This window comes from Pseudomonas mediterranea CFBP 5447 (assembly GCF_000774145.1).
GTDB lineage: Bacteria > Pseudomonadota > Gammaproteobacteria > Pseudomonadales > Pseudomonadaceae > Aquipseudomonas > Aquipseudomonas mediterranea.
The window spans coordinates 1,701,427-1,755,532 of sequence record NZ_KN322987.1; the positions used below are offsets into that span (position 1 = coordinate 1,701,427).

The 54,106-nt window shown below is 59.3% G+C and carries 63 protein-coding genes (2 of these 63 running past the window's edge); 22 read left to right on the forward strand and 41 right to left on the reverse strand.

Going from position 1 to position 54,106, the window contains the following annotated elements:
* From rsmB to N005_RS27390, 3 genes are all read left to right on the forward strand, one after another.
* Positions 1-166: the 3' portion of a 16S rRNA (cytosine(967)-C(5))-methyltransferase RsmB gene (gene rsmB, locus N005_RS27380; protein WP_047704004.1), read on the forward strand. 1,145 nt of this gene lie to the left of the window's left edge; only the last 166 of its 1,311 coding nucleotides appear in the window; the start codon falls outside the window, past its left edge; its stop codon occupies positions 164-166.
* Between the two features lie 24 nt (positions 167-190).
* Positions 191-1,564: a Trk system potassium transporter TrkA gene (gene trkA, locus N005_RS27385; RefSeq protein ID WP_047704005.1), complete on the forward strand. Its 1,374-nt coding sequence runs from the start codon at positions 191-193 to the stop codon at positions 1,562-1,564.
* Between the two features lie 156 nt (positions 1,565-1,720).
* Positions 1,721-2,032, forward strand: coding sequence for a tetratricopeptide repeat protein (locus N005_RS27390; protein WP_047704006.1), 312 nt, complete (start codon positions 1,721-1,723; stop codon positions 2,030-2,032).
* 17 nt (positions 2,033-2,049) lie between these two features.
* Here N005_RS27390 and N005_RS29355 read toward each other — a convergent pair whose 3' ends face one another.
* Positions 2,050-2,211 (reverse strand): hypothetical protein, encoded by a 162-nt coding sequence (locus tag N005_RS29355; RefSeq protein WP_154673559.1) that lies wholly within the window; start codon positions 2,209-2,211, stop codon positions 2,050-2,052.
* 50 nt (positions 2,212-2,261) lie between these two features.
* Positions 2,262-2,528 (reverse strand): DUF2790 domain-containing protein, encoded by a 267-nt coding sequence (locus tag N005_RS27395; protein ID WP_047704007.1) that lies wholly within the window; start codon positions 2,526-2,528, stop codon positions 2,262-2,264.
* Positions 2,529-2,814: 286 nt separating this feature from the next.
* On the opposite strand from N005_RS27395, the gene N005_RS27400 reads away from it, so the two are divergent.
* From N005_RS27400 to N005_RS27425, 6 genes are all read left to right on the forward strand, one after another.
* Positions 2,815-3,555, forward strand: coding sequence for a response regulator (locus N005_RS27400; protein ID WP_041023914.1), 741 nt, complete (start codon positions 2,815-2,817; stop codon positions 3,553-3,555).
* Positions 3,552-4,865: an ATP-binding protein gene (locus N005_RS27405; RefSeq protein ID WP_047704008.1), complete on the forward strand. Its 1,314-nt coding sequence runs from the start codon at positions 3,552-3,554 to the stop codon at positions 4,863-4,865. Before N005_RS27400 ends, N005_RS27405 begins: the two co-directional genes overlap by 4 nt.
* Positions 4,866-5,067: 202 nt before the next feature.
* A complete protein-coding gene (locus N005_RS27410) occupies positions 5,068-5,715 on the forward strand; it encodes a ferric reductase-like transmembrane domain-containing protein (RefSeq protein WP_047704009.1) in 648 nt (215 codons plus the stop codon).
* Positions 5,716-5,813: 98 nt separating this feature from the next.
* Complete coding sequence (locus N005_RS27415) at positions 5,814-6,671, forward strand: alpha/beta fold hydrolase (protein WP_047704010.1); 858 nt, start codon at positions 5,814-5,816, stop codon at positions 6,669-6,671.
* A 69-nt stretch (positions 6,672-6,740) separates the two neighbouring features.
* The gene (locus N005_RS27420; RefSeq protein ID WP_047704011.1) at positions 6,741-7,550 is read left to right on the forward strand and encodes an alpha/beta fold hydrolase; all 810 of its coding nucleotides are present in this window, start codon (positions 6,741-6,743) and stop codon (positions 7,548-7,550) included.
* Between the two features lie 984 nt (positions 7,551-8,534).
* Complete coding sequence (locus tag N005_RS27425) at positions 8,535-8,786, forward strand: hypothetical protein (RefSeq protein WP_047704012.1); 252 nt, start codon at positions 8,535-8,537, stop codon at positions 8,784-8,786.
* Positions 8,787-8,951: 165 nt separating this feature from the next.
* On the opposite strand, the gene N005_RS27890 is transcribed toward N005_RS27425, so the two are convergent.
* From N005_RS27890 to N005_RS27440, 3 genes are all read right to left on the reverse strand, one after another.
* Positions 8,952-9,395 (reverse strand): Lrp/AsnC family transcriptional regulator, encoded by a 444-nt coding sequence (locus tag N005_RS27890; protein ID WP_052126481.1) that lies wholly within the window; start codon positions 9,393-9,395, stop codon positions 8,952-8,954.
* A 31-nt stretch (positions 9,396-9,426) separates the two neighbouring features.
* Positions 9,427-9,633: a hypothetical protein gene (locus N005_RS27435; RefSeq protein ID WP_156789368.1), complete on the reverse strand. Its 207-nt coding sequence runs from the start codon at positions 9,631-9,633 to the stop codon at positions 9,427-9,429.
* A 75-nt stretch (positions 9,634-9,708) separates the two neighbouring features.
* Positions 9,709-10,674 (reverse strand): endonuclease/exonuclease/phosphatase family protein, encoded by a 966-nt coding sequence (locus N005_RS27440; RefSeq protein WP_047704014.1) that lies wholly within the window; start codon positions 10,672-10,674, stop codon positions 9,709-9,711.
* A gap of 531 nt (positions 10,675-11,205) precedes the next feature.
* Between N005_RS27440 and N005_RS27445 the strand changes: the two genes are divergently transcribed.
* Positions 11,206-11,481 (forward strand): hypothetical protein, encoded by a 276-nt coding sequence (locus tag N005_RS27445; protein ID WP_047704015.1) that lies wholly within the window; start codon positions 11,206-11,208, stop codon positions 11,479-11,481.
* Positions 11,482-11,599: 118 nt separating this feature from the next.
* On the opposite strand, the gene N005_RS27450 is transcribed toward N005_RS27445, so the two are convergent.
* From N005_RS27450 to N005_RS27460, 3 genes are all read right to left on the reverse strand, one after another.
* On the reverse strand, positions 11,600-12,079 hold the full coding sequence (locus N005_RS27450) for a DUF4411 family protein (RefSeq protein WP_047704016.1): 480 nt from the start codon (positions 12,077-12,079) through the stop codon (positions 11,600-11,602).
* Entirely contained in the window at positions 12,066-13,250 is a 1,185-nt protein-coding gene (locus N005_RS27455) for an ImmA/IrrE family metallo-endopeptidase (protein WP_231983250.1), read from the reverse strand. The genes N005_RS27450 and N005_RS27455 overlap by 14 nt, the downstream gene beginning before the upstream one ends.
* A gap of 288 nt (positions 13,251-13,538) precedes the next feature.
* Positions 13,539-13,868, reverse strand: coding sequence for a hypothetical protein (locus tag N005_RS27460; RefSeq protein ID WP_052126482.1), 330 nt, complete (start codon positions 13,866-13,868; stop codon positions 13,539-13,541).
* 147 nt (positions 13,869-14,015) lie between these two features.
* Between N005_RS27460 and N005_RS27465 the strand changes: the two genes are divergently transcribed.
* Positions 14,016-14,630, forward strand: a complete 615-nt coding sequence (locus N005_RS27465) for an alpha/beta fold hydrolase (protein ID WP_047704017.1) — start codon at positions 14,016-14,018, stop codon at positions 14,628-14,630.
* A 98-nt stretch (positions 14,631-14,728) separates the two neighbouring features.
* Here N005_RS27465 and N005_RS28575 read toward each other — a convergent pair whose 3' ends face one another.
* From N005_RS28575 to N005_RS27510, 9 genes are all read right to left on the reverse strand, one after another.
* Positions 14,729-15,766, reverse strand: coding sequence for a restriction endonuclease (locus N005_RS28575; RefSeq protein ID WP_081993372.1), 1,038 nt, complete (start codon positions 15,764-15,766; stop codon positions 14,729-14,731).
* A 196-nt stretch (positions 15,767-15,962) separates the two neighbouring features.
* Positions 15,963-17,435, reverse strand: a complete 1,473-nt coding sequence (locus N005_RS27475; RefSeq protein ID WP_047704019.1) for a Shedu anti-phage system protein SduA domain-containing protein — start codon at positions 17,433-17,435, stop codon at positions 15,963-15,965.
* A 274-nt stretch (positions 17,436-17,709) separates the two neighbouring features.
* A complete protein-coding gene (locus N005_RS27480; protein ID WP_047704020.1) occupies positions 17,710-18,072 on the reverse strand; it encodes a DUF6124 family protein in 363 nt (120 codons plus the stop codon).
* 287 nt (positions 18,073-18,359) lie between these two features.
* Entirely contained in the window at positions 18,360-19,382 is a 1,023-nt protein-coding gene (locus N005_RS27485; protein WP_047704021.1) for an IS110 family RNA-guided transposase, read from the reverse strand.
* A 612-nt stretch (positions 19,383-19,994) separates the two neighbouring features.
* Positions 19,995-20,630 carry an SCO family protein gene (locus tag N005_RS27490; protein WP_047704022.1) on the reverse strand — a complete coding sequence of 212 codons (636 nt, stop codon included), beginning with the start codon at positions 20,628-20,630 and terminating at the stop codon, positions 19,995-19,997.
* Positions 20,627-21,526 (reverse strand): heme o synthase, encoded by a 900-nt coding sequence (cyoE, locus tag N005_RS27495; protein ID WP_047704023.1) that lies wholly within the window; start codon positions 21,524-21,526, stop codon positions 20,627-20,629. The genes N005_RS27490 and cyoE overlap by 4 nt, the downstream gene beginning before the upstream one ends.
* A complete protein-coding gene (locus N005_RS27500; protein ID WP_047704024.1) occupies positions 21,514-22,593 on the reverse strand; it encodes a COX15/CtaA family protein in 1,080 nt (359 codons plus the stop codon). The genes cyoE and N005_RS27500 overlap by 13 nt, the downstream gene beginning before the upstream one ends.
* 10 nt (positions 22,594-22,603) lie before the next feature.
* Complete coding sequence (locus N005_RS27505) at positions 22,604-23,197, reverse strand: hypothetical protein (protein WP_047704025.1); 594 nt, start codon at positions 23,195-23,197, stop codon at positions 22,604-22,606.
* On the reverse strand, positions 23,163-23,900 hold the full coding sequence (locus tag N005_RS27510) for an SURF1 family protein (protein ID WP_047704026.1): 738 nt from the start codon (positions 23,898-23,900) through the stop codon (positions 23,163-23,165). Before N005_RS27510 ends, N005_RS27505 begins: the two co-directional genes overlap by 35 nt.
* Before the next feature lie 70 nt (positions 23,901-23,970).
* Here N005_RS27510 and N005_RS27515 point away from each other — a divergent pair, with 70 nt between their 5' ends.
* On the forward strand, positions 23,971-24,174 hold the full coding sequence (locus N005_RS27515) for a twin transmembrane helix small protein (protein ID WP_047704027.1): 204 nt from the start codon (positions 23,971-23,973) through the stop codon (positions 24,172-24,174).
* Positions 24,175-24,180: 6 nt separating this feature from the next.
* Here the strand turns inward: N005_RS27515 and N005_RS27520 are convergent, their stop codons facing one another.
* The 4 genes from N005_RS27520 to coxB form a co-directional block, all read right to left on the reverse strand.
* Positions 24,181-25,068 carry a cytochrome c oxidase subunit 3 gene (locus tag N005_RS27520; RefSeq protein ID WP_047704028.1) on the reverse strand — a complete coding sequence of 296 codons (888 nt, stop codon included), beginning with the start codon at positions 25,066-25,068 and terminating at the stop codon, positions 24,181-24,183.
* Positions 25,069-25,092: 24 nt separating this feature from the next.
* Positions 25,093-25,644, reverse strand: coding sequence for a cytochrome c oxidase assembly protein (locus N005_RS27525; RefSeq protein ID WP_047704029.1), 552 nt, complete (start codon positions 25,642-25,644; stop codon positions 25,093-25,095).
* 117 nt (positions 25,645-25,761) lie between these two features.
* Positions 25,762-27,354: a cytochrome c oxidase subunit I gene (ctaD, locus tag N005_RS27530; RefSeq protein ID WP_024778458.1), complete on the reverse strand. Its 1,593-nt coding sequence runs from the start codon at positions 27,352-27,354 to the stop codon at positions 25,762-25,764.
* Positions 27,355-27,436: 82 nt separating this feature from the next.
* Entirely contained in the window at positions 27,437-28,564 is a 1,128-nt protein-coding gene (gene coxB, locus N005_RS27535) for a cytochrome c oxidase subunit II (RefSeq protein ID WP_047704030.1), read from the reverse strand.
* A 373-nt stretch (positions 28,565-28,937) separates the two neighbouring features.
* On the opposite strand from coxB, the gene N005_RS27540 reads away from it, so the two are divergent.
* Entirely contained in the window at positions 28,938-29,588 is a 651-nt protein-coding gene (locus N005_RS27540) for a hypothetical protein (RefSeq protein ID WP_047704031.1), read from the forward strand.
* Positions 29,589-29,730: 142 nt separating this feature from the next.
* On the opposite strand, the gene N005_RS27545 is transcribed toward N005_RS27540, so the two are convergent.
* The 4 genes from N005_RS27545 to N005_RS27560 all read right to left on the reverse strand — a co-directional run bounded on the left by N005_RS27545 (position 29,731) and on the right by N005_RS27560 (position 34,110).
* Positions 29,731-30,273, reverse strand: coding sequence for a hypothetical protein (locus N005_RS27545; RefSeq protein ID WP_047704032.1), 543 nt, complete (start codon positions 30,271-30,273; stop codon positions 29,731-29,733).
* A 230-nt stretch (positions 30,274-30,503) separates the two neighbouring features.
* On the reverse strand, positions 30,504-32,033 hold the full coding sequence (locus N005_RS27550) for a SulP family inorganic anion transporter (protein WP_047704033.1): 1,530 nt from the start codon (positions 32,031-32,033) through the stop codon (positions 30,504-30,506).
* A gap of 92 nt (positions 32,034-32,125) precedes the next feature.
* Complete coding sequence (locus N005_RS27555) at positions 32,126-32,857, reverse strand: carbonic anhydrase (protein ID WP_047704034.1); 732 nt, start codon at positions 32,855-32,857, stop codon at positions 32,126-32,128.
* 194 nt (positions 32,858-33,051) lie between these two features.
* Positions 33,052-34,110: a PA0069 family radical SAM protein gene (locus N005_RS27560; RefSeq protein ID WP_047704035.1), complete on the reverse strand. Its 1,059-nt coding sequence runs from the start codon at positions 34,108-34,110 to the stop codon at positions 33,052-33,054.
* A gap of 197 nt (positions 34,111-34,307) precedes the next feature.
* Here N005_RS27560 and N005_RS27565 point away from each other — a divergent pair, with 197 nt between their 5' ends.
* Positions 34,308-34,988 (forward strand): phosphatase domain-containing protein, encoded by a 681-nt coding sequence (locus N005_RS27565; RefSeq protein ID WP_047704036.1) that lies wholly within the window; start codon positions 34,308-34,310, stop codon positions 34,986-34,988.
* Here N005_RS27565 and N005_RS27570 read toward each other — a convergent pair.
* The 3 genes from N005_RS27570 to prlC all read right to left on the reverse strand — a co-directional run bounded on the left by N005_RS27570 (position 34,969) and on the right by prlC (position 39,410).
* Positions 34,969-36,966, reverse strand: coding sequence for a M3 family metallopeptidase (locus N005_RS27570; protein WP_047704037.1), 1,998 nt, complete (start codon positions 36,964-36,966; stop codon positions 34,969-34,971). The two genes, N005_RS27565 and N005_RS27570, sit on opposite strands and share 20 nt — an antisense overlap.
* Before the next feature lie 117 nt (positions 36,967-37,083).
* A complete protein-coding gene (locus N005_RS27575; protein ID WP_024778466.1) occupies positions 37,084-37,362 on the reverse strand; it encodes a YheV family putative zinc ribbon protein in 279 nt (92 codons plus the stop codon).
* Positions 37,359-39,410 (reverse strand): oligopeptidase A, encoded by a 2,052-nt coding sequence (gene prlC / locus N005_RS27580; RefSeq protein ID WP_047704199.1) that lies wholly within the window; start codon positions 39,408-39,410, stop codon positions 37,359-37,361. The genes N005_RS27575 and prlC overlap by 4 nt, the downstream gene beginning before the upstream one ends.
* A 99-nt stretch (positions 39,411-39,509) precedes the next feature.
* On the opposite strand from prlC, the gene N005_RS27585 reads away from it, so the two are divergent.
* Both N005_RS27585 and N005_RS27590 read left to right on the forward strand, forming a co-directional pair.
* Positions 39,510-40,055 carry a gamma carbonic anhydrase family protein gene (locus N005_RS27585; protein ID WP_047704038.1) on the forward strand — a complete coding sequence of 182 codons (546 nt, stop codon included), beginning with the start codon at positions 39,510-39,512 and terminating at the stop codon, positions 40,053-40,055.
* A 157-nt stretch (positions 40,056-40,212) separates the two neighbouring features.
* Positions 40,213-40,863, forward strand: coding sequence for an HAD family hydrolase (locus N005_RS27590; RefSeq protein WP_047704039.1), 651 nt, complete (start codon positions 40,213-40,215; stop codon positions 40,861-40,863).
* Positions 40,864-40,985: 122 nt separating this feature from the next.
* Here the strand turns inward: N005_RS27590 and N005_RS27595 are convergent, their stop codons facing one another.
* A complete protein-coding gene (locus N005_RS27595; protein WP_047704040.1) occupies positions 40,986-41,444 on the reverse strand; it encodes an REP-associated tyrosine transposase in 459 nt (152 codons plus the stop codon).
* Between the two features lie 121 nt (positions 41,445-41,565).
* Positions 41,566-42,642 carry an aminopeptidase gene (locus N005_RS27600; protein WP_047704041.1) on the reverse strand — a complete coding sequence of 359 codons (1,077 nt, stop codon included), beginning with the start codon at positions 42,640-42,642 and terminating at the stop codon, positions 41,566-41,568.
* 60 nt (positions 42,643-42,702) lie between these two features.
* On the opposite strand from N005_RS27600, the gene N005_RS27605 reads away from it, so the two are divergent.
* Together N005_RS27605 and N005_RS27610 are read left to right on the forward strand one after the other, a co-directional pair.
* Entirely contained in the window at positions 42,703-43,116 is a 414-nt protein-coding gene (locus tag N005_RS27605) for a PA0061/PA0062 family lipoprotein (RefSeq protein WP_047704042.1), read from the forward strand.
* Between the two features lie 39 nt (positions 43,117-43,155).
* Positions 43,156-43,581 (forward strand): PA0061/PA0062 family lipoprotein, encoded by a 426-nt coding sequence (locus tag N005_RS27610; RefSeq protein ID WP_047704043.1) that lies wholly within the window; start codon positions 43,156-43,158, stop codon positions 43,579-43,581.
* Here the strand turns inward: N005_RS27610 and N005_RS27615 are convergent.
* Both N005_RS27615 and N005_RS27620 read right to left on the reverse strand, forming a co-directional pair.
* Complete coding sequence (locus N005_RS27615) at positions 43,578-43,811, reverse strand: DUF1161 domain-containing protein (RefSeq protein WP_047704044.1); 234 nt, start codon at positions 43,809-43,811, stop codon at positions 43,578-43,580. The two genes, N005_RS27610 and N005_RS27615, sit on opposite strands and share 4 nt — an antisense overlap.
* A gap of 129 nt (positions 43,812-43,940) precedes the next feature.
* The gene (locus tag N005_RS27620; RefSeq protein WP_047704045.1) at positions 43,941-44,372 is read right to left on the reverse strand and encodes an OsmC family protein; all 432 of its coding nucleotides are present in this window, start codon (positions 44,370-44,372) and stop codon (positions 43,941-43,943) included.
* A 231-nt stretch (positions 44,373-44,603) separates the two neighbouring features.
* Here N005_RS27620 and N005_RS27625 point away from each other — a divergent pair, with 231 nt between their 5' ends.
* Positions 44,604-45,605: an LLM class flavin-dependent oxidoreductase gene (locus tag N005_RS27625; protein WP_047704046.1), complete on the forward strand. Its 1,002-nt coding sequence runs from the start codon at positions 44,604-44,606 to the stop codon at positions 45,603-45,605.
* Between the two features lie 137 nt (positions 45,606-45,742).
* Here the strand turns inward: N005_RS27625 and N005_RS27630 are convergent, their stop codons facing one another.
* Together N005_RS27630 and N005_RS27635 are read right to left on the reverse strand one after the other, a co-directional pair.
* A complete protein-coding gene (locus tag N005_RS27630) occupies positions 45,743-45,967 on the reverse strand; it encodes a DUF1161 domain-containing protein (protein WP_047704047.1) in 225 nt (74 codons plus the stop codon).
* Between the two features lie 114 nt (positions 45,968-46,081).
* Entirely contained in the window at positions 46,082-46,297 is a 216-nt protein-coding gene (locus tag N005_RS27635; RefSeq protein ID WP_047704048.1) for a dodecin, read from the reverse strand.
* 169 nt (positions 46,298-46,466) lie between these two features.
* Between N005_RS27635 and N005_RS27640 the strand changes: the two genes are divergently transcribed.
* Positions 46,467-46,793, forward strand: coding sequence for an ElaB/YgaM/YqjD family protein (locus N005_RS27640; protein ID WP_024778479.1), 327 nt, complete (start codon positions 46,467-46,469; stop codon positions 46,791-46,793).
* Here the strand turns inward: N005_RS27640 and N005_RS27645 are convergent.
* The gene (locus N005_RS27645) at positions 46,790-47,683 is read right to left on the reverse strand and encodes a LysR family transcriptional regulator (RefSeq protein WP_047704049.1); all 894 of its coding nucleotides are present in this window, start codon (positions 47,681-47,683) and stop codon (positions 46,790-46,792) included. The two genes, N005_RS27640 and N005_RS27645, sit on opposite strands and share 4 nt — an antisense overlap.
* Positions 47,684-47,797: 114 nt before the next feature.
* Between N005_RS27645 and trpB the strand changes: the two genes are divergently transcribed.
* The gene (gene trpB, locus N005_RS27650; RefSeq protein ID WP_047704050.1) at positions 47,798-49,030 is read left to right on the forward strand and encodes a tryptophan synthase subunit beta; all 1,233 of its coding nucleotides are present in this window, start codon (positions 47,798-47,800) and stop codon (positions 49,028-49,030) included.
* Positions 49,030-49,842, forward strand: coding sequence for a tryptophan synthase subunit alpha (gene trpA / locus N005_RS27655; protein WP_047704051.1), 813 nt, complete (start codon positions 49,030-49,032; stop codon positions 49,840-49,842). Before trpB ends, trpA begins: the two co-directional genes overlap by 1 nt.
* 242 nt (positions 49,843-50,084) lie before the next feature.
* Here trpA and N005_RS27660 read toward each other — a convergent pair whose 3' ends face one another.
* From N005_RS27660 to scpC, 6 genes are all read right to left on the reverse strand, one after another.
* The gene (locus tag N005_RS27660; protein WP_047704052.1) at positions 50,085-52,046 is read right to left on the reverse strand and encodes a DUF7844 domain-containing protein; all 1,962 of its coding nucleotides are present in this window, start codon (positions 52,044-52,046) and stop codon (positions 50,085-50,087) included.
* Positions 52,043-52,363: a DUF2388 domain-containing protein gene (locus tag N005_RS27665; RefSeq protein ID WP_003187020.1), complete on the reverse strand. Its 321-nt coding sequence runs from the start codon at positions 52,361-52,363 to the stop codon at positions 52,043-52,045. The genes N005_RS27660 and N005_RS27665 overlap by 4 nt, the downstream gene beginning before the upstream one ends.
* Before the next feature lie 26 nt (positions 52,364-52,389).
* A complete protein-coding gene (locus tag N005_RS27670) occupies positions 52,390-52,698 on the reverse strand; it encodes a DUF2388 domain-containing protein (RefSeq protein WP_047704053.1) in 309 nt (102 codons plus the stop codon).
* A gap of 106 nt (positions 52,699-52,804) precedes the next feature.
* Positions 52,805-53,122 carry a DUF2388 domain-containing protein gene (locus N005_RS27675; protein ID WP_047704054.1) on the reverse strand — a complete coding sequence of 106 codons (318 nt, stop codon included), beginning with the start codon at positions 53,120-53,122 and terminating at the stop codon, positions 52,805-52,807.
* Positions 53,123-53,449: 327 nt separating this feature from the next.
* The gene (locus N005_RS27680; RefSeq protein ID WP_047704055.1) at positions 53,450-53,665 is read right to left on the reverse strand and encodes a DUF1127 domain-containing protein; all 216 of its coding nucleotides are present in this window, start codon (positions 53,663-53,665) and stop codon (positions 53,450-53,452) included.
* 324 nt (positions 53,666-53,989) lie between these two features.
* Positions 53,990-54,106, reverse strand: partial view of a succinyl-CoA:acetate CoA-transferase ScpC gene (gene scpC, locus N005_RS27685; protein WP_047704056.1) — the final stretch only. It continues 1,377 nt past the right edge of the window; the window shows 117 of its 1,494 coding nt (coding positions 1,378-1,494); its start codon lies beyond the right edge, outside the window; the stop codon is at positions 53,990-53,992.

Here is a 54,106-nt window from a genome sequence, read left to right on the forward strand (position 1 = left end):
AGTGATCGAAGCCTTTCTCGTCCGCACCCCCGGTGCCCGGGAGCTGGACATCGCCACCCAGGCCGGCCTGAAGCAGCCCCACGGTCGCCAGTTGCTGGCCCAGGAGGGCGGGCACGATGGGTTCTACTACGCCAAGCTGATCAAGATCGCCGCCGCACGCGGTTAAGACCGATTCGATAGGAGTGAACGGATGAAAATCATCATCCTCGGCGCAGGGCAGGTCGGCGGTTCGCTGGCGGAACATCTGGCCAGCGAGGCCAACGACATCACCGTGGTCGACACCGATGGCGAACGCCTGCGCGACCTCGGTGATCGTCTCGACATCCGCACCGTGCAAGGACGCGGTTCCCTGCCGACCGTGCTGCGCCAGGCCGGCGCGGACGATGCCGACATGCTGGTGGCCGTCACCAACAGTGACGAAACCAACATGGTCGCCTGCCAGGTGGCCCACACCCTGTTCCACACCCCGACCAAGATCGCCCGGGTGCGGGAAGCGGCCTACCTGACCCGCGCCGACCTGTTCGACAACGAAGCGATCCCGGTGGATGTATTGATCAGCCCCGAGCAGGTGGTGACCAACTACATCAAGCGCCTGATCGAGCACCCGGGCGCCCTGCAGGTGATCGACTTTGCCGAGAGCAAGGCGCAACTGGTGGCGATCAAGGCCTACTACGGCGGGCCGTTGGTGGGGCAGCAACTGCGTCAGCTACGCGAGCACATGCCGAGTGTGGAAATGCGCGTCGCGGCCATCTTCCGCCGCGACCGGCCGATCCTGCCCCAGGGCGATACGGTGATCGAGGCCGACGACGAGGTATTTTTCATCGCCGCCAAGGCGAACATTCGTGCGGTGATGAGCGAAATGCGCCGTCTCGACGAGAACTACAAGCGCATCGTCATCGCCGGCGGCGGGCAGATCGGCGAGCGCCTGGCCGAAGCCATCGAAAGCCGCTACCAGGTGAAGATCATCGAGATGAACCCGGCCCGCTGCCGCTACCTCTCGGACACCCTCGACAGCACCGTGGTGTTGCAGGGCAGTGCTTCGGACCGCGACCTGCTGCTGGAAGAAAACATCGCCGACGCCGACATCTTCCTGGCCCTGACCAACGACGACGAAGCCAACATCATGTCATCGTTGCTGGCCAAGCGCCTGGGGGCGAGGAAGGTGATGACCATCATCAACAACCCGGCCTACGTCGACCTGATCCAGGGCGGCGACATCGACATCGCCATCAGCCCGCAACTGGCAACCATCGGCACCTTGCTGGCCCACGTGCGCCGCGGCGACATCGTCAGCGTGCACTCCCTGCGCCGTGGCGCGGCCGAAGCCATCGAGGCCATTGCCCATGGTGATGCCAAGTCCAGCAAAGTGATCGGCCGCGCCATCCGCGACATCGGCCTGCCGCCGGGCACCACCATCGGCGCGATCATCCGCGACGAAGAAGTGCTGATCGCCCATGACGACACCGTGATCCAGACCGGCGACCATGTGATTCTGTTCCTGGTGGACAAGAAGCATATCCGCGATGTCGAGAAGCTGTTCCATGTGGGGTTGAGCTTCTTCTGACCTGCCCCGTCCCTGTGCCGATCGTTCCCACGCTCCGCGTGGGAATGCCTCAACGGACGCTCCGCGTTCGGCTCTTGAGGAGACGCAGAGCGTCCCTGGCTGCATTCCCACGCAGAGCGTGGGAACGATCCTGACCCAACCAACAAGGAAGCCCCCATGCTCGAATCCCTGGAAAAAATGCTCGCCAAGGGTGTGGATAACCCACTGCTGCGCTTCGGCCTGGGCAAGGGCTATCTCGACCTCGCCGAATTCCTCCGCGCCGCCGAACACCTGCAACGCTGCGTCGAGCTCGATCCCAAGTATTCGGCCGCCTGGAAACTGTTGGGCAAGGCCCACCAGGGCCAGGGCGACCTGGCGGCCGCGCGCCGCGCCTGGGAACAAGGCCTGGAAGCCGCCCGTGCCCATGGCGACAAACAGGCCGAAAAGGAAATGACGGTGTTCCTCAAGAAACTGGACCGCCACTCCTGATACACCCCTCACAACCTTCAAAGGCCAACCGCCCGCGGCGAGGGCGTTTTCTTCAGCGGTGTGAGCTGGTAGCAGAGGCCGCTGTTGCCCCGGTTGTGCTCACCGGCGGCATTGGCGTGGGCAGCCATGCCGCCCAATGCGAGGGCAAAAGCGGTCAGGTAGGTCTTGAGTTTCTTCATATTGACTCCTGTTTGCACGATGATTGCGGCTGTAATGAGTGCCGTGAGGCTCAGCTCCCTTCGCTGTTGCAGGCGTCTGCTTGCTTAAGGTATGTCAGGGACCGCTGCTCACCCATCGAGTCGAGGTAGTTGATCTGCGCATTCACCAAGCCGCAGGTCTGGCCGCCGTCCTCGGTCAGCGAGACCACTCGCTTGATGTCCAGATGGGTGCCGTAGGTGTAGGTTTCGCTGGCGGCTTTGTCCTGGGCCAGGGCGGGTAATGCGGCGGCACTCAGGGCAGTGATCAGGCAAGCGGTAGCGATGGTTTTCAGTTTCATGGTCGTTTTCCTTCAATGAGTTCGATGGTTTCATCGAGGCGATTCATGTTGTCTCGATGGGGCTCATTAAAGGTCGCGGAGGTATCTCGGCTGTGTCGAGAAACACCTCGGTTGGATGCGTTACGTATCTGAGGTGGGTTGCGATACAGAGCGATACAATCGCTGCTGTTTTGGTTGGGTTCTGGCTTAATCCCGGGCTGGAAAAGCAGAACCGCGCTGCCCTGCCAACCGGCAACCGGGCATCGCCACACTGCGCACTCGATGCGCGTATTTCGGAGAGCAGGGCATGGAACATGTCGATCACGTATTGATCGTGGATGATGATCGCGAGATCAGGGAGCTGGTCGGCAACTACCTGAAGAAGAACGGACTGCGCACCACCGTGGTCGCGGATGGTCGGCAGATGCGGGCCTTTCTCGAAACCAACCAGGTCGACCTGATCGTGCTCGACATCATGATGCCGGGGGATGACGGGCTGCTGCTGTGCCGCGAACTGCGCGCCGGCAAGCATAAGGCGACCCCCGTGCTGATGCTGACGGCTCGCAGCGACGAGACCGATCGCATCATCGGCCTGGAGATGGGCGCCGACGACTACCTGGCCAAGCCCTTCGCCGCCCGGGAACTGCTCGCGCGTATCAACGCCGTGCTGCGGCGTACCCGCATGCTGCCGCCCAACTTCGTCGTCACCGAGAGCGGCCGCCTGCTCAAGTTCGGCCGGTGGCGCCTCGACACCACCGCTCGCCATCTGCTCGATGAAGACGACACCCTCGTCTCGCTGAGCGGCGCCGAGTACAGGCTGCTGCGGGTATTCCTCGACCATCCCCAGCGGGTGCTGAGCCGCGACCAGTTGCTCAACCTGACCCAGGGCCGTGACGCGGACATCTTCGACCGTTCCATCGACCTGCTGGTCAGTCGCGTGCGTCAGCGCTTGCTGGATGACGCACGGGAACCGCTCTACTTGAAGACGGTGCGCAATGAAGGCTACGTCTTTACCTTCGCCGTCGAGATGCTCGAGGAGCAGGCATGAAGCTCGCGTTGCAATGGCCGCGCACGCTGGCCTCGCGGCTGTGGCTGGTGTTTCTGGTCGGTCTGATACTCGCTCAATCGCTGACGTTCGCAGCCCAGTACTACGAACGCTACCAAAGCACCAAGACCGCCATGTTGGGCAACTTCGAACACGACACGGCGACCTCCATCGCCATCCTCGACCGTTTGCCCGCCGACGAGCGCCTGGCATGGACCAAGCGTCTGCAGCGGCGCAACTATGACTACCTGCTGCGCGAACATGACCCAGGCATTCCACTGGCCTCGAACGATCTCGCGGCGACAGCGGCGCAATCACTTCAGGTCGCGCTGGGCAGCAACTATGACCTGACCTTCGTCCAGATCCCGGGGCCGCAGCAGCATTTCCAGGCCCAGGTGCGATTGGCTGACGGCAGCCCGGTCACCATCGACGTGCGCCCCTCGGTCAAGCCGTTGTCGCCCTGGTTGCCCTTTGTGCTGTTCGGTCAGCTGGTGTTGCTGATCGGCTGCACCTGGCTGGCCGTACGGATCGCGATACGCCCGCTCAGCCGCCTGGCCGAGGCCGTCGAGAACCTCGACCCGAACGCACACCCGGTGCAGCTGGATGAAAGCGGCCCACGGGAAGTGGCCTACGCCGCCCGGGCCTTCAACAGCATGCAGGCGCGGATTGCCGCTTACCTGAAAGAACGCATGCAGTTACTGGCGGCCATTTCCCATGACTTGCAGACGCCCATCACGCGCATGAAGCTGCGCGCCGAGTTCATGGACGACTCGCTGGAGAAAGACAAACTGGGCAATGACCTGAACGAAATCGAGCACCTGGTGCGCGAAGGTGTTGCCTATGCGCGCAGCGTCCATGGGGCGACCGAGGCCAGTTGCCGCATCAGCCTGGACTCCTTTCTCGACAGCCTGGTGTGCGACTACCAGGACACCGGCCGGGAGGTCAGCCTGCGCGGCAATAACGGCGCGGTCATCGAGACACGGCCCCATGCGCTGCGTCGGATCCTGGTGAATCTGGTGGATAACGCGCTGAAATACGCCGGCACCGCCGAGGTGGAGATCAGCGGCGACGCGAGCAAGGGCGTTTCAATCAGCGTGCTCGACCGAGGCCCGGGCATTCCCGATGAGGTCCTGGCCGAGGTGGTCAAGCCGTTCTATCGGGTGGAAAGCTCACGCAACCGCAGCACCGGCGGTACCGGTTTGGGCCTGGCCATCGCCCAGCAGTTGACTGTCGCAATTGGTGGGTCACTGAGCCTGCGCAACCGCGACGGCGGCGGTCTTTGCGTGACCCTCGACTTCGGCCCCAATCGGTAGGCCATGCTTGCACGTCCCGCTGTCGGCCGGATGCGTGGACGTGCATTTGTAAGCCATTGTATCTAGCGCATTCGCGTACTCAAAAGAACGTATAACCGCCGGTTGTCGAACATAGGCGGTATACATCCCCTTGCAAGAATTCTCCCCATCGAATCGCCATCGGCCTCCCTGAATGGCGAACCTTACGACAGGAGATCTTGCCATGCATAACCCATCCTACCGCCCCCAGGGCTGGCAGCTGTTCGGCCTGGTCGCAGCCCTGGTGGTGGCGATGAGCATCACGGCAGTCGCTGTCCAACCCGACCTGGTCGAAGGACTGCGCAGCGCCATCCGCGCCACCGCCCGTTCCTCCTTCGCACTGTTCCTGATCGCATTCACCGCATCGGCCTTCGCTGTACTGGTGCCTTCGCCGCTTTCCAAGGCACTGGTTCGCGAACGGCGCTTCATCGGCCTTGCCTTTGCCTTCTCGCACCTGGTGCACGCCGTGCTGATCTACGCCTACGGGCAGTTCAATACCGAGTTCTGGCCAAGCCGCACCGTGGCAAACAATATCCCGGGCGGGACGGCCTACACCTTCATCCTGCTGATGGCGCTGACCTCATTCAAAGCACCCGCCCGGCTGTTGGGTCCCAAGGCGTGGAAGACCTTGCACGTCACTGGCATGTGGGTCATCGCCGCCGTATTCGCCCTCTCCAACTTCAAGCGCATCCCGATGAGCGACTGGTACGTGCTGCCCTTCGGCATCACCTGCGCCGCCGTGGCGATCCGACTGGTCGGCAAGCTGGCCATCGCCAACAAACGCAGCCAAGCCAGGCAGGCCTCGATACGCCGGGCAGCCGTGGCCTCCTGATTTCGCAGCAAGCGAAGCGGCCCTCTCAGGCACGACATATTTCTTCAATACATTCTCAGAAGCAGTCATCCCGACTGCCTAAAACAAGGAAGCAAAAAATGAGCACCAGCACCCCCACCCAGAACGGCAGCTATATCACTACCCAGGACGGCGTACAGCTCTACTACAAGGACTGGGGCCCGAAGGATGGACAAGTTGTCACCTTCAGCCATGGCTGGCCGCTGAACTCGGATAGCTGGGAATCTCAGATGCTGTTCCTGGCTGACCAAGGCTACCGGGTGATCGCCCACGACCGCCGCGGCCATGGCCGCTCCAGCCAGCCGTGGGAAGGCAACGACATGGATCACTACGCCGATGACCTGGCCGCTGTGATCAACGCCCTGGATCTCCAAGACGTCACCCTGGTGGGCTTCTCCACCGGTGGCGGCGAAATCACCCGCTACATCGGCCGCCACGGTACCGCTCGGGTGAAGAAGGCCGCATTGATCAGCGCCGTGCCGCCGATGATGCTCAAGACCGCAGACTACCCAGGCGGCCTGCCGATCGAGGTGTTCGACGGCCTGCGCCAGGCCTCGCTGGACAACCGCTCGCAGCTGTATCGCGACATCGCCTCGGGCCCGTTCTTCGGCTTCAACCGCGACGGAGCAAAAGTCTCCCAAGGGCTGATCGATTCGTTCTGGGTACAGGGCATGCAAGCGGGCCACAAAAACACCTACGACTGCATCGCGGCGTTTTCGGCAACGGACTTCCGCGCCGACCTGGCCAAGTTCGACGTGCCGACGCTGATCGTGCACGGCGACGACGACCAGATCGTCCCGATCGAGGCCTCCGCCCATGCGGCCGCCAGGCTGGTGCGCAACGCCGAGCTGATCGTCTACCCGGGTGCGCCCCACGGCCTGACCGACACCCACAAGGATCGCCTGAACCAGGACCTGTTGAACTTCCTGGGCCAGTAAACCCATCGCCCCGCTCATGTGCCGCCCAGGGCCGCACATGAGCACCGCCTACCCATAAATGAAAAGGAAATGATCATGCTCAATCTCAAATCGCTCTTGGCCGCCACCATCACCGCAGCAATGGCGCTGACTTCCCTTCAGAGCACCGCCGCCACGCAACCCGACGCCGCCAAGCCCACCGTCGTGCTGGTGCATGGCGCCTTCGCCGAATCGTCCAGTTGGAACGGCGTTGCCGCCCGCTTGCTGAACCAGGGCTACCCGGTGGTGGCTGCCGCCAACCCGCTGCGCGGCGTGAAGCAGGACGCCGACTATGTCGCCGACATCGTCGAGCACACCGCCGGCCCGGTGATCCTCGTAGGCCACTCCTACGGCGGAGCAGTGATCACCAACGCCGTGCATGACAACCCACGGGTCAAGGCGCTGGTCTACGTCGCGGCCTTCGCCCCGGACAAAGGTGAAACCGCCATCGAGCTGTCCGGTCGTTACCCGGGCGGCACCCTCGGGCCGACCCTGGCCGCACCGGTGCCGCTGGACGATGGCAACAAGGACCTCTACATCCAGCAGGACAAATTCGGCCAACAATTTGCCGCCGACGTTCCAGCCGCCGAGTCCGCACTGATGGCCGCCACTCAACGGCCCATCAGCGAGGCGGCCTTGAAGGAAGCCTCTGGCGACCCGGCCTGGAAAAAACTGCCGTCCTGGTTCATCTACGGTTCGGCGGACAAGAACATCCCCGAAGCTGCCCTGAAGTTCATGGCCGACCGTGCAGGCTCGAAAAAGACCGTCACCGTCCCAGGCGCCTCCCATGTGGTGATGACGTCCAATCCGGAGAAAGTTGCAGACCTGATCGTTGAAGCGGCGCAGGCCAGTTCCAAATGATGATCGCGTACTGACTAAAAAACCCGGCGCAGGATGCTAATGCCAGTCAGTTAAGGATCAAACGGCACAAACCCTGTGGGAGCAAAGCTTGCTCGCGATAGCGACAGATCAGTCAACATTGTGACTGACTGACTTACCGCAGTCGCGAGCAAGCTTTGCTCCCACAGGTTTATGGCTTAACTGATTGTATAAGGCGCAGGATGCTGGGTTTTTTATTGCGGGGTGCCCCCAAAGAGCTGCTCAGTTAAGACCAAGCCACATTCTCCAGTGGGAGTGTCGCGCAAATCACCTTGGTCAATCGGCTCTGGCACTTTCTGTTCAAACCGAAGCGGGCTTGATTACCCCATTTGCTGGCGTCGGTATTTGGATTGCTCGGAAAACTTATGCCCCCACTTGATCGAGATAGAACTTCTAGATATTCCTCGTCCTTTTCATGCAGAGTTATTTCCTGAACTATCCTTTTTACTTGATCTGCACGTGAGTTCGCAGTGCCCGCCAAACTATCCGAGCACCCCACGCAATGGCGCTCGGGCATGGATAAGCCTACCTGCTGCTGGCGGTCGCCGCCGTAGTGAAATTCACTAAGGCTTACGCCGTTTTAACTAATGAAACTCTGAATTTGCCTATTTAACTTACTGGCTATGTGTAGACAATAGCCGTAGTTTCAGCCAGCTAGGGAATTCTCCGAAAAAGTCCGCAGATGTGCTAAAAGACGCCTGACCACGTATGCTTATTGCTCAGACGCTTTAATTGATTTGACTGGTCTATTAAAAGATTTCACGGGAAAGAAATTCTCAGCCGAACCATGGGCATGGGGAGTACGCTTTCATGCGCTTTAATTGAGAAAGTGAAAATTACGAGGTTTTTACATGTCAAATCTAGTTTCAAATCAGGGATGCTTTGGAACCGAAAATCCAAGGCCTGCACTCCGGCATTCCTTCTGATTTTGTCATGCACCGGTACGCCTGGTGTAAGGGGTAAGGAATGATCATTCGCTATAGTGCCAACGCACTGGTGGGTCAGCTTTTGTTGCCGTCGAATTACGTCGGCATGCGTACCCCCGAGGATCTGGCTGAACTCGCCGCCGTAGCTCATTGGAAGGACCATCCACAAGAAACCCCAACCTTCATCACCGTCATTCATCTGCAAGATGTGGACGGTCATGACCTGGGATTGTTTGAAGTGCGCTGTGAACGGCGCCCGGTATTCATCGCCAGCAAATTGCGGCAGGCGTGAAAAGAGATACAGAGCCGTTCCGCAACAGCGAGGATACGAAGGCGTTGTTGCTGGTATCGCTTGGGCATCACCAGGTCGATGCATCCTTCAGCGACGACCTGTTGAGTCCTGCGATACAGCTTATTAGAGCCACTTGCCCACAGATACGCGTTTGGGAGGTGCCGGTTACTGCTCTTGCCAATGCCGCAATACCGGCATAATGGTCACGCTTTTCACCAGCCCGGTAGCCAGAGCACTCTCCTTGAACTCAATCACGTTGCTGATGTGGGTATGGTCGTAGCGCACGAGCAAATCAACGTCGCCGAACAGTGAGAATGCTTCGATCACGCCAGGCTTGTCTTTGATGTAGTCCCACACCTGAGCGCACAAGTTTGGCCGGGTGTGGGTGAACTGCATGAACGCGGTGTGACAAGGTGCTTCGTTCGTTGTCGCGGCGAGGCGCGTGGTATACCCAAGGATGGGTCCCTGTGTTTCCATCCGGGCGACCCGCGCTTCAACGGCAGTTCGGGACTTGTGCACGCGGCGAGCGATGTCCGAAATACTGGTGCGTGCGTCCGAAGTGAGGATTTCGAGGATCTTTAAGTCGGTGCTGTCGAGGTCTGGCATCATGCTCACTTATGTTTCCGTATGATTTCGTTCTTCATAAGAGTCCCACCGTCAGTTTCGGAACCATGTCCCCTCCCAGCGGTGCAAATATCCCTATTTCCAAGCCCGGCCTGGTTATAAAGCCTGTATCAAGCTGCAGTTGATGGGTTGTCAGCGAAATATCTTGTGTCACCTTGGACAACGCAATGGCTTTATAGCTGGCCGCGTACAGGATGAAAAGTACTGGATCGAGCATCATCATGCGGGTAAGCAAAGGCCTCCCCGCCGAGCAGCCCAATCACCCCTCCACCTCACCCCCCAACCGACTCCGCATTGCTTAAAACTTCATCCTGAAAACAACCGGACAATGATCAGAGCCCTTCATCGGCACAGGAAGCTCCGATAACGACCCGGCCACATAGTGCTTCCTCAATTCGCTGGTCATCAACGCATGATCAATCAACCATTTAGAGCCTCCGCCCCGGCATTCGGGCAGCGCCTCATAACCTTCGGTTGGACGAAACAACCTGGCCGCGGCCGGCTCGCCATCTGAAAGCCCGGCAAAAAGACTCACCTCAGGCGCTGTTTCCTGCTCAACCGCAACGTCAAATCGACGATTGAAATCACCAATAATCATTGCGGAAGCGCCAGACTGGATTGCCTTATCGAGCCAGGCTTCCAAAGCAGGTGCTTGCCTTCTAAGCACATCGCAGGTGACGACCCCGTTAGCCTGATCACTCTCGGTCGCATACCCACTGTTCAACGCATGGTCAGAACAGCCACTTTTGAGGTGTACGGATAAAAGCTTGAGGGTCATACCCTTGATCGTGACGGGTAACTCCGCACCATGGCGAGCATGACTCTTGAAGGCCTCTCCAAGCGGGCGAACATCGCCGAGCCTTCCGACCTCAAGCCTGCTGGATTTGCGGACAACAAATCCCGTGCGCTGTATCCAAGGGCTTTGCATGTTCACATAGAAATCGTACTGATCCTTCGGCCAGATCTGCTGCAGCGCCTCAGGGTTCTCGACTTCCTGCACGGCAATCACGTCAGCATTCAGCTTTGCCGCTACGTTCTTCAGATCCGCTATCTGCGCCGGTGATTTGCATTCCCACCGGTAGGGGTGTGTTTCTTCCAGTCGCTCGCGATCAGCGGCCTTGATTTGGGAGCACTCCTCGAACTCACGCTGGCTGAGCGAAGTCGACCGCTGCCATTCCAGGTTCCATGTTGCGAAGGTGAGGGTTTCAGCCAGGGCAGGGGGTGAGAGACAGCAAAGCGATAGGGCTAGATAGAGTGGTTTCATGGGAGAGTTCCGAGCGCGGTGGCAGTGGGGGTCCAGGAGACGGCACTGCTTTTAGCCGCTCTTTGAGCGTAGCAGCACATCTTGTCGCTACAGAGTTCTATCCAATGAAATCCTACCCACCTACCTTGCGGGCGATGTACTGGTCAGCGTCGAGGCGCAGGTCAACGGCGGGTAGCGGCTCGCAACGCGGCCTCTCGATGTTGATCATCAAGACCTGACTGAAGACCTACATGTCCGACATTACTCAATTGGTCATTGCAGGTCTGGCGCCAACTGATGAATGACGCAAGCGCCTGACTCGTAGGTTTGAGCAGTGGGCTGAAAGGAAAGCAAATGGCAAAAACGGTCAGTCATAATTGCCTGTTTCGGCTGACGCAGAGCATGGCAGGCCCTCGCTTTTTCGCAGGCAAGTGACGAAACCTGCAATGTCCGACTTACTCGGCAAGGAAGGGCAATCAATTGGCGCGATTTTCAATCTACAGCGGACCGGTTTTGGTGGGCTATTCAACCCTGGAGGATGGAGATCCTCCAATGGGCGTTGCTTTCGGCCAATTCGTCCCAGCCGATGGGTACCAGGCTATCCAGCAAGAATGCCGCGCAAATCACCTAGATCAATCGGCTTTAGCGCTTTGTGCTCAAACCGAAGCGGGCCTGGTTATTCCATGTGCTGGCATTGGCATTCTGGACTACTTGGAAGAGCTTCTGCCCGAATTGATCGAGATAAACATTCTCGGCATTCCTCGTCCTCTTTACGAAGAGTTGTTTCCTGAAAAGGTCGCGAGATATAAGCGCCAGTTTATTTCTTGAAAAAAATCTGTCCCCTTTTCTACTGGCTTTTGCCTGGTGTTCTAGAGAGGTTGAGGCTTCGGCGGTTTGATAGGGAAGGGGAAATCCGTCCCATTTTGTACTCAATCACTTGAAGTCATCACCCAAAAACCGCTTGGGATCGTTTGATGTAGTCGAGGAAGTTGATCCAAGGGGTTTGCACACTTTCCATGCTGCAAACAGCAGGGATCTTCCAATTGCGCTTTTGCTTGTTCGCAGAAGGCTGAAACGCCTCATCGGTGACTAACTCGCAGCCATGTAGCTTCGCGGTGGCAATGATATATAGATCGTTTTCATCGACCCCAGCACCATATTTGTCTTCTTCGATCTCGAGCAATCCTTTGATACGAAAGGCTTCCAGCAGGATCGCCTCGGTCACGGGCATCTTTTGCAAACCTGCATCCTTCAGCCAGGTCACGCACTCCGGTGCTTTGTGTCCAACCTCTTCGGCGGCAACCTCGGACATCCGAATCATCCCTTGCATCACTCGATCCGCCATCCATGCCCAAAGACCCGGAAACTGCGCGATAGGGTAGTTATCCCATGCGTAAAGCATGGATGAGGCATCAAACACCTGCATAGAAGCGTTCCAGCTTGTGCAGGTCCGAGATCTTAAGATTGTCGAGATAACTGCTTGCCTTGGCGAGAGTAATACGACGAGCGTTCATGGCTTCCAGCACTGTGCGCACGTAACCATCGCCAAAAATGTGCCGGGGTTCGCGATTGCGGTGCTCTCGGCTGCCACCCTCTTTTTCAGGCATTACTCGTTGCGTGCTCCACCGCCGGTATGCGGCATAGGCTTCGCTTGGCAAACGTCCGGCATCCATCAGACGCCGTAGAATCATCTCGCCGCTCACACCCCACGCCTTGCGTTGTGGTTCCAGCCAGTCATCAAACTCGGCCGCCTCAACAGGGCGCTCATTGTCATGAATACTCAACAGAAACCGATCTGGGACCAATAGATGGCCGGCGAAGGCGTTCGCTTCTTGCTCTTCATCCTCCGTCGAATACAAATCCTCTTCATCGTCCATCGAGCTTGCACGATGGATAAGTAGGTGCCCCAACTCATGCATCAACGTGAAGCTTTGGCGGGTATCTGCATCCTGCTTTTTGACGACGATTAACGGGCATTCAGAATCGTAGAGCGAAAAACCGAGAATCGGGCTTTCCTTCGCAATCTGCCATTTACCGTTGTAGCCATTGCTGCGGAAGACCAGCAGACCGCGCGCTTCGATGGCCTTACGATAACTGTCAAAATTGTTGCGGCTCGCCAGGCCTAGCCACTCACGCACACGGCTGGCCGCATCGGGGATGCTCAGGCCTGCCAGGTCGGGCGGCGAGAAACGCACGACTTCCGTCGGATCAAGCTCCTCACGTAGTGCAAGGTACACGGTGCGATGGTGCTCCACTCGCTCAACCAGCAGCTTCAGGCGGTGCGAAAGCTCCGGTTTCTGATTGCTCAAGGTACGGAACTGCGGCGAGTGCACCTTTGCCTCGTTGACCGGCCCAGGCTCTATGAAAAACAAGGTGCCTCGCCCGAAAAAGGCCGCGAGCTTACGCAACTGGTTGAAGGTCAGTCCCGTCTCGCCGGCCATCACTTTTTCAAAGCTGGCAGGTGCTATATCGATCTCACGGGCGAGCTCGTCCCGCGTCATACCGTGATCGGTACAACACCAGTCTATCCGCGCGAGATTGATTGATTGGATACGTTCCATGATTTGAGTATATAGACGGTGTGTACCGGTGAACATGAGCCACCAAAGCTAGCTGCCGAAAGCTTGATGCGGTCGGGCCTATGACTTTCCTCAGGGAGCTAGCATGCCGGGGTGTCATCGATACCGGCTCGACCAGTGTTATGGAAACGATAGAGCTCGAGGGCAGGGCTGAAAAGCCGGCGGATTCTGGTGCGGTTGTGGGCAAAGGCGCAAGGATATGTGGCTTGGAGGTGCGGTGGTCAGATCCTGGCTTGGCTCATAGAAGGTGGAGAAGCAGGAGCAAGCATGCGAATGCTATCTAAAAGGCCGTCTCTGCTTTCTAGCTCAGTTGCCATTTCCCGCCAGGCAGGCAAGCTTACGTGCCCTGTGACGATGAGATTGAGGCAGCCCCCGATTCTCGGCGCAATGAGCCAAGAGTTGGCTCAGTTCCAAATCCAGAGGAAAGCCCTCTTCCAACCATCGGAGCGCCAGTCCTGCCCAGTACTCCGAATGTGAAGCCAGTGCTGTGACCACCAATGGTTGCAACGCTATCTCGCTAGGTAGTGTGTATTTTTTCCTCAGGGTTCCTACCGCGTCAGGCAAATCGAGCGCCGCCACCTCGAAAGGCTTTTCAAGCAGTGGCAATAGCCAGACGTAGCTAAACTCGTCGCTCATCTTTTCTCTCGACTGCAATGTCTGTTCTTATCGGCAATGAAACAAATCATACGGCCTAGCTGTTCGGATGTCCGCCATTGGGCTACGAGTGGTTCTCCTGCCGATGGATCATTGACTCTTTCAATCTCACCTTCAAGGACCGAACCCGTGCCCGCATCCCCCACCAAACTCCTATTCCTCCCCGGCGCCTCTGGTAACACCCAGTTTTGGCATCCAGTTGCCGAGCGCCTGACCCATCCGGCGCAGCAGGTTCATATCGGCTGGCCCGGCTTTGGAGACACTCCGCCCGTGCCTGGCATAACCGGCATGGAAGATCTGGCGACTCGAGTGCTGGCCGAGATCGACCGGCCCACCGGACTGGTGGCCCAATCCATGGGCGGTATCGTCGCGGTGCTAGCTGCGCTTGAACGCCCTGAGCTGATCACGCACCTGGTGCTGACCGTCACCTCTGGTGGGGTGGATATGTCTGATCTGAACGCCCAGGACTGGCGCCCGGACTTTGCTGCCGCCAACCCGACGCTGCCGAGGTGGTTTCTCGACGACCGCACCGACCTCACGCTGCGGTTGGCTGAGTTGCGTATGCCAGTGTTGCTCCTATGGGGCGATGCGGATCCGATCAGCCCCGTTTACGTCGGCCAGCGCCTTGCTCAGCTTTTGCCCCGTGCGGAGCTACATGTTTTCCCTGGTGCTGATCACAGTTTGGGTTTTACGCATGCGGATGAGGTGGCGAGTTTGATTGAGAGACATCTGGCCTGCGGGTAGTGGATACTTGTTGCCATTGCGTGAAAAAACAGGGGGTAGAAAAATGAGAATCGCAAATCTTGAAAATAAATCCGTCCCCTTATCCCCCTTATCCGTTATTAAATTTCACGGTAAGACAAGTTTCCCATCTTCTTGTAGCCAAATTTTTCTTTGTTTTTCTCCCATATCATCTGATCATTGAATGTTCGTATTGGTGGAGTGGATAGATTCACCCACTTGTCGTGCTTCGCCAATTCATCAAGATCGCCTACGCCATAGAATGCATGAAATAGTGGTTGCCGAAATTCGCTATAAAAACTTGGGTCATCAGACGAGTAATAGTCCGATTGAGGAAGTGTGATTTGAAGTTTTATGTGCCAAGTTACGTATCCCCCATCTACACAACATTCATCAAGCTGAGCCTTGATTTCGGAGGGACTCAAGGCTGGAGGGCTCTCAGATGGAACGAGGTAGTCTGCGGCCACACTGTAGAATGGACCATTTGGGGTGTCGTGCCAAATACCTCTTATGCGGAGACTTTCGCCATCGCCGAGGTAGACGTTTTCAAGCTCTTGAACTATGACTTCAAGATCGATAAGCGATGGAGGATCAATTCCTGCGCGACTTTCAACATAGAGGAAGTAACCCCTGAAATGGGCCATCCAGCGTTCTTCGCGTTCGGTGTAAAACATTCGCCATTTTGGAACTGCCATAGAAATAGGAAAGAACTGTTGTGCGACGGAGTAAGCATTTGGGTTTAGTAGTAGTCTTTCGATTGTGACCGAGTCCCAGACTTCGGTTGCGATATTGGCATTAGAGAAAAGCTCTCTTAGCTTTCTCGTCAATTCGGATGAAACAGTAGTAGTGCAGGCCAGCAGATAGCCGTCAGCTTTAACTCTTTCACATCGGTCGCGGATGTCTGTGACATCATCCACGCCAACAGATCTGTTCGAGTGTGCATAATGCTTGCAGTCAACAAGCCACAGACGCTTGCTATCTTGGATTTCCCCCTTTAGAGGTTCTTCAACAAGTAAATCTCTACCGCTATCTGGACCCTTACCAGTCCAATGCGGCCGCAAACCTCGCTTCAATAAAATCTCTCGAACGAGTTGCTCAAACTTGGTTCCGTCCTTCGGTAACTCCGTGAAATTCAGCAAAGTAGTCTCCTATAAATAAAAAGCCTAATGGTACTCCGCTCAGCAGATCCAACAACTGGCTCCATACCTCGCGGGAAACTGGGAACGGACCACGACTTTGGGTTCACCTCTAATCGGCCTGTCTCATAATCGTGGTCTGTCCCTCAGTTTCCGTTAGATTGAAAAAGTGACTGATGGAAACATGGGAGTACCATAGCTAGAATGGAACGTCATCTTGCGCGGCGGCAGCGCTCGGGCTGAGATTGGAGCTCGCTGTTGGTGAGGGTGAAAGTACCTTGTGAATATCTTCCAAGCGTCGCTGCAATTCATCAAAAGTTACCACCGATACATCTTTTAGAGCATTTCGGTACTGTTCGAATGAGCGCCGCTGGTGTCTGTCGGATGGCGTGCGGCCAATTACGACAATGGCCGGAACTGCATACGCGTGTGCTGGCTCCTCCAGATCCTCTTTGAGCTGGAAAATTTCCCTCTGCAGGCTTGCCCGCTGATTAATTATCTGTGCGACAGAACCACTCAGTTCGACTGAGGGACCGTATGTATCATTCCTATAGGCGGGAGTTTTCAGTAGGTCCTTTTGTGGATGTTTGATCTCAATAAGCGCTACGTTACCTGTTGACTTTGCCGCCACTAAGAAGTCCGAATAATTTCCTCCTCGCCCATTGAGCCGCTTGCTGCCCACGTATGGCCGTTCGCAGACCACTTTGACTGGATATGAAAAAGCCATGTCTAGGATGAACGGATTGTCAGCCAGAAACTGCTGCCACTTATCTTCCTTCGCGTCGGCGGACATCAGGTTTTTATAGCGCTCAACTAACTCACCTAAAGTTACCCGCTCAATATCCGCTTTGAGGTCTAGCAAAATCATGGGTGTCTTCTTGGCGATTGCGCCTGCGTTATCCTTTACCAAGTTAACCGCTGACTTTTGGTCGGCCGTAGATAGCTGTGAGCGCCCTCTACCTAGCTTGATAAGGTCCGTCAGAACATTCGCAGGTAATTTCTTCGTGCGCTCAGGATTTCGAATCGGGTCCGCGGCGTGGGCTAACCCCGTGTAGCAAACCAATTGCTTGTCTGACCGTGTCTCGCGTTGGTGCCTCTGGCTCAAGCGATCAAGGCTGCGCTTCAGCTCCGAATATCGATCAATGCCAAGATAGTATGAACTTCCGTGAATTTTCGCGTCATCCGATCCATCCTCGCCATGAATCACAATGGTGTGTATGTCACCTATATCGGATATCGACTCAATGATAAAGCGGTATTCCCACAGTAGACCCAAGCCTATTTGCCAATCCTTCGCGAAGCCATCTGGCAGTGAGCTAAGAAGACCTTCAAGCTCGTCGCGATTGGTTGGAATGCGGTATGGGTGGGCCTTGGGTCTGGCGAGTAAAATTTGGTCTATAGGACCGTGCTTAGGAGTTCCATAGTTTGCGCTTCTCCCTCGCTGATGAATTGGATAGATGCATATCTCATCGGGAGATACGGACAGGATTTGATGCCAGGTTTCAGGCGTTTCAAAGTCTTCGGTGAGGTCGCTGAAGTATACCTCACCGCGTTCTGCAACCAAAACATCATCGGTCGGAATGCCTTCATTATCGAAGAGTAGAAATTCTACGAATGGCCCTCCGTCAGTCCGAGATTGAAAAGTCATCTGTGAGGGGCGCATAGAAGGCATTCACTTGCTCCGCTTGTGTGCTACGCAGGAGCGTGGCAGTTAGGGGGTAAGACGTCAACTTGGAGGCAAGGGGTATCTAGGAAAAACTTTGGAAAACTCCGAAGGTGAATCTATTTCGTGCCCACAAAGCCGATTTCTTCCAAAGCGGCTATTATCCTGCGTCCGTTTATTAGCCATTTACGATCAATTGCAAAGAGAGATACGTGTCCGCGTCTGCAAATAGAATAACCAAACCCGGCGCAGAGCGCCGGGTTTTTCGTTGTGAAATGCTTGCTTACTGCCGCGGCTCCACGTTATCCAACACCCGATTCGCCAACAACGAACTCAGCTCAATCAACTGTTGAATCCCCAGCGCCAAATGGCGCCGCGAGCCATCCAGGTCAAACGCCAGATCAGTAACCATGGCATCGGCTGAAGCCAGCGTTTCACTGAGGTTAGCGAGCATGCATTCGTTATCGAGGCCATTCACAACGGTGAAAATCTGCCCCGGTTTGGGTTCGTCTTTGGATTGATCCGGCTTCGGCAGCAGGTAGTGGTCCAGCACGCGTTTGGTGGTTTCTTCTTGCTTCCTGGCCTTGGCTTTTGCGGACTGTGTGGTGGGGTCTGTTTCTGGTGGGTTTGGAGTTACTTTGAACATTGGTGTGATCCTCTCATGGGGCCGCACCATTTCGCTACTAAACGGAATGTATGGTCAGCCCATCTCCTGCAACCACGAGCGATGAGCGGTAAAGCATGCTTGCGCTAATGTATCCGGGCTCATGGTCGGCAGGTGGTGCCGCCTGGCCCTTGATGAGTAATCGCTCCTGCCTGTCCTTAAAAAGGGTGCCAGCTTCGAAAGCTGATTCGTTTACCAGGTTTTCAGGCAGGAGTTGAGCTGTTTATCGTCATCATCTTGTCGTCGCAAAAGCCGGTAGTAAATTTCGATCAGGTCATGGATTGTGCGTTGTAGCTAACTCCGCGAGCTAAAACTGCCCATACGATCCTTGCCAATTTATTGGCCAAAGCGCAGGCGACTTTATTCGGGTGTTTTCGTATCAGCAGGTCTCTGCACCAGACTCCCAAAGCATCGGTACGTTTATCTATGTGCACCAGAACTGCACGCGAGCCTTGAATCATAAGCTTTCGAAGGTATTTATCACCGCGCTTGCTGATGTTCAAAAGGACGGTTTGGCCGCCTGTTGAATATTGCCTTGGCACCAGCCCCAGCGAAGCGGCGAAGTCTCGCGATGAGTGAAAATTGGAAGCGTCACCGACGTCGGCCAGCAGCGCGCTAGCGATGATCGGGCCGATGCCGGGGATGCTCATCAGGCGTGTTCCCGCGTCATCAGTGTCCACCTGCTCTTTGATACTCCGGTCAATCGCCTTAATCTCGTCGTTGAGCCGTTTCATCTCTTCCAGTAGATGTTCAATAAAGGACTTCAGCTGTTGCGGTAACTCGGCGGCAGGGTCGTCCAGAATTTCGTGAACCTGATTCATAGCCGCTTTTGTTGCAGGCAATTCGATCCCGAACTCAAGCAAGAACCCGTGAATGCGGTTTATCGTTTGAGTCCGGTGGCCTACCAACGCCTCCCGTAGACGATGCTGGGTCGATAGAACCTGCTGTTCCACGGTTTTGATGGCGACGTAACGTATTTTAGGACGGGATGCGGCTTCGCAGATTGCCTCAGCGTCGATGTAATCGTTCTTGTTCCCGGTGACGTAGGGTTTTACATGCTGCGGCGCGATCAATTTCACTTGATGGCCGAAGGACAAGAGCTTCCTAGCAAGCCAGTGGGAACCGCCACAAGACTCCATCGCTATGGTGCAGGGCTTCAGCCTTGCGGCAAACTCAAGCAAGCGGCTGCGATTGAGTTTCTTGCGCAGTACTTCCTTGCCTTTGGCATCGTGTCCGATCAGATGGAAGGTGCTTTTTCCAATATCCAGTCCGAGCAAGTTCAAGGTGTCCATGAGAGGTCTCCGCAAGTCAGTGGGAACCCCGGTAAGTTTAGATTTACCGAGGCTCCCGTACTGGGCTGACCATCTCATTAGGGTGGCAGCTGTGCGCAAGTTAGTAGACCGGTGATCACACCAAACCCGGCGCGCCCGAAGGCGCCATGCGCACAGCCACCATCAAGAACAGGCAATGCCTGCTGATGAGACTTGTGCAACCGAAGATGTGAACCGGGCTACTAAACCCGACCACTGATGAGCAGTGGCAAGGAAACGATAGAACCCCGGAACAAGGCGCACAAGCGGGCGGATTCTGGCGTAGTTGTAGGCAAAGGCGCAAGGATGCGTGGCTTGGTGGTGGGGTGTAGGTGAGGGCTGTAGGAGGAGGGATTTTGGGTGATGCGGGGGGCTTGTTTGGCTCTGGGATTGGGTTGATTTCATCGCGAGCAGGCTCGCTCCCACAGGGGGTGGGGGCAGGAAGACCCTGTCCTCCCCCAGCCAATGTTGATTGCAGTTAGCCTTTTGGGGGCTGCTGCGCAGCCCAGCGGGAGCAAGCTCCCTCGCCACAATGAATCAGCAGCCACAATGAATTGGTATGGCTAAGCTGAACGGTGTTGCCCCATCGCAGTGCTATTTGCGCTTGAGCATCTCCGGCAGCTGCGCCACCAGTTTCTGGTTGTTCAGCGGCGCGCGAATGAACCCGCGTTGGGTGCCGTCCGGGCCGATGACGGCGAGGTTGCCGCTGTGGTCGACGGTGTAGTTGGGTTTGCTGGTGTCTGCCGGGATGAACGGGATGCTCACGGCGTTGGCGAGCTTCTGCAGGTCTTCGATGGATGAAGCGGTGAGGCCTTTGAACTGCGGGTCGAAGTAGCCCAGGTATTGCTTGAGCTGTTTGGGCGTGTCGCGGTTCGGGTCGACGCTCACCAGCACGATCTGCAACTTATCCACAGCCTCTTTCGGCAACTCGCTCTTGATCTGGCGCAGTTGGGCGAGGGTGGTGGGGCAAATGTCCGGGCAGAAGGTGTAGCCGAAGAACAGCAGGCTCCATTTATCCTTCAACCCGTCCACGGCCACGGGCTGGCCGTCCTGGTCGGTCATTTTCACGTCCGGCAGGGTGCGGGCCTGGGGCAGCAGGATGATGCCGGCGTCGATCAGCGCCGTCGGGTCGCCTTCACCCTTGCCGGACAGCACTTTGTTGACGGTGAGGCCGAGGATCAGCGCGATCACGGCCACGAGGGCGAAGACGGTTTTCTGGGTTCGGGTCATAGGCTCAACAGTAAGTAATGATCTACAAGCAGGGCGATGAACAGCAGGAACAAGTAGTAGATAGAGTACTTGAACGTGTTGATCGCCGCGTGCGGCCGACTGCCACGGTACAACACCACGGCCCATTGCAGGAACCGCGCGCCGAGCACGAGGGCACACACCAGGTAGAGCAGCCCGCTCATCTGGATCACGAACGGCATCAGGCTCACCGCCAGCAGCACCAGGGTGTAGAGCAGGATGTGGATTTTGGTGTAGTGCTCGCCATGGGTGACCGGCAGCATCGGGATGTCGGCCTTGGCGTATTCCTCCTTGCGATGGATCGCCAGGGCCCAGAAGTGCGGCGGGGTCCAGGCGAAGATGATCAGCACCAGCAACAGCGGTTCGGCGCTGACGTGACCGGTGGCGGCGACCCAACCCAGCAGCGGCGGCGCGGCGCCGGCGAGGCCACCGATGACGATGTTCTGCGGCGTCGCGCGCTTGAGGAAACCGGTGTAGATCACCGCGTAACCCAGCAGCGACGCGAGGGTCAGCCAGGCGGTCAGCGGGTTGGTGAAGGCCAGCAGCAGCGCCTGGCCGATCACCGCCAGTGCCAGGGCGAAGGTCAGTGCGGCGGTCGGTGAGACCCGGCCCTCGGCCAAGGGGCGTTTGTGGGTGCGGGCCATCACGGCGTCGATGCGACGGTCTACCACGTGGTTGACCGCCGCCGCGCCGCCGGCGCACAGGGCGATGCCCAGGTTGCCGAACACCAGCACCGTCCACGGCACACCGGCGCGGGTGGCGAGGAACATGCCGACCAGCGAGGTGATCAGCATCAGTACCACCACTTTCGGCTTGGTCAGCTCCAGATAGTCGCGCCAGATCGCCTGGCTGCGGCGTGCACCGGTCAGGGTTGCCATGGCATCTCTCCTTTTATTGTGATGGGGCTGGCGCCGTGTTTATGCGGGGTGAACCGCCAGCGCAGCGGGACTTGATGCTTGACCCGGACCAGGCTGGTACGGGCGTGATAATTGACCAGCACCAGGGTCAGCAGCAGCGCCGCGCCCCCGGCGTTGTGGGCGACGGCCACCGGCAGCGGCAAATGAAACACCACGTTGCTGATGCCCAGGGTGATCTGCGCCGCCAATGCAGCCAGCACCAGGCCGGCGAGGCGGGTCATGCCCACGGTTTTCAGTTGCCAGGCCAGGCCCAGCAGTACCACCGTCACCAGCAACGCGCCGATCCGGTGGGTCAGGTGAATGGCGGTGCGGGCGTCGCTGTCGAGTTGGCCGCCCAGGTAGTTCGGGCCGATGTGTTGGGTGAGGTGGAAGCCGTTGGCGAAGTCCGCCGGTGGCAGCCATTGGCCGTGGCAGGTGGGGAAGTCGATGCAGGCCACCGCAGCGTAATTGGAGCTGACCCAGCCACCGAGGGCAATCTGCCCGATCACCAGCAGCAGCCCGGCCGTGGCCCAGTGTTGCAGGCGCTTGGGCACGGTCAGTGCCGGCAGCACCCCGGACAATCGCAAGGTGAGCAGGAACAGCAGGCTCAACGTCGCGAAGCCGCCCAGCAAATGTCCGGTCACCACCTGCGGCCATAACTTCAAGGTTACGGTCCACATGCCGAACGCCGCTTGGGCGAAGACCACGGCCAACAGGAACAGCGGCAACTTCACCGGCTGGCCCGGGCGGTGGCGGTTCATCCAGGTCCGGGCTGCCAACGCCACGATCAGCAAGCCCAGGGTCCCGGCGAAGTAGCGATGGACCATCTCGTTCCAGCCCTTGTGGGCTTCCACCGGGGTATCGGGAAAGTGCAGTTCGGCATGGGCCAGTTGGGCTTCGCTCTTGGGCACGCTGATGAATCCGTAGCAGCCGGGCCAGTCCGGGCAGCCGAGGCCGGCGTGGGTCAGGCGGGTGTAGGCGCCCAGCAATACGACGATCAGTGCCAGCAGCGTGGCAAACAGTGCAAGGCGAAATCCTGGTTTGGCCATGTCGATGCCCTCATCCGATGTTCGACAGTTTCAGCAGGTGCCGCAGGTCGTTGAGTAGGTCCTTGCCCTTGACCCGGGCGTCGTAGCGCAGCACCAGGTTGCTGTGGGGGTCGATGATCCACAGCTGGGCGCCGTCGGTGTTTTGGACATCTTTCTGATAGACCGGCAGGTCCAGCGGGTAGCGTTGCAGTTGCGGGTATTCGCGCTGCAGCTGGGCGTCGTATTCGGCGTCCAGCGGTTGGGCGATGGCCAGGGCATGGCTGGCGCGGGAGGCGTCGCGACCGAGGCCGATCTGCACCTGCCGGGCCAGGTACACCAGTTGCCGGCAGTCCACCGAGCATTCCTTCGGCGCGGTGACGAGGATCTGCCAGCGTTGCTCATCGGCCTGCACGCCGATCTCGGCGCGGGTCTGGCCGGTGCCGATCAGTTCGCCGTGATAGCTGCGGCTGTTCGGTACCCAGAACTGGAATTTGTACATGCCGGTGGCGAGGATCATTGGGCCGATGACGCCGAAGACGATCAGCAGCAATTGCAGGCGCCCCTTGCGACGGCTGTGCGCCGAGGGTGCCTCAGACGTGTTGGTTGGATTCATGGCGCTTCCCATGGTGTCTCCCTGCGTTATGCCATCCGAGATAAAGGAAAAGGCCGAACAGCGCCGCCGCCATGGCGAACCACTGCACGGCATAACCGAGGTGTTTTTCCGGGCCCATGCTCACCACCGGCCAATCGGTCCGGTAGGCGCCTGGGCCGCTTTGTTGACGCAATTCGTAGGCGAAACCGTTGCGATCCAGCTCGGCCCAGAGCTTGGCCGGCTCGATGGCGGTGACCAGTCGCGGCCATGGGGCGCCGGTGGGGTCGGCGTGGAGCTGGAACGTGGTGCCGGGTGCGACGTAGACCCAGGCCTCCAGGTTCAGGGGCTGTTCGGGGGTGTCGAAGACCGGCGGGGTGCGGCGGTCAGGCCACGGCAGCCAGCCGCGATTGACCAGCAGCCACAGCTCGGTCCGGTGGTCGAGAAAGGGTTGCAGCAACTCGACGCCGACCTTGCCGTCGTGCTGGCGGTTGTCCAGGAGGATGCTGTGCTCGGCGTCGAACTCACCGCTCAGCAGCACCGGTCGAAAGGCCGGATCCGCGGTCTGTTGCAACTCGGCACTGTCCATCGGCGACGCCACGCGACGCTCGGCGTAGTTCGCCATGAGCACGCGCTTCTGTTCGCCCCGGCTCAATTGCCAGAAGCCCAGGCACACCATGACCGGCACCAGCACGGCGACCACCAGTGACGGCACGATGCCCGGCCGGAAGCCTTTCATGGTGCCGCCCGAAAGTCGTCGAACGGGAAAGCTATACTCACGTGCATCGCGTCCCCCCGGAGTGTCCCTGATGCTAAAAGCAGCCATCGTCCTGATGCTGATCGCCACGGTTGCCAGCCTGTTCAGCGGCCTGTTTTTTCTGGTCAAGGACGAAAGCGATTCCAATCGCCTGATGATCGCCCTGGCGATTCGGGTCAGCCTGGCCGCTGTCACCGTCGGCTTGATCGCCTGGGGCTTTTTCAGCGGCCAGTTGGTGTCCCACGCGCCTTGGTAAAGAGCGCTAGAGCACGTAGACGAAGATGAACAAGCCGATCCACACCACATCGACGAAGTGCCAGTACCAGCTCGCCGCCTCGAAGCCGAACTGATGCTCGTTGTCGAAGTGCCCACGCATGATCCGCATCAGCATCACGAACAAAATGATCGTGCCGATGGTGACGTGGGCGCCGTGGAAACCGGTGAGCATGAAGAACGTCGCGCCGTAGACCCCGGAGCCCAAGGTCAGGCCCAGTTCCTTGTAGGCGTGGATGTATTCTTCGGCCTGGAAGCCCAGGAACGCGCAACCCAGTAGCACGGTGATCGCCAGCCACAGTTTCAGCGCGCCACGGTGACCTTTTTTCAAGGCATGGTGGGCGATGGTGACCGTGACGCTGGAGCTGACCAGCAGCACGGTGTTGAGCAGCGGCAGGCCCCAGGGGCTGATGACTTCCTTGGGTGCCGGAAACAGTTTCGGGTCGGGGTTGTTCAGCAAGGGCCAGGTGAACTGGAAGTTCGGCCAGAGCATATGGGCCAGGCCCTTGGTGCCTTCGCCGCCCAAGGCCGGTCCCGACACGTGGCGCACGTAGAACAGCGCACCGAAGAAGGCGATGAAGAACATCACCTCGGAGAAGATGAACCAGCTCATGCCCCAGCGAAACGAACGATCGAGCTGCGGGCTGTACAGCCCGGCGCGGCTTTCCTTGACCACCGCGCCGAACCAGCCGAACAGCATGTAGGCCACCAGCAGGCCGCCGACAAAGAAGATCAGCGGGCCGTGGGATTCCGGTCGCGCGGCCTTCAGGTCGTTGAACCAGGTCGCCAGGCCATACACCGTGACGAACATCCCGACCGTGGCGATGATCGGCCATTTGCTCTGGGCCGGAACGTAATAGTGTTCGTGAGTTGCCATTTATTGTTCTCCTTATCGGGCACGCTATCGTTCAGTGTTTTGAGCCACCGGTGGATGACGAGCGGTGATATCGAACAGCGTGTAGGACAGCGTCAGGTGCTTCACATCCTTGGGCATGTCCCGGTCGACGATGAAGCGCATGGGCATTTCGATCCGTTCACCGGGTTGCAGCACTTGCTGGGTAAAACAGAAACACTCGGTCTTGTGGAAGTACGCCGCCGCGGTGCTCGGCGCGATGCTCGGAACGGCCTGGGCGCTCATCGGCCGGTCGGTGGGGTTGTGGGCCACGAAGACCATCTCGTTCACCGCGCCCGGCTGCACCACCAGTTGATCGCCCTTGGGATAGAAGTCCCAGGGCATGTCCACCGCATTGGTCGACAGGAACTGCACGCGCACCTGCCGCGATGCATCGGCCACCTGCTCGCCCTCGTACTGCCCGGCGGTCTTGCCATTGATGCCGAACGCCTTGCACATCACGTCGTAGATCGGCACCAAGGCAAAACCGAAGACGAACATCGCCACCACCACGATCATCAGGCGGGTGACCAGTTTCTTCATCGAGATGGAATCAGCCATGGCTCTCAACCTCCGGTGGTTGGGGACACCCTCGCTCGGACGAGCGCTTAGCGGTGCATCTGGCACACCGAGTCGCGCCTATCGCGAGCAGGCTCGCTCCCACACGGGCAACCGTGTTCATTTCACTTCCGGCGGCGTAGTAAAGGTGTGATACGGCGCCGGCGACGGCACGCTCCACTCCAGCCCTTCTGCCCCATCCCACGGCTTGGCCGGTGCTGGCGGGCCGCCGCGGATGGTCTTGATCACGATGAACAGGAAGAAGATCTGCGTGGTGCCGAACATGAACGCGCCGATGGACGACACCATGTTGAAGTCGGCGAATTGCAGGTTGTAGTCCGGAATCCGCCGGGGCATGCCCGCCAGGCCGACGAAGTGCATGGGGAAGAACGCCATGTTCATCCCGATGAACGACAGCCAGAAGTGCAGCTTGCCGAGGGTTTCGTCGTACATGTGGCCGGTCCATTTCGGCAGCCAGTAGTAGGCCGAGGCGAAGATCCCGAAGATCGCGCCAGGTACTAGCACGTAGTGGAAATGCGCGACCACGAAGTAGGTGTCCTGGTACTGGAAGTCCGCCGGGGCGATGGCCAGCATCAGCCCGGAGAAACCCCCGATGGAGAACAGGATCACGAACGCCACGGCAAACAGCATCGGCGTTTCGAAGGTCAGCGAGCCTTGCCACATGGTGCTGGCCCAGTTGAACACCTTCACCCCGGTGGGCACGGCGATCAGCAGGGTGGCGTACATGAAGAACAGCTCGCCCACCAACGGGATGCCCACCACGAACATGTGGTGCGCCCAGACAATGAACGACAGGAACGCAATGGCCGCCGTGGCGTAGACCATCGAGGTGTAGCCGAACAGCGGCTTGCGCGAGAACGCCGGGATGATCGAGCTGACGGCACCGAAGGCCGGCAGGATCATGATGTACACCTCGGGGTGACCGAAGAACCAGAACACGTGCTGGAACAGCACCGGGTCACCGCCGCCGGCGGCACTGAAGAAGCTGGTGCCGAAGTGGATGTCCATCAGCATCATCGTCACGCAACCGGCCAGTACCGGCATCACCGCGATCAGCAGGAACGCGGTGATCAGCCAGGTCCAGACGAACAGCGGCATTTTCATCAGCGTCATGCCAGGGGCGCGCAGGTTGAGGATGGTGGCGATCACGTTGATCGCGCCCATGATCGAACTGATCCCCATCAGGTGGATGGCGAAGATGAAGAACGTCACGCTTTCCGGCGCATAGGTGGTGGACAGCGGCGCGTAGAAGGTCCAGCCGAAGTTCGGCCCGCCGCCGGCGGTGAACAACGTCGACACCAGCAGCAGGAACGCCGCCGGCAACAGCCAGAAGCTGAAGTTGTTCATGCGCGGCAGGGCCATGTCCGGCGCGCCGATCATCAACGGGATCATCCAGTTGGCGAGGCCGACGAAGGCCGGCATCACCGCGCCGAAGACCATCACCAGGCCATGCATGGTGGTCATCTGGTTGAAGAACGCCGGTTCCACGATCTGCAGGCCGGGCTGGAACAGCTCGGCGCGGATCACCATGGCGAACGAGCCGCCCAGCAGGAACATGGAGAAGGCGAACCACAGGTACAGCGTGCCGATATCCTTGTGGTTGGTGGTCAGTACCCAGCGCATCAGGCCCTTGGCGGGGCCGTGGGCGTGGTCGGCGCCGGCATGACCGTGGTCATCGATCACAGCACTCATGTCCTGTCTCCTTCGAACGAATGGGCTGGACGGCGCGGGGCGATGAGCCCCGACCGGTTGCGGGAACACACGTCAGGCCGGCTCATTTGCTTTCCGCCTGTTTGAGTTCCAGCACTTCTTTCGGCGTAACCATGTCGCCCTTGTTGTTGCCCCAGGCGTTACGTTCATAGGTCACGACGGCGGCGATATCGACTTCCGACAATTGCTTGCCGAACGCGGCCATGGCGGTGCCCGGTTTGCCGTGGAAGACAATGCTCAGGTGATCGGCCTTCGGCCCGGTGGCGATCTTCGAGCCCTTGAGCGCCGGGAACATCGGTGGCAGGCCCTGGCCTTCGGCCTGGTGACAGGCCACGCAAGTGGTGTGGTAGATCTTGTCGCCACGTTCCTTGAGTTCTTCCAGGGTCCATTCCTTGCTGGTCAGCTCTTTGAGCTGCGCGGCTTCGGCCTTGCGTTCGCCCAGCCATTTCTCGTAGTCGGGCTTGCTCTTGACCTCGACCACGATCGGCATGAAGCCGTGGTCCTTGCCGCACAGCTCGGCGCACTGGCCGCGATACAGGCCGGGCTTGTCGACCCGGGTCCAGGCCTCGTTGACGAAGCCGGGAATGGCATCGCGCTTGACCGCGAAGGCCGGTACCCACCAGGAGTGGATCACGTCGGCGGAGGTCACCAAAAAGCGCACCTTGGCGTCGACCGGCAGTACCAGCGGCTTGTCGACTTCCAGCAGGTAATGTTCGCCCTTGGCGCTCTGGTTATGGATCTGTTCGGTGGGCGTGGCCAGGTTGCTGAAGAACTCGACGTCCTGGCCCAGGTATTTGTAGTGCCACTTCCACTGGTAGCCGGTGATCTGGATATCGATGTCCGACTCACTGGAGTCGTACATCTTGATCAGGGTCGCGGTGGCGGGAATCGCCATGGCCACCAGGATCAGGAAGGGCACGATGGTCCAGAGGATCTCGACGCGGGTGTTTTCGTGGAAGTGCGCCGCGTTCTGGCCGGTGGAGCGGCGGTGCATCATCATCGACCAGAACATGGCGCCGAAGACGATGAGGCCGATCACTACACAGATCCAGAAGATGGTCATGTGCAGGTCGAATACTGCATTGCTGATCTGTGTCGCTCCAGGCGCCATATTCACAGTCCAGGCGGCTTGCGCCTGGCTGAAAATCGAACACAACAGGAGGCCCATCCAAACATGTGGATGTCGCGTCATTGCGGGTTCCCCTTATCGTTCTTGTTATCCCGTAGGCATAAAGCCTGCGGCAAGGAGAGCGGCTACATCAGACTACGAACTCGAACCGCCGTGCCTTGCTGCCGTACATCGGGTTCATCAGCTAACTCCATTCAGAACCGAGTATAGACAGCGACTGCAACCTCGCAACGCGATGGCGTAAATCGTTTGAAACAGACAGCACTTGCGCTGGAGGCCGCGAATGGAGAAGGATGCGAAACCAGATGATGGCAAACCGATATAACAGCGATGCATCAAGGAAGAGGCAGTTATGACAAATAGGTCTTAGGCGTGTTTATTCGCCAGCTAAGTTATGTCTTCCCTATTTCATTGCCTTTGTTTTCCTGGAGTTGTCATGAACACCGCCGCATTGCGCGAGCAGATCCAAAAAGCCCAACAACACGAAGCCGAGACTGGCCAGTTGGCCCGTCAGTTGGAAAGCCAGTTACCGCACCTGCACCGGGCTATCCAATTGCCAGAGACGAACGCCAGCGACGTCCTGGCGCGGTTTGTCGCCGCCTACATCGATGAAGTCCCCGACCTGCTGGACGCCGCCAACGAGGTCGCCAAGGAGGCGGGCATCGAGCCGCAAATCAAACCGGTGCTGAAAATCGCCGAACAGTATTTCCTCCAGCCGCCAACGATCATGGCCGGCCATGTCGGGCTCGACAGCCTGCTGGACGAGGCTTACCTGGCCCATCGATTCGTCGAAGAGGTCAATGACCTGTACATCAAGCATTTCGGCCAGCCATTGATCCCTCTGGACATGACGGTCGCCAATCTGATTGCCCACCAGTTGATCGGCGAAGCCTTTGCCAACCAGCTCGATGAAGTGGTGCATCACGCCTTCGATGAGATGCTCAACGACGAGACGTTTGCCCTGGAGTCGGTGGAAACTTACCGCGAGAAACTCAGCAGCCCGCACACCGGCGCCGCCTGGAAGCGCTGGCCGTGCATGTCGCGGCGCTTGGGTGTGGGGTTGGAGCTGGATCAGCCGGCGGCTTGATCCAAAGCTGAATTCACCAAACCCTTGTGGGAGCGAGCCTGCTCGCGATAGCGGTCTATCGGCTGACTAAAAAGTTGTCTGATATACCGCCATCGCGAGCAGGCTCGCTCCCACATTTGCTCGTCAGGATGCCCCTCCGCCTTCAAGCCTTGAAATCTCTCATCGAGGCAAAGGAATTCGCGATCTTTCGATGGATCAAGTGATCGTCCAGATCCGTGTCGCCATCGCTGTCGGCGTCGGTGGCGTTGACGACTTCTCGATAGAGTCCTTTGTTGTAGCCAGTGACCGTCACGACTGAATCGGGGTCGGTCATGTCGGAATCTTTCTTGTAGAGACCGATATTGACGTCGGGCAGTGCAGCGTTCTGGCTATTGCTGGCAAACGAAACCATGATGCATTTGTACAGCCGCTTCTCGTCCATGCTACTCAACGTGACCATGGCGCTGGCCAGGTCGGCGGCAAGGGTGTAGTAGGACGCGTCATCTTCATCGATGTCGTCATCGCCTTCGACATCGTCCACACCTTCGGCGGTTTCATATAGGCCGGTGATGGAATTGGCATAGACCGTGACGACGAGATCGGGTTTGAGCCCAGGCTTATACCCGTTGTTGTAGCGAGAGATGATGGCTTCTGGAACACCATCTTCATTAGAGTCGTTGAACTCGTATACCAGTGCATAGTTCATGGAATGCTCCATGGGGAGATAGAAAAGATACCTCCTCTACAAACTAAGGCTCGCTCAACGAATGCGTCTACTGTCATAGCTGACAGGTGTACGTGGGTACACCCGCTTCAAATGCCAACACAAAACCGGTGGGAGCGAGCCTGCTCGCGATAGCGGTCTATCAGCTGACAAAAATGTTGGCTGATACACCGCCTTCGCGAGCAGGCTCGCTCCCACATCAATCGGGGATATCAGGCAGAGGCTGCGCCAATCCCGGCGGTTGTCCGCAACCGTCCCTCCAACCGGCGCTTGAGCCCGCGGGATTCGATCAGCAGCTTCGATCCCTTGCTGGCGTTTGCCCGGCCCCACTCTTCCAACAACTCCAGGCACGAGTGGTCGATGTAGCTCAGGTTGTTGAGCGGCACATGCACCGTCACGCCCTGGGGGATGGTGCCCAGCACCTGGGTCAGCGCCGGCACCTTGAGGAAGGTCGCCGCACCGACCAGGCGCAGCTCCATCTCACCTTCCTGGGGAAGATCGACCAGGCTGATCTTCAGTCGCGAGGCTTTCCAGGCCAGTTTTGCCAGGGTCAGGCCGAAGCCGATCAGCACGCCGGTCAACAGGTCGGTGAAGATGATCGCCAACGCCGTCGCGGCATAGGTGAACATCGGCATCCGGCCATAACGGCCCAGGCCACGAAACGCCTTGAGGTCCACCAGTTTGAAGCCGGTATAGACCAGCACGCCCGCCAGACTCGCCACCGGAATGCTTTGCAGCACACTGGACAGCAGCAGGACAAAGAGCAGCAACCACAGGCCATGGAAAATCGTCGACATCCGCGTAGTGGCGCCGGCTTGGACGTTGGCCGAGCTGCGTACGATCACCCCGGTCATCGGCAAGGCACCGAGCAGGCCGCAGAGCATGTTGCCGATGCCTTGGGCGGACAGTTCGCGGTCGAAGTCCGCCCGCTCGCCGCTGTGCATGCGGTCCACGGCGGCCGCCGACAGCAGGGTTTCGGCGCTGGCGATGAACGCGACCGTCAAGGCGGCGACCAGCAACATGGGATCAGCCAGGTTCATCAGGTCTGCGGGGCGCAGCCAATCGATGGCTTCGGCGAGGTTGTCCGGCACTTCGACACGCTTGACCTGCAGGGCCAGCACGAGGCTGGCAACGGTGGCCAGGCCTACGCCGAGCAAGGCGCCGGGTATGAAGCGCAGACCATGAGGGCGAAACTTTTCCCACAGCCACATCACTGCAATCGTCGACAGGCCCAGCAGGCCGGCCTGCCAGCCGAACGACGGCAAGGCCTGGGCGACTGCGCCGGGGAACGCCGTCAGGTTATCCAGCCCCGACGGCTTGGGCGCCGCATCGAGCATCACATGAACCTGGGACAGCACGATCAATACGCCGATACCCGCCAGCATCCCATAGACCACAGCAGGTGCGGTGACCCGGAACCAGCAGCCCAGGCGAAAACGCCCGGCCAGCAATTGCAGGAACCCGGCCAGCAACAGGATCGGCCCGAGCATGCCTACGCCATGTTGGCGCACCAGTTCGAAAACCAGTACCGCCAACCCGGCGGCCGGACCGCTGACTTGCAACTTCGAGCCGGCGAAAAAGCCCACGATCAGGCCACCGACGATACCGGTGATCAGGCCCTTGGCGGGCGGCAGGCCGGACGCAATGGCGATGCCCATACACAAGGGCAGCGCCACCAGAAACACAACCACCGAAGCCAGCAGCTCCCGTGGCAGAACAGCTTTCAATTGAGCAGCACGCATGGTGACTCTCCCGAAGATTCTTCAGGCATGGCAAGGCCCGCCCGCTCGAAGAGCAGGAAGGCTTGACCACGCAAGGATTTATTTAGGAGCGATTAGAAGCGCGCTTTGGGCGTCGCGACCGGGATCGGATGGCTGCCATCGAGCGGCAGGAAACGACCCTGATCCGCATCGAAGGCTTTGATCTCGCTGGTCTCGATGTTGTACACCCAGCCATGGATGAACAACTGGCCGCTGGCCATGCGCGAGGCCACCGAAGGGTGCGTTCGCAGATGCTGCAACTGCGCGATCACGTTTTCTTCGGTGAGGACGGGCATGGTCTGTTTTTCGTCGCCGCATGGGCAGTTGTCGTGGACCATGGTCTTGGCCACTTCGGCGTGGCGCAGCCAGGCCTTGACCGTGGGCATTCTTTCCAGGGTTTCGGGATTGAGCACCGCACGCATGGCGCCGCAATCGGAATGGCCACACACAATGATGTGCTGCACCCCCAGGGCCAGCACGGCATATTCGATGGCGGTGGAGACGCCGCCGTTCATTTGTCCATAAGGCGGAACGACGTTGCCGACGTTGCGGGTCACGAACAAGTCGCCTGGGGAGCTGTGGGTGATCAGCTCGGGCACGATGCGCGAATCGGCGCAGGTGATGAACATCGCCCGGGGCGATTGGGCGGTGGCGAGTTTCTTGAAGAGTTCTTCCTGCTGCGGGAAGACTTCGTGATGGAAATGCAAAAAGCCGTCAACAATATGCTGCAGCGCTGCATCGGCGCTTTCCGCCTCGGGTTGGGCTGAAGCCGACGCAGCCAACGGCTGTTTATCCTTGTCACTCATGATTCATCCTCATAACGCCAGTGGCTGGTTAAAAAACGTCCAGGTCGAAGGGTTCGACCCGTCAGTCACTCGATGAACAAGGTAGCGATCGAAACTTAACTCAAACTGAATCGAAGGCTCTAGGACAATGATTTCGGGCATGACCTAAAGTGCAGGTGCCTTCCTGTCCGGCCTGTGTTGCCGGGCAACTTCAGTCAAATCAACGACATCTGCCGGCCCGGCGGACAAAAGGCCTCGCAGTCGAGATTGTAACCTTCGCGCCGGTCGAGACCCAAGCGCTTGATCGCCTTGGCGAAGCGCTGGGCCAGCAGGTCGGCAAAGGGGCCTTCGCCGCGCATGCGTTTGCCGAACTGGCTGTCGTACAGCTCGCCGCCACGGCTCTGGCGGACCAGGCTCAACACATGGGCGGCGCGCTGCGGGTAATGGGCCTGCAACCATTCCTCGAACAGCGGCGCGACCTCCAGCGGCAAACGCAGCATGATGTAAGAGGCACTCTGGGCACCGGCGGCATGGGCTTCGTTCAGCAGGCTTTCGATTTCGCTGTCGTTGATCATCGGAATCATCGGCGCACACAACACCCCCACGGGAATGCCTGCCTCCCGCATCACCCGGATCGCTCGCAGTCGCGCCTTGGGCGCCGCCGCTCGGGGTTCGAGGATGCGCTTGAGCTCATCGTCCAGGGTGGTGAGGCTGATCATCACTGCCACCAGTCGCTGCCGGGCCAGCTCGGTGAGCAGGTCCAGGTCCCGCAGGATCAGCGAGCCCTTGGTCACGATGGTTACCGGATGACGATAGCGCAGCAGTACCTCCAGGATCCGGCGGGTGATGCGCTGTTCGCGCTCGATGGGTTGGTAAGGATCGGTATTGGAGCCCAGGTTGATCGGCGCGCATTGATAGCCGCGCTTGGAGAGCTGCTCCTCCAGCACGTCGGCGGCGTTGCTCTTGGCAATCAGCCTGGTTTCGAAATCCAGCCCCGGCGACATGTCCCAATACGCATGGCTGGGCCTTGCATAGCAGTAGATACAGCCGTGTTCACAGCCCCGGTAAGGATTGATCGAGCGATCGAAAGGGATATCCGGCGAGGTGTTGCGAGTGATGATGGTCTTCGCCGTTTCGAAGCGCACTTCGGTGCCTTGGGTCAGGGGGACTTCCTGGTACCAGCCGTCATCCTCGACCACCGAACGACTTGGGGCGAAGCGGTTGTGCGGGTTGGCAGCGGTGCCACGGCCGCGAGGCGGAAGGGTGACTGACATGGGGAATACTCCGATGCTGTATGTGCATACAGTATCGCCTGTCTTCGGATTGGACCAGTGCCATTCAGCGCCTGAGCGAAGGTTGGCCCATTGGCGGATCGCAATTCACAACACTTTGACGTCCTTGTTACAGGTTTTTTACCGGGACGGGCCGAAACTGCTCCACCTCGAATTCCCTTGTTTCCGGTCATCCGTGCATGTTCAAGCTCCGCTCCCGTTCTCTGTGTTGCCTGGCTTTGCTGATGGGGCTGGCGGGGTCCTACGCCCAGGCCGCTGATGTCGTACAGACGAGGCCCGCCGAGTGGGCGCAGCCGGTGGAAAAGGATTACAACCTCTACCAGATGTCACCCACTCTCTACCGCAGCTCCCTGCCGGATGGTGGAGCCCTGCCCCTGCTGACGAAGCTCAGGATCGGCACGGTCATTACGTTCCTGCCGGAATCGGATGCGCGCTGGCTCTCCACCCCCGGCATCGAGCAGGTACGCTTGCCTTATCGCACCAATCATGTCGACGACAGCGACATCCTCCGGGCCTTGCGTGCCGTCCAGGCCGCCGAAGCCAAGGGGCCCGTGCTGATGCACTGCAAACACGGTTCTGATCGCACCGGGCTGGTGGCGGCGATGTACAGGGTGGTGGTTCAGGGCTGGAGCAAAGAGGACGCGCTGAACGAAATGACCGAAGGCGGTTTCGGTGACAGCCATCACTTCAAGGATGGGGTTCGTTACATGATGCAGGCCGATGTGGACAAACTCCGCCTTGCTTTGGCGAACGGCGAATGCAGCACCAGCGTGTTCGCCCTCTGTTCCTTGAAGAGCTGGGTCAATTCGACCACCACAGCCCATCACCTCGAGCCGCAGCTCACCCCACCCGAGCGCTGATCGGTGGTGCGCCCGAGAAGGCCGCGATGGAGACGGACAATGGTCGTGAGTCTCCCGGCGCGAACACGGTTTCACGCAACGCACGACCGGTTGCCGGGTTGAACAAGCCGTCGCGTTTGAATCGCTGGAACACGGTTACCGCCAACTCCTTCGACCAGACGTAGGCGTAGAGCGTCGCCCCATAGCCGGTCACCAGGTAGTCCAGGCCATTGGGCCAGCGCTCGTTCGCCGACACAGGCAGGTGCCCCACTTGTACGCTGGCCTGGTCGAATACCTGTTGGACGGTCCGCCCGTCGCCGCGGGTGCGGTGTAACTCCAAGTCGAATAATGCGCTGCGCAACAGCGTCGCGGTTTCCCAACTGGTCTGGGTTCGGGCAAAGACCAACAGTTGGGCGGCGATCTCGTCAGGCATCTTTTCTCCGGTCTGGTAGTGCTTCGACATCCGCACCAGGCATTCCTTGGAGAAGCACCATTGTTCGAGCAGGATCCCGGCGAATTCGGCGGCATCGTGCGACAGGCCGTTAATGCCCGACAGGTCGCGATAGTCGGCGCGAGTCAGGACATGCTGCAGGCAATGACCGAACTCATGGAAAAGGATCCGCAGTTGCAGGTGATCGAGCAGGACCGGGTCTGGTCCCTCGCTGCGCGGCAGCCAGGCATGCAGCGTTGCGATGGGATGCCGAGGGCGTCCCTCGGCGGTGATATGGCGGTTTCGCAGGGTGGTGGTATTGGGGAAACCGTCTCGGTTTTCATCCGAGAACGGATCGAAGTAAATGTAGCCAATGACTGCGCCCCACTCGCTGACTTCGAACAGCCGCACGTCCGGGTGCCAGGTCGCCATATCCTGGCGCTCGACGAATTCGACGCCGAACAACTCCGTCGCCATTCGCAATAGCTGGGCGAACGTCGGTTCCAAGGCAAACCAGACACTCAGGGCTTCCCTGGAAATGCCAGCCGCCTGCTGGCGCAGTTGATTCACCAGGTAGGGATAATCCCAGGGTTGGAGGTCGCTGAAACCTTGCTGCGCGGCAAAGGCCTTGAGCTGCTCGGCGTCCTGCTCGAAGTGGCGCTGCTGTCGTTCGAGCTGTGCCCGCAGGAATGTCATGACTTCTTCGGTGGAGGCTGCCTGCTCTGGCTCGATCGCCAGTTGGGCAAAGTCCGAATAGCCCAGGGAGGTGGCGTACAGATGACGGTCATCGAGCAATTGCCTGAGTATGTCGGTGTTGTCGAACTGGCCTGCTTGTGGGCCCTGATCCGATGCGCGGGTGCTGTAGGCCTCGTACACCTGCTGGCGCAGGAGACGGTCGTCGGCGTTGTGCGTAACGATGCCAAACGTCTCATCACTGAGTGTCAGCAACCATCCCGTGCGACCGGCTTCCCGCGCTTGGCGGGCCATCTGTCGCTTGAAGCGCAACGGCAGGCCGCTCAGTCGGGTTTCATCGTCGAACGTCATGCGCCAGGCCTGGTTGGCCATCTGCAGGTTCTCCAGGAATAACCCCTGGAGCTCCTTGATGCGCAGCTTCAACAGGCCCAGGCCCGTCGGCATGTTCTGGTGGAACTGGCGCAGGATCTTCTCCAGGACCCGTGTGCGGTTCGGCGCGAAATGCCTGGCGATCTGGCTGTCCGCCAAGCGCTGATAGAGTTCGAACAGCGTGGGGTGTTGTTTCAGTGAGGCCTGGAAATCATGCAACCGCTCACTGCAATCCAGGGAGGCCCGCGCCCAGGCATCCCCTGTCCTGGTCGTGGTCAGAAGGTGCAACAGGTAACCGAAGCCTTCCAATCGTGTGTGGATTTCATCCATGGCCAACACGAGATCGTCCCAGGTGGGAAAGGGCGTCTGGATCTGGATGATGTGGGCCACCTGCTCGCGGCTTTCGGCAATCAGCCGGTCGAGGGCGGGTAGGAAATGTTCGGCTTGAATCTGCGAAAAAGGCGGCAGGTCATACGCCTGCAGTAGCGGATTATCGTCGTGGGGCATGGAGGGCCTTCCTGTCTGTCTGGGCTGGGTGACCAGTCTGGGCAGGAAGGTGTGAAGCCTGGCGGTATATATGTATCGCTCCCGGGCCGGACGGCCCGGAAGGTGATGCCAGAGATGTCAGTCGGTTTTTTTCTTCAACTTGGGGTTGGGAAAGAACTGCACCGCCTGGACCTTGGCGTCCGGGACTTTAAGCGCCGACGTATTGACCCGGGTGCCCAGTTCCTTGGGCACCGACAGGCCTTGTTCGTTGAGCGTGTCGGAATAACCGCAGGCGACGCACTCGCGATGGGGCACGCCGTCTTCGTTCCACATCATCAACTTGTCCGGCTCGCTGCACGCCGGGCAGACCGCCCCGGCGATAAAGCGTTTTTTCGTGATCACAGGCCCCTCGCTCATGCTGCCGCGTCCTCGCTCAGGCCGCTATGGCGCAAGAGTGCGTCAATCGACGGCTCACGGCCACGGAAGTCGACGAACAGCACCATCGGTTCCTGGGAACCGCCACGGGCCAGGATCGCCTCGCGGAAAGCGCGACCGGTGTCGGCGTTGAGCACGCCGTCTTCCTCGAACTTCGAGAACGCGTCGGCCGACAGCACTTCCGCCCACTTATAGCTGTAGTAGCCCGCCGCGTAGCCGCCGGCGAAGATGTGGGCAAAGCTGTTGGGGAAGCGGTTGTAGGCCGGTGGACGCATGACCGATACCTCGTCGCGCACGCCTTCGAGCACTTGCAGCACATTGCGACCGTCGCCATGGGTGGCGTGCAGCTCGAAGTCGAACAGCGAGAATTCCAGCTGGCGGACCATCATCAGGCCAGACTGGAAGTTTTTCGCCGCGAGCATTTTTTCCAGCAGGTCCTGGGGCAGCGGTTCGCCGGTTTCGTAGTGGCCGGAAATCAGCGCCAGGCCTTCAGGCTCCCAGCACCAGTTCTCCATGAACTGGCTCGGCAGCTCCACGGCATCCCAGGCCACGCCGTTGATGCCGGATACGCCGGCGTGCTCGACGCGGGTCAGCAAGTGGTGCAGGCCGTGACCGAATTCGTGGAACAGCGTGGTGACTTCGTCGTGGGTCAGCAGGGCCGGTTTGCCACTGTCGGCGGGGGTGAAGTTGCACACCAGGTTGGCGACCGGGCTTTGCAGCACGCCATCGATGGTGCGACGACGGTCCCGGGCGCCATCCATCCAGGCACCACCACGCTTGTTGGCGCGGGCATAGAGATCGAAGAAGAAGCGTCCGACGTGCTGGCCGTTCTCCTTGATTTCGAACAGGCGTACGTCCGGGTGCCAGGCGTCGAAACCTTTCAGCTCGGTGATCTCGATGCCGTAGAGACGTTGCACGATGGCGAACAGACCGCTCAGCACCTTGTCGATCGGGAAGTAGGCGCGCAGGGCTTCCTGGGCGACGCTGTAGCGCTGCTGGCGCAGTTTTTCACCGTAGAAACCGCTGTCCCAGCTTTGCAGGTCGGGGCAGCCTTGCTCGGCGGCGAAGGCTTTCAGTTGTTCCAGGTCCTGGGCCGCGAACGGTTTGCTGCGCTTGGCCAGGTCACGGAGGAAGCTGAGGACTTGGTCGCTGGACTCGGCCATCTTGGTCGCCAGGCTCAACTCGGCGAAATTGGCGAAGCCCAGCAATTGGGCCAGTTCCTGGCGCAGGTCGAGGATCTGCTCCATCACCGGGCCGTTATCGTTCTGACCGGCATTCGGGCCTTGGTCCGAGGCGCGGGTGCAGTAGGCCGCGTAGACTTCTTCACGCAAGGCGCGGTCTTCGGCGTAGGTCATCACCGCGTAGTAGCTGGGAAATTCCAGGTTGATCAGCCAGCCGTCCAGCTCCTTGGCCTGGGCGGCCGCGGCCATTTGCGCCTTGGCGGAATCGGTCAGGCCGGCGAGGGCGGCTTCATCGGTGACGTGCTTGGTCCAGGCCTGGGTGGCGTCCAGCAGTTGGTTGGAGAAGCGGCTGCCCAGCTCGGACAACTTGCTTTGCACCTCGGCATAGCGTTTCTGCTGCTCCGGCGGCAGGTCGATACCCGACAGATGGAAGTCCCGCAGGGAGTGTTCCAGGATGGTTTTCTGGGCCACGTCGAAACCGGCGGCTTCAGGGCTGCTCGCCAGGGCTTCGAAGGCCTGGAACAGTTCACGGTTCTGGCCCAACTCGGTGGAGTAGGCGCTCAGGGCTGGCAGGCAGGCTTCATAGGCTTCACGCAGTTCAGGGCTGTTGCGCACCGCGTTCAAGTGGCTCACCGGGCTCCAGGCGGCGCCCAGGCGATCGTTGAGCTCGTCCATCGCCAGCACCAGGCCGGCCCAGGTCGGCTGTTGCCCTTGGGTCTTGAGGATCTGCGCGATGGCGGCACGGTTGTCAGCCAGGATCTGCTCGATGGCCGGTTGCACGTGCTCGGCACGGATCGCCGAGAATGGCGGCAGGTCATAGGGCTGTAAAAGAGGGTTGTTCACGCTCACGGTTGGCACCTTGGCTGGAAGAAACATCGGCCCATCTTAATTACAATCGACCTTCACCGCAGCTAGCAGCGACTATCAGTAGAAAAGAGAGAGCCTATCGTGACCCTTCGCACGTACCAGAATCACACCCCACGGCTTGCCCGAGGCGCTTTCGTCGACAGCACCGCGGTGGTGATCGGCGACGTTGAAATCGGCGAAGACAGCTCCGTGTGGCCGCTGACGGTCATTCGCGGCGACATGCACCGCATCCGCATCGGCGCCCGTACCAGCGTCCAGGACGGCTGCGTGCTGCACATCACCCACGCCGGCCCTTTCAATCCCGATGGCTTCCCGTTGCTGATCGGCGACGACGTGACCATCGCCCATAAAGTCATGCTCCATGGCTGCGCTGTAGGCAGCCGGGTGCTGATCGGCATGGGCAGCATCGTCATGGACGGCGCGGTGGTCGAAGATGATGTGATCATTGGCGCTGGCAGCCTCGTGCCGCCGGGCAAACACCTCGAGAGTGGCTTCCTGTACGTGGGCAGTCCGGTGAAGCAAGCCCGGCCGCTGACCGACAAGGAGCGCGCCTTCTTCACGTACAGCGCGGCGAACTACGTGAAGCTCAAGGATTTGCATCTGGCCGAAGGTTACGACCAGCCCTGAATGCCATGGCCTGCTTGAGTCACCGTGGCGAGGGAGCTTGCTCCCGTCGGGCTGCGAAGCGGCCCCTGGCTTTTTGCGGTTGCTGCGCAACCGAGCGGGAGCAAGCTCCCTCGCCACGATAATATGGACGGCATTGCACCGTTACCCAGGAGCTTGCATGCACTACCAGACCGTACTGTTCGACCTCGACGGTACCCTCACCGACCCACGTGAAGGCATCACCCGTTCGATCCAGTTCGCCCTCAGCCAACTGGGTATCGACGAGCCCGACCTGACTCGCCTCGAACATTTCATCGGCCCGCCGCTGTTGCAGGCCTTCATGCAGTTCTATGGCTTCGACGAAGCGAAGGCCTGGGAGGCGGTGAATTTCTACCGCGAGCGCTTCAAGGTCACCGGCCTGTACGAAAACCGTGTGTTCGACGGGGTGATGCCGCTGCTGGAAACCCTGGGCGGCCAGGGCCGGCAGTTGTTCATCGCCACTTCCAAGCCCTGGGTCTTCGCCCGGGAAATCGCTCGTCACTTTGATTTCGCGCGGCATTTCAAGGTGATCTACGGCAGCGAGTTGGACGGCACACGCACCGACAAAGTCGAGTTGATCGCTCACCTGCTCGTCGAAGAAAGCCTCGACCCGGCTAACACCCTGATGATCGGTGACCGTAAACATGACCTGATCGGCGCCCGCATCAATGGTCTGGATGCGGCGGCGGTGGGGTATGGGTTTGGCAGTCGCGAGGAACTCATGGCTGAGAGTCCGGCGTATCACTTCCAGACGGTGGATGAGCTGCATCAGGCGTTTTTGCGGCGGTAGTTCGATAGTCGTCGCGGGCAAGCCTTGCTCCCACAGAACCTACAATACCCTCATGTTGGATGGGTTCTGTGGGAGCAAGGCTTGCCCGCGATGAGGCCGGCATGAGCACCGCATAAGCCGACTCAGATCCATGCTGCGTCCCACAACGGATAATCCCCTATCCGCTTAACCAATCCCGCTCGCAAAGGGTTTGCCACGATATAACGCGCGACGGCTTGCAAATCCTCTTCCTTACGAATGGCCCGGTCGTGGAAACCTTCTTGCCAAAGTGGTCCCTGACGCTGCATCTGTCGATTGAAGGCTACGGTGGTCCGGGACTTTGTGCGCGCAATCAATTTCGAAAGCCCTATATCCTGCAATTCAATCAGCCAATGAAAATGGTCCGGCATGACAACCCAGGCCAGAGAGCGGGCGAATTGTTCTTGCTGAGCTTTTCGAAAGGCGTCCACTACCAAACGTCCTGTTTCGAAGCGATTGAAAACCGGGTCGCGGCGGAGAGCTATTACCGTCAATAGATAAATTTGTCCGGATTGCGAATAGCGCCCGAAACGCAATCGATTGGAATGTGGCTGGGTTTTCAATGGGGGGATCCTCCTTGATCTGTCTTTTTCCCAAGGCTAGACAGCAGAAGCGGATCTGATCTGAAAAGTTGGAGCAGGATGTGTCTGGACGGGCCTCATCGCGGGCTCAATCACTGTGTATCTATGATCCTGCCAACGTCTTCAACGCCGCCTTACGCTCATCCGTAGGCAGCTTGCCGAGCTTTTCCACCGCGGCATAAAACGCCACCCAGTCGCCCGACGCCTGCCGGAACAACGCCGCAAACGCCGGCACCCACTGGTCATACAGCCCGAACGGCAGCAGCCGTGCATTGTTCAGCGGCGCATAGACCCAGGCGTCGTAGCGTTTGTCGCCGGCCCACTGGCTGTCACGTATCCGCGCATATTCGGCGCGCAGCTGTTCGAACGCCTGGGCCTTTTGCTGGCGCATCTGTTCGGCTGGCAGGGGCTGGGCGTATAGCCTTTCCAGTCGTTGACGGGTGTCGAGGATCAATTGGATGAACTGGTCGCGCTGAAGTAGCTGCTTGCCATCATCCGGTGCCAGCCCGCGGCTGGCGCGCCATTGCCGGGTGCCTTCCTGTTCGACGAAGGTGGCGAAGGATTCGTTGAACTCGGTGTCGTCCTGTACGTAGAAGCGCTGGTGTGCCAGTTCATGAAAAATCAGCGTGGCCAGGCGTTCGTCGCCCCAGTGCATCATCGAGCTCAGGATCGGATCGTTGAACCAGCCCAGGGTTGAATAAGCCTCTACTCCGCCAATCGACACGTCCATGCCACGTAAACGTTGCAAGGCCGCTTCGCCACGGGCGGCACTCTGGCTGTAGAAGCCGCGATACGCCACGCAACCGGCGATGGGAAAGCAGTGGTTTTGTGGGGCCAGAGAAAACTCCTGCGTGGCAAAGACATTCCAGACTACATAAGGCCGGCCAATGTCCGCATACAGCCGGTAACTTTTGTTGTCCGGCAGATGCAGATGAGAGCTGGCGAAGCTTCGTGCTTCACGGGCCTGGGCCAAGTGCTGCCGCAAGCGGGCGTCGCGGGTGGGGTCGGCAATCACTTGGTCGACAGGCTCCCTGGCCTGTAACAGTCGCATCTGTCCGCTGACGAGCTGGCTGTAGTAACCGACATTGGAACAACCGTTGAGTAACAAAAGCAGGAGGCCCGGAAACAAAGTCCTGAAAACACGGTCGAGTAACCGATGGTTGGAACGCGGCCTGATCAATTGGAATCACCCTGGGAAAAGTCTGAACACAAGACTATCCCGCCTGCCCGGAGCTTCGCTATGCGCATGTTGATGCTGACGAGTGGCCTGTTGCTGCTGACCGGTTGTGCCAGCTTGCCCGACCCTGATCCTTCGCAAGCGTGGATCGATCTTGGCAACCATGAGGATACGGCGCTGCAAGCGCTGGAAGTCGATGACAAGATGTCCGTGGACAAGCGTTATTTCGAAGTGCAGCCCGGCGCCCATGAGCTGACCGTGCGTTATCAGTTCGCCGTCGAGCCCGGAAACATAGGCCCGGATGCCGAGCCGTTGTGGCGGGATTGCCGGTTGAATGTGAAATTCAAGGACTTCAACGCAGGCCAGCGTTACCAGTTGCAGGCCGGCAGCATCGGTTTCCGGCCGTGGGCCAAGCTTTATGACCAGCAGCGCAAGGTCGTGGGCCAAGGTACGCCGGCGGGCTGCCAGCAGAGTTGATCGGCGCTATGCTCAATGCCCGACTTCAGGAAATCCATCATGCGCTTTCATATCCTGTTACTGGCTCTTGTCTCGTTGAGCGGTTGTGCATCAAGTCCGCTTCCTCCGGTCGATCCGGACATGGCCTGGGTCGATTTTGCGACCCCGATGCCGGGCGGCAAAATGCTCATGGCCGAGGGCCTGGATGGGCAACGTCTGCGGGATGGGCGGTTCTTCCAGGTTTCGCCGGGCAGCCATGAGCTGAAAGTGCGCTTCGACTTCGAGGTCATGAGTGGGGGCGGGTTGGGCATGCAGGCCGAACCGCAGGAACGGTTGTGCTACATGATCGTGCGTTACGATCATTTCGAGGCCGGCCAGCGTTATCGTCTGGAAGCCCGGAACCTGGCGTTTACCCCAAGCGCCCGGCTCTATAATGCCAAGCGAGAGATTGTCGCCGAGGAGCGACAGGTCAACTGCGTTCCTTAATTGTCGTTCCTCTGGTAGATGATTTTCTTCGTTCCGCCTTCGCAGGTGCCGACCACCATGTTCTGATCGTGGACATCTTCGTTTGTGACGATTTCCAAGGTGTAGGACGACACCTTGTTCGCCTGGATCTTCGCCTCGATTTCCGCTTTCAGTTCTTCGCAGGATTTTGGCGCCGCCAGGGCTGAGGTGGTCAAGGCGCAACCGATGATGACCAGGGCAAACCGTTTCATGCTCGAACTCCTCGCTGCAGCACGTACCGCTTGTACGTTGAAACTGCCTACTGCATTCGACCACACATCGCTCAACGGGTAACAGGGAAAGATCGCAGCCTTCGGCGGCTGCGATCCTGATGCGAGGGGTCAGTTCACCAGCGTGGCATCCAGAGTGATCTTGGCGTTCAACACCTTGGAAACCGGGCAACCTTCCTTGGCCTTATTGCTCAGCTCTTCAAACTGCTGCTGGCTGGCGCCGGGAATCTTCGCCTTGAGAATCAGCTTCACCGCGGTGATGGCAAAGCCACCTTCGACCTGGTCGAGGGTCACTTCGGCATTGGTATCGATGCTGTCGGCCTTGAACCCGGCCTCTCCCAGGATCATCGAAAATGCCATGGAGAAACAGCCAGCATGGGCTGCGCCGATCAGCTCTTCGGGGTTGGTGCCGCGGCCGCCCTCGAAACGGGCCTTGAAACCATAAGGTGCTTCACGCAGCACGCCGGTTTCCGTGGAGATGGAGCCAATGCCGGTTTTCAGGTCACCTTCCCAGTGAGCCGATGCTTTCTTAATGATAGCCATGTCTGCCTCCTCAAGATCCGGCGCGCGGGTTGCGCCGGGTGTTTTTTAACTGCCAGGCTTGTGAGGATAGACCGCCTGACAAAGTTCACTTCATCGATTAGTCGACTAATTTAGTAGGAAAATTCACTGCAGCTATTGAAACTCGGGTATATGCCCACATTGCAGGGAACACACCTACAGAAAACGGCAGGCTTTTGCCCGTAGGAAAAGCCCCGTTGGAGACGCCGGCCCATGAAACAGCTGTCCGAAGTTAAATTCTCAACCCTCGACCTCGTGCCTGTCCGCGAGGATGGCAATGCCGCCCGCTCCTTGCGTAACTCGCTGGATCTGGCGCAGCACGTGGAAAAATTCGGCTACACCCGTTTCTGGGTGGCTGAACACCACAATATGGATGGCATCGCCAGCTCCGCGACGGCGGTGCTGCTGAGTTATCTGGCCGGTGGTACTTCGACCATTCGTGTCGGCTCTGGCGGGGTGATGTTGCCCAACCATGCACCGCTGATCATCGCCGAGCAGTTCGGCACCCTGGAAAGCCTCTTCCCGGGTCGGATCGATCTGGGGCTGGGTCGTGCCCCCGGCTCCGATCAGATGACCGCCAGGGCCCTGCGTCGTGAGCGTTCCGGTAGCGCGGACGATTTCCCCGACGACGTGGCCGAGCTGATGCGCTATCTCGGCCCGCGCACCCCCGATCAACGCATCATCGCCATGCCCGGCACCGGGACCAACGTGCCGGTGTGGTTGCTGGGCTCGAGCCTGTTCAGTGCGCAACTGGCCGGTGAGCGCGGTTTGCCCTACGCCTTCGCCTCCCATTTCGCACCGCGCTTTATGCATGAGGCGATTCGCATCTACCGCAACCACTTCAAACCGTCGGCGGTGCTCGACAAACCCTACGTGATGCTCGGCGTGCCGTTGGTGGCAGCGGATACCGATGAGCAGGCTGATTATCTGGCGACCTCGGTGTATCAGCGGATCCTCGCGCTGATGCGCGGCCAGAGCCTGGTCCAGCGTCCGCCCGTCGAAACCATGAACGGTCTTTGGCTACCCCATGAGAAAGAAGCGGTGGGCGATTTCCTTGGCCTGGCAATGGTCGGTGGCCCGCAGAAGATCCGCGCCCGCCTCGAGGTACTGATCGAGCAGACCCAGGCCGATGAGCTGATATTCACCAGCGACCTGTATGAGCATGCCGACCGTTTGCATTCATATGAATTGCTGGCGCAGGTCATGAAGGGCTGATCAACCAGCGCACGGTACTACTGTGGGTTGCTGAATGATTGTGGCGAGGGAGCTTGCTCCCGTTCGGTTGCGCAGCGACCGTAAAATCTTGGGGCTGCTGCGCAACCCAGCGGGGCAAGCTCCCTCGCCACAGTGGATCAGGACTTCTTGTAGAGGATTTCCTTCGCACCGCCCTCACAAGTACCGACGACTTTCGCATCACCCGCCGCACCTTTATCGACGATTTCCAGCGAATAGTTTTTTACCTGCTTGGCATCGAGCTTCGCTGCGATTTCGCTTTTCAGCTCCTCGCAGGGCTTACCAGCGGCAAACACGGAACCCGCAAGGCTCAGCAAACCCACAGCAACCATCAACTTTTTCATCGCTCGCACTCCTTGGTCGGATCAATAGGCTGGTATTAAACAGGAGGGATGCGCCCGCCGGATAGCGCATCGCCATTCCTATGGCTCTCCGCCAGCGTGCAAGTTCCACGTGCCTCAGCTATTTGCGATCCGGAAGCCGACCTTGAGGGTTACCTGGAAGTGTGCGGCCCGGCCGTTTTCGATATGTCCGCGGGTTTCGGTGACTTCGAACCATTCCAGGTGCTTGAGGCTCTTGCTGGCTTCGGCCAGGGCATTGTTGATGGCATCTTCGATGCTGGTGGCGGATGAGCCGACCAGCTCGACCTTTTTGTACGTGTGGTGATCAGTCATGACGTTCTCCTGGGTTATTTCCAGCCGCTTGGCTACCAAGAGCCTAGCAGCGATTTTTCGCCTTACGTGTGGTGCCGTTCACGCGCTGAAGTTCAGATTTACTGCACTTTCAGAAACGCAGGGAGTCCCAACTTTCACACGCACTCAACCACTGCAGGAGAGAGCCACCATGGCCAGCAATTCATTACGCAAAGCCTCGTTGCAAAGCATGGAAGCGGAAATCGAGAATCTGCTCAAGTCGTTGGAAAGCCTGAAGGACGACGCTTCGGACGAGTCGCGTAAGACCCTCAAATCGCTCAAGGCAAACGCCGAAAATGCGTTGAAGCATTCCCGTCATCTGCTCAGCGACGCGTATGAAGAGGTCAAGGTGAAAACCCGCGAAACCGGGCTCGCCACACGCGACTACGCTCAAGAGCACCCGTGGACCACCGCCGGTGTCGCGGTCGGGGCCCTCGGTCTGTTGGCCGCTTATCTGCTGTGCAAGCGCGGTGATTAAGCCGGTTGGCTCAGCTCATGCCTGAGCCACTGGGCCAACTGCCGGGCGCGGCCGTCTGAGGCGCGCTTGGGTAGCCACAACGCCAGTCGCGCCGGGGTTTCAACGAAGCCCCATGGCGCGACGAGACGTCCGGCGCGGACATCCTCGGCCACCAACGGCTCGGGAGCGATGGCTACGCCCAACCCTGCCACCGCAGCCTCCAGCAAATAATACAAATGCTCGAAACCCTGGCCAAACCTCAGCGCTTGGGGATCGAGGTCGTTTTGCCGTGCCCAGGTCGGCCAGGCCTGTGGGCGGGACGTGGTATGCAACAACGACTCACCCAACAGCGCGCTGGCCGGGGCGGATTTCAGGTCGACGAAGCCGGTATAACGCGGGCTGATGACTGGGCCGATCCGCTCGCCGGCCAGCTCATACACCTGCATGTCTGCCGGCCAGGGCGGCTCGGCAAAGACCAGTAGTGCGTCCAGCCCTGGGCGCCTTGGGTCCAGATCACCTTCGCCGGCGGATAGATGCAGGCGCAAGTCCGGCAGATCGGCATTGAGTCGGCCCAGGCGAGGAATGAACCAGCGCGCCAACAAACTGCCCGAGCAGCCCAGCACAAACGGAGCATCCGCCGTGCTTTGGGTGAGTTCGGCGCAGGCGCTACGTAGCCGCTCGAAAGCTTCGGCGCTGGCATCACGCAGGCGCAGGCCCGCATCTGTGAGTTTAAGGCCGCGTCCATCCTTGACGAACAGGCTGACGCCCAGATGTTCCTCCAGCACCTTCAACTGTCGGCTGACGGCGCCGTGAGTCACGTGAAGCTGTTCGGCAGCCTGGCTTACGCTGTTCAAGCGGGCGGTGGCTTCGAAGGCGCGCAAGGCGTTGAGCGGAGGCAGATCGTGGCTCATGGTATCTGTGAGTTTTTCTGACAGGTTGCGGCGATCTTATCGGTTTTCAGAGAGGGATGTCAGGGGTAGAGTGACCTCATTGTCTTCTTTCGCATTTGCCTGGAGCGTTCCCCCATGACCCAGCCTACGACCCCTTTCAACCTGCGCAGCGGCCCCGACGCCAATGGCCTGTTCGGTGCGTTCGGCGGCCGCTATGTGGCCGAAACCCTCATGCCATTGATCCTCGATCTGGCCCGTGAATACGAAGTGGCGAAGGAAGATCCTGCGTTCATCGAGGAACTGGCCTACTTCCAGCGGGACTACGTCGGTCGTCCGAGTCCGCTCTACTTCGCTGAGCGCCTGACCGAGTACTGCGGTGGCGCGAAGATCTATCTCAAGCGCGAGGAGCTGAACCACACCGGCGCGCACAAGATCAACAACTGCATCGGCCAGATCCTGCTGGCGCGGCGCATGGGCAAAAAACGCATCATCGCCGAGACCGGCGCCGGCATGCATGGCGTGGCCACTGCCACCGTGGCCGCACGTTTCGGCCTGGATTGCGTGATCTACATGGGCACCACCGACATCGAGCGCCAACAGGCCAACGTGTTCCGCATGAAATTGCTCGGCGCCGAAGTGATTCCGGTGGTCGCCGGTACCGGTACCCTGAAAGATGCCATGAACGAAGCCCTGCGCGACTGGGTCACCAACGTCGACAGCACGTTCTACCTGATCGGCACCGTGGCTGGTCCGCACCCGTATCCGGCCATGGTTCGCGACTTCCAGGCGGTGATCGGCAAGGAAACCCGCGATCAACTGCAAGCCCAGGAAGGCCGCCTTCCGGACAGCCTGGTGGCGTGCATCGGCGGTGGTTCGAATGCGATGGGCCTGTTCCACCCCTTCCTGGACGACAAGAGCGTCGAGATCATCGGCGTCGAAGCGGCTGGCTACGGCATCGAAACCGGCAAGCACGCGGCGAGCCTGAACGGTGGCGTCCCCGGCGTATTGCACGGCAACCGTACTTTCCTGCTGCAAGACGAAGACGGCCAGATCATCGACGCTCACTCGATTTCCGCCGGCCTCGACTACCCAGGTATTGGTCCGGAACACGCCTGGTTGCACGACATCGGTCGCGTCCAGTACACCTCGATCACCGATGCCGAAGCCCTGGACGCCTTCCACAAATGCTGCCGTCTGGAAGGCATCATCCCTGCGCTGGAAAGCTCCCATGCCCTGGCTGAAGTGTTCAAGCGCGCGCCGAACCTGCCCAAGGATCACCTGATGGTGGTCAACCTCTCCGGCCGTGGCGACAAAGACATGCAAACCGTGATGCACCACATGGAACAGTCCCAGCAGGAGAAACACTGATGAGCCGCCTGCAAACCCGTTTTGCCGAACTCAAGCAACAGAACCGCGCCGCCCTGGTGACCTTTGTGACTGCGGGCGATCCGAACTATGACACCTCGCTGGCAATCCTCAAGGGCTTGCCGGCGGCCGGTGCCGATGTGATCGAGCTGGGCATGCCGTTTACCGATCCGATGGCCGACGGCCCGGCGATCCAGTTGGCGAACATCCGCGCGCTGGGGGCCCAACAGAACCTGGCAAAAACCCTGCAGATGGTTCGCGAGTTCCGTAAAGACAACAGCGAGACACCCCTGGTGCTGATGGGCTACTTCAACCCGATCCATCGTTATGGTGTGCAGCGTTTCATTGGCGAGGCGCTGGACTCCGGCGTCGATGGCCTGATCGTGGTGGACATGCCGCCCGAGCACAACGGCGAACTGTGCGATCCGGCCCAGGCGGCGGGCCTGGATTTCATCCGCCTGACCACACCAACCACTGATGACGTGCGGTTGCCGACCGTGCTCAATGGCAGTTCGGGTTTTGTGTACTACGTGTCGGTGGCGGGCGTGACCGGCGCTGGTGCCGCAACGCTGGAACATGTGGAAGAAGCCGTGGCGCGTCTGCGTCGCCACACTGATCTGCCGATCAGCATCGGTTTCGGCATCCGCACGCCGGAACAGGCCGCCGCCATCGCACGATTGGCCGATGGCGTGGTGGTCGGCTCGGCGTTGATCGACCATATCGCCAGCGCCGAGACATCGGAGCAGGCAGTCGACGGCGTGCTGAGCCTGTGCGCCGCCCTGGCCGACGGTGTGCGTAATGCGCGCTTGAGCTGATTCATTGCTGCAACAAAAAAGGGTTCAGAACAGCGGTTCTGAACCCTTTTTTGTTGTGCATGGAAATGATCTGCAGTTATTGCCCGGGTTGCTCGCTGTGGCGAGGGAGCTTGCTCCCGCTCGGCTGCGGAGCAGTCGTGAACCGGTGGACTCGGTAGTGCTGGGAAATGGCATCGCTTGGTTTCAGGACCGCTCCGCGGCCCAACGGGAGCAAGCTCCCTCGCCACAACGAGCCAGGTTCATCAAGGCAGCTCCAACCCGCCACCCGCCTTGTGCAGTTTGCGCAGATGTTCACCAAGCTCCTTGACGTTCGCCTCGCTCGCGGCGATTTCAGCGGCGCGGCTTGGTTCGAGCAGAGCCCGGACTTCCTTGTCCAGGTCGCCCGTCAGTGTTTGCAGCTGTTTCTGGCGCAGGCTGCTTTCCGATTCCAGTCGCTGCCACTCGCTGGGCTGGGGCAACCCGTAGCCGCTACTGCCCAGCAACTCCGCAGGGCGGCTCAGGAAACCGCTGTTGGCGAGGATCTGCTGCAATGTCGCGTTGGCCCGTTCCATGCCGCCATTCTGCAGTTCGCGGGCACCGAGGTAGCGTTGCTTGACTTCATCCTGGGCCAGCAGCAGTTGCCGGCGATAACTGGCCTGTTCCAGCAACAGCAATGCCGCGCTGGTGCGCAGGTCTGCCTGTTCGAACCAGACACGGCGCTCGGCGGCGTCCAGGGCCAGCCAGTCCTCTACCGATTGCTGTTTGATCGGCAGGTACTTCTTCAGCACATTGAACATCGCCTGATACCGCTCGCGAAAGGAGTCGAAGCGGTAGCCCAGGCGCAGGGCCTCCTTGGGGTCGTCCAACACACTGGTATCCGCCAAGCCTCGTCCCTTGAGCACTTCCAGCAAGCCGTTGGGCATGATGCTGTCCAGGCCCTTGAGTTGCTCGTTATTGCTGCCGCTGCGCAGCAGCTTCAAGCTTTCCACCGCGCAGTTATTGGACAGGAAGTAATAGCTGCCGTCATAGCTCCAGTGCATTTCGGCGGCGTGTTCGACCGTCTCCTCGATCTCGGTCCGTGACAGGTTCAGCGGTACGGACGCCAGGCTGCGCAGTTCGGTCTTGGTGTATTCATCGATCACCTGGGCCAGCGGCAACACGAACAACCGCGACGGGTACTTGCCCACCAGGCCGTCCCAACTGGACAGCTGCACATCACCGACGAAGGCACGGTACGAGAGCACCAGGTGTTGATCCAGATCCAACCGGCAATCCGGCCCACGTGGACGGCCGGGTGCGCAGATCACCAACCGCAGCATGCTGTGGCCCCAGCGGCTGACCCAGTTCTGGTTGGCTTCTGCCAGCAGGTAATCGATGGCGTAGACCCGTTCCGGGTCGACCTTGCCCAGTGGTGTCCGGGCGAAGTCGTTGCCGGCATTGAGGAAGGCGAACGATTTGGCGCAGGTGTCCTTGGCGGGCGGGGCCCAGCCAAAGTGTTCCTGATAATAGCGGTACAGCGCGGGCCGTCGGCAGGCGTAGCTCGGGTCGAGGAGAAAGTACTCCATGTTGACCGCGACGAATTCCTTGGGACTGCTGGTCTCGTAGAGGTCCGGGCTGCGGGCGACCTGGCGGTTGTGCTGCTCCCGTTCACCGCGCCGCCCGACGTATTGCGGCCAGCCAGCGAGGTCCAGCAGGCGAGGATCATCACTGAGGGTGAAGCGGCGATCGTTCTGGCCCCGGCATTCATCCGGGAGGCCGATCAACCCGGCGCTGCTGTTGCGTCGCGTGCAGCGCTGGATCAACGCACGCTCGGCATCCGGCCATAAACGTGCGCGGTCATAGATGTGGGTCAGTTCATGCAGGACGGTGGCAAGCAATTCCCGCCGCACGGTGCCGTGGGGCCGGTGAGTCTTTTGCGTAGCGGCGCTGCCGTCCGTGAGGCTGTCGAGCAGGTTGCTGTTGAGGTCGAGCTCTGACACCAACGAGGCTTGGCCATACGCATTGGCCGGCATCTGGTCGGTCCAGCCGACATCGATACGACGGTCCAGTTGTTCGATGAAGCGTGGCGGCAAGGCCGCCATGGCTTCATCGAGCAGCGCCTGGCTGGCCTGCTGCTGCGCGAGGCTCAGGCCTTCGCCGTTGAGGTGCAATCGCAGGCCGGCCTGGGCTGTGCCGCCCATGAGCAGCAGGACCCCGGCCGCCAGCCAGGCGGCGAGCCGCCTCACAGTGCGAGGATGGCTTCGGCGAGGACCTGGTCGCTGGCATCGCGGGCTTCCGGCACGCGGGTACGCAAGGTGTCGAAGGCGGCCTCGAGGTGAGCGCCACGGATTTCACCGTTGCTGGCGACGAAGCTGGCTGCATCGTCGTGGGCTTCGCGAACGATCTTCGAATCGCGGATGGAAGTGGTGGTATCGGAGGTGAAATCGATCGTGCGCTGCGAGGCGCGAACGATGATGTTACTGGTGGCTACCAGGGTATGGGCCTGGGCCACATCGGCCAATACCAGCAGGCCTAGGGCGGCAGCAATCAGCGGGCTACGCATGGAACGACTCCGGAAAGTAGGGATAACTATTGGACGAGAATTGCCTGTGCCAGTTCAAGGTCGCTGACATGAAGTTTTGGCTGGGCCTGGCGTAGATAAACCAAGGCCGACTCCAGTCGTGCACCCCGCAACTGTCCATCACTGGCAACGAATACTGCCGCGTCATCGCGAGCGGCGACGATCAGTTTATGGTCGAAGGGCGCAGAGGTCACCATGCTCGTGGCATAGCCGCTGACCACCACCTGTTGGGTGGATACATCGAAGGCATGAGCCGAAACGGACCAGCAGGCAGCGACCAGGAACAAAACGACAGGCAGATCTGAGGTAAAACGCATGGCACTCGACGGTTGATGGCGAACCTGAAGGCTAGCGCAAACCGCCGGGCCAGAGCCAGCGTTGAAACATCGGGATACCTTCGGCGGCCCGATGTTTCATGTTGGATCAGATCACCAGGATCGCCTGGGCCAACTGGACATCGGTGGCGTTCAACTGCGGCGCCTGTTGGCGGATGAAATTCAAGGCACTTTCCAGTTTCACGCCACGGATGGCGCCTTCGCTGGCCACGAAGCTGGCGGCATCGTCACGGGCCGCCTGGACGATTTTATTGTCCCGCAGCGACGAAGTCGCATCGGAAGTAGCATCGGACGTGGCCTTGAGCGCCCCAACGAGGGAGTCGGTGGTGACGATGAAGCTGCTGGCATTGGCATGGGCGGTTACGGCCAGCAAGGCTGCAACGCTGAGCAGACGAAGACGGATCATGATGGGGCTCCTTGGGTGATGAATGCCGATTCTGTAGCGGGAAGAGGAGACGCCTGTCCAACTCGCTTCGCCACGTTCGCCTGGATAGTAAGCCAGATCGCGGCGTAGGACAGCTCTGATATAGAGCGTCCGCTCTGTCGAATTGCCGAAAATCAAAACTGTACCTATTAAATTACATGTTTATGGAAATTGTACCTGTTCCGGGCTGAGACGCTTGTTTCAGGGCCCTGAAACGACAAGACCCGTCGCGGTTTCCCGCGACGGGTCTTGTCTTGTTCAATTCGGTGCTGGCGGTGGACCCGGTGGGTCAGGGCCAGCGACGCTGAGTTAGCGCCAGAACGGCTTGCTCAGCTCTTCGTAGCGTTGTGCTTCGCTGATACCGGCGTCTGCCAGCAGGCGAGCATCCAGACGAGCCAGTTGATGGCGGCTGGCGATACGGCGCTGCCACAACATCAGGTTGGCAAGAACGCGAAGAGGCAGGGAAGCCTGGTTTTTTGCAGCGTTGTCTTCGTAAAACAGCTCGGAACTGAGTGTACGTTCCATGGTTGACATCCTTCCGCTTATGGCGGGATTAGGTAGTGGTTTAACTTTAACTGGTGCCCATGATCCTCTCGTTTGGCCAGACTCTGTAGATACAGTTCTCTAGTATTGTGCGCGACCAGTTAACTGTTAAAGGGCAGTGTACTGGTCCATATTGAGGCAACTGTACCTGTCTGCACTGTAGTGGTGCATATTTCGACGATCGAGCGCGCTAAGCGGTAAAAGACGCTACGAAAACACCGGTACAGCAGTACAGTTTTTGTCGGTAAGCGCCGTGGGATGATGACCGACGAAAACTGTATGTGTTGCGGCGCTGATCCAGCTGTATCAAACAGCCAACATGCATCCGGTTTCTTCCAGGTTCAGGTGCCAGCTCAGTGCGTCGCGCAGGATGTGAGGCGTATGTCCACCCAAGGCACACGCCGCTTCAAAATACTCATTCAA

What these genes read in the sequence shown, in the direction of transcription:
- trkA (WP_047704005.1), top strand. Translation starts at nt 191, where the DNA reads ATGAAAATCATCATCCTCGGCGCAGGGCAGGTCGGCGGTTCGCTGGCG.
- N005_RS27390 (WP_047704006.1), top strand. Translation starts at nt 1,721, where the DNA reads ATGCTCGAATCCCTGGAAAAAATGCTCGCCAAGGGTGTGGATAACCCA.
- N005_RS29355 (WP_154673559.1), bottom strand. Translation starts at nt 2,211, where the DNA reads ATGAAGAAACTCAAGACCTACCTGACCGCTTTTGCCCTCGCATTGGGC.
- N005_RS27395 (WP_047704007.1), bottom strand. Translation starts at nt 2,528, where the DNA reads ATGAAACTGAAAACCATCGCTACCGCTTGCCTGATCACTGCCCTGAGT.
- N005_RS27400 (WP_041023914.1), top strand. Translation starts at nt 2,815, where the DNA reads ATGGAACATGTCGATCACGTATTGATCGTGGATGATGATCGCGAGATC.
- N005_RS27405 (WP_047704008.1), top strand. Translation starts at nt 3,552, where the DNA reads ATGAAGCTCGCGTTGCAATGGCCGCGCACGCTGGCCTCGCGGCTGTGG.
- N005_RS27410 (WP_047704009.1), top strand. Translation starts at nt 5,068, where the DNA reads ATGCATAACCCATCCTACCGCCCCCAGGGCTGGCAGCTGTTCGGCCTG.
- N005_RS27415 (WP_047704010.1), top strand. Translation starts at nt 5,814, where the DNA reads ATGAGCACCAGCACCCCCACCCAGAACGGCAGCTATATCACTACCCAG.
- N005_RS27420 (WP_047704011.1), top strand. Translation starts at nt 6,741, where the DNA reads ATGATCATGCTCAATCTCAAATCGCTCTTGGCCGCCACCATCACCGCA.
- N005_RS27425 (WP_047704012.1), top strand. Translation starts at nt 8,535, where the DNA reads ATGATCATTCGCTATAGTGCCAACGCACTGGTGGGTCAGCTTTTGTTG.
- N005_RS27890 (WP_052126481.1), bottom strand. Translation starts at nt 9,395, where the DNA reads ATGATGCCAGACCTCGACAGCACCGACTTAAAGATCCTCGAAATCCTC.
- N005_RS27435 (WP_156789368.1), bottom strand. Translation starts at nt 9,633, where the DNA reads ATGATGATGCTCGATCCAGTACTTTTCATCCTGTACGCGGCCAGCTAT.
- N005_RS27440 (WP_047704014.1), bottom strand. Translation starts at nt 10,674, where the DNA reads ATGAAACCACTCTATCTAGCCCTATCGCTTTGCTGTCTCTCACCCCCT.
- N005_RS27445 (WP_047704015.1), top strand. Translation starts at nt 11,206, where the DNA reads ATGGGCGTTGCTTTCGGCCAATTCGTCCCAGCCGATGGGTACCAGGCT.
- N005_RS27450 (WP_047704016.1), bottom strand. Translation starts at nt 12,079, where the DNA reads ATGCAGGTGTTTGATGCCTCATCCATGCTTTACGCATGGGATAACTAC.
- N005_RS27455 (WP_231983250.1), bottom strand. Translation starts at nt 13,250, where the DNA reads ATGTTCACCGGTACACACCGTCTATATACTCAAATCATGGAACGTATC.
- N005_RS27460 (WP_052126482.1), bottom strand. Translation starts at nt 13,868, where the DNA reads ATGAGCGACGAGTTTAGCTACGTCTGGCTATTGCCACTGCTTGAAAAG.
- N005_RS27475 (WP_047704019.1), bottom strand. Translation starts at nt 17,435, where the DNA reads ATGCCTTCTATGCGCCCCTCACAGATGACTTTTCAATCTCGGACTGAC.
- N005_RS27480 (WP_047704020.1), bottom strand. Translation starts at nt 18,072, where the DNA reads ATGTTCAAAGTAACTCCAAACCCACCAGAAACAGACCCCACCACACAG.
- N005_RS27485 (WP_047704021.1), bottom strand. Translation starts at nt 19,382, where the DNA reads ATGGACACCTTGAACTTGCTCGGACTGGATATTGGAAAAAGCACCTTC.
- N005_RS27490 (WP_047704022.1), bottom strand. Translation starts at nt 20,630, where the DNA reads ATGACCCGAACCCAGAAAACCGTCTTCGCCCTCGTGGCCGTGATCGCG.
- cyoE (WP_047704023.1), bottom strand. Translation starts at nt 21,526, where the DNA reads ATGGCAACCCTGACCGGTGCACGCCGCAGCCAGGCGATCTGGCGCGAC.
- N005_RS27500 (WP_047704024.1), bottom strand. Translation starts at nt 22,593, where the DNA reads ATGGCCAAACCAGGATTTCGCCTTGCACTGTTTGCCACGCTGCTGGCA.
- N005_RS27505 (WP_047704025.1), bottom strand. Translation starts at nt 23,197, where the DNA reads ATGGGAAGCGCCATGAATCCAACCAACACGTCTGAGGCACCCTCGGCG.
- N005_RS27510 (WP_047704026.1), bottom strand. Translation starts at nt 23,900, where the DNA reads ATGAAAGGCTTCCGGCCGGGCATCGTGCCGTCACTGGTGGTCGCCGTG.
- N005_RS27515 (WP_047704027.1), top strand. Translation starts at nt 23,971, where the DNA reads ATGCTAAAAGCAGCCATCGTCCTGATGCTGATCGCCACGGTTGCCAGC.
- N005_RS27520 (WP_047704028.1), bottom strand. Translation starts at nt 25,068, where the DNA reads ATGGCAACTCACGAACACTATTACGTTCCGGCCCAGAGCAAATGGCCG.
- N005_RS27525 (WP_047704029.1), bottom strand. Translation starts at nt 25,644, where the DNA reads ATGGCTGATTCCATCTCGATGAAGAAACTGGTCACCCGCCTGATGATC.
- ctaD (WP_024778458.1), bottom strand. Translation starts at nt 27,354, where the DNA reads ATGAGTGCTGTGATCGATGACCACGGTCATGCCGGCGCCGACCACGCC.
- coxB (WP_047704030.1), bottom strand. Translation starts at nt 28,564, where the DNA reads ATGACGCGACATCCACATGTTTGGATGGGCCTCCTGTTGTGTTCGATT.
- N005_RS27540 (WP_047704031.1), top strand. Translation starts at nt 28,938, where the DNA reads ATGAACACCGCCGCATTGCGCGAGCAGATCCAAAAAGCCCAACAACAC.
- N005_RS27545 (WP_047704032.1), bottom strand. Translation starts at nt 30,273, where the DNA reads ATGAACTATGCACTGGTATACGAGTTCAACGACTCTAATGAAGATGGT.
- N005_RS27550 (WP_047704033.1), bottom strand. Translation starts at nt 32,033, where the DNA reads ATGCGTGCTGCTCAATTGAAAGCTGTTCTGCCACGGGAGCTGCTGGCT.
- N005_RS27555 (WP_047704034.1), bottom strand. Translation starts at nt 32,857, where the DNA reads ATGAGTGACAAGGATAAACAGCCGTTGGCTGCGTCGGCTTCAGCCCAA.
- N005_RS27560 (WP_047704035.1), bottom strand. Translation starts at nt 34,110, where the DNA reads ATGTCAGTCACCCTTCCGCCTCGCGGCCGTGGCACCGCTGCCAACCCG.
- N005_RS27565 (WP_047704036.1), top strand. Translation starts at nt 34,308, where the DNA reads ATGTTCAAGCTCCGCTCCCGTTCTCTGTGTTGCCTGGCTTTGCTGATG.
- N005_RS27570 (WP_047704037.1), bottom strand. Translation starts at nt 36,966, where the DNA reads ATGCCCCACGACGATAATCCGCTACTGCAGGCGTATGACCTGCCGCCT.
- N005_RS27575 (WP_024778466.1), bottom strand. Translation starts at nt 37,362, where the DNA reads ATGAGCGAGGGGCCTGTGATCACGAAAAAACGCTTTATCGCCGGGGCG.
- N005_RS27590 (WP_047704039.1), top strand. Translation starts at nt 40,213, where the DNA reads ATGCACTACCAGACCGTACTGTTCGACCTCGACGGTACCCTCACCGAC.
- N005_RS27605 (WP_047704042.1), top strand. Translation starts at nt 42,703, where the DNA reads ATGCGCATGTTGATGCTGACGAGTGGCCTGTTGCTGCTGACCGGTTGT.
- N005_RS27610 (WP_047704043.1), top strand. Translation starts at nt 43,156, where the DNA reads ATGCGCTTTCATATCCTGTTACTGGCTCTTGTCTCGTTGAGCGGTTGT.
- N005_RS27615 (WP_047704044.1), bottom strand. Translation starts at nt 43,811, where the DNA reads ATGAAACGGTTTGCCCTGGTCATCATCGGTTGCGCCTTGACCACCTCA.
- N005_RS27620 (WP_047704045.1), bottom strand. Translation starts at nt 44,372, where the DNA reads ATGGCTATCATTAAGAAAGCATCGGCTCACTGGGAAGGTGACCTGAAA.
- N005_RS27625 (WP_047704046.1), top strand. Translation starts at nt 44,604, where the DNA reads ATGAAACAGCTGTCCGAAGTTAAATTCTCAACCCTCGACCTCGTGCCT.
- N005_RS27630 (WP_047704047.1), bottom strand. Translation starts at nt 45,967, where the DNA reads ATGAAAAAGTTGATGGTTGCTGTGGGTTTGCTGAGCCTTGCGGGTTCC.
- N005_RS27635 (WP_047704048.1), bottom strand. Translation starts at nt 46,297, where the DNA reads ATGACTGATCACCACACGTACAAAAAGGTCGAGCTGGTCGGCTCATCC.
- N005_RS27640 (WP_024778479.1), top strand. Translation starts at nt 46,467, where the DNA reads ATGGCCAGCAATTCATTACGCAAAGCCTCGTTGCAAAGCATGGAAGCG.
- N005_RS27645 (WP_047704049.1), bottom strand. Translation starts at nt 47,683, where the DNA reads ATGAGCCACGATCTGCCTCCGCTCAACGCCTTGCGCGCCTTCGAAGCC.
- trpB (WP_047704050.1), top strand. Translation starts at nt 47,798, where the DNA reads ATGACCCAGCCTACGACCCCTTTCAACCTGCGCAGCGGCCCCGACGCC.
- trpA (WP_047704051.1), top strand. Translation starts at nt 49,030, where the DNA reads ATGAGCCGCCTGCAAACCCGTTTTGCCGAACTCAAGCAACAGAACCGC.
- N005_RS27665 (WP_003187020.1), bottom strand. Translation starts at nt 52,363, where the DNA reads ATGCGTAGCCCGCTGATTGCTGCCGCCCTAGGCCTGCTGGTATTGGCC.
- N005_RS27670 (WP_047704053.1), bottom strand. Translation starts at nt 52,698, where the DNA reads ATGCGTTTTACCTCAGATCTGCCTGTCGTTTTGTTCCTGGTCGCTGCC.
- N005_RS27675 (WP_047704054.1), bottom strand. Translation starts at nt 53,122, where the DNA reads ATGATCCGTCTTCGTCTGCTCAGCGTTGCAGCCTTGCTGGCCGTAACC.
- N005_RS27680 (WP_047704055.1), bottom strand. Translation starts at nt 53,665, where the DNA reads ATGGAACGTACACTCAGTTCCGAGCTGTTTTACGAAGACAACGCTGCA.